This is a genomic window from Halovenus rubra, from assembly GCF_026586665.1.
Lineage (GTDB): Archaea > Halobacteriota > Halobacteria > Halobacteriales > Haloarculaceae > Halovenus > Halovenus rubra.
Map to the genome: position 1 here is coordinate 1 of NZ_JAODIY010000005.1, position 53902 is coordinate 53902.

Consider the following 53902-nt stretch of genomic DNA (forward strand, 5'->3'; position numbering starts at 1 on the left):
GTATCGAGAATTCCGTGAACTTGCGCTGATGTGTGCAGTATACAACATCAGGAAGGCCGCAGAACAGGAGATTCCACTCCCTTCAGGTGATTAAACACGGCCCTTGACCCCGGCGAATACGACCGCACTGCTGTCACAGTTCAGGATGAAAATGGGACACAACTGGGCACTGTTGAGGTCAGAGTTGCAGATACGTCTGCAAAGCGACGAATCGGGCTGAGCAGGACAGCGTCTCTTGACACAAACAACGGAATGCTGTTTGTTCATCCAGAAAGCGACAGCCATCGATACAATATGGACGATATGTCGTTCCCACTGGATATCATCTTCGTTGCCAAGGATGGCACAATTACGAGGATTCATCACGCTCCGGTCAGCGGTGGATTTCTGGGAGAGACGTACACCGGCAACGGGAAGTACGTCCTTGAACTCAAACGCGGCTGGACAGCCGAACGTGGCGTCGGCCCCGGTGACGTGGTTCAGGTGCCAGAGAACCTGAGCGCCAGCGATTCGTGGCTGTGGTTCACTTCGTCCTCAGAGCGACTGTATGTAAACGATTATTACTGGCGAGTGGATAGACGGTGGCAAGAATGAACGCTCAGAACAGCCGGGTACTGGTGCCCGGGTTCGCTCTTGTTGCAGTCGTACTGACCACACTTGTCGTCATGGTCGCGGGCGGTGGCATGATGGAGATTGCATACGCACTCGGGGCCGGGGCCGGAGTCGGCGTCGTCGTTGTTGGTTCGTATACCATTAGTAGCAAGAAGGGACTACCAAACTCCCACAGTGTCGCGATTGCGGGTATCGCGCTTGGTGTGCTTGTGATAATTGCAATATCAGCTCGCCTGTTGACTAAGTTTGGCGCGTAGATGTCGACCACACCGCTGACAGGACTATTCCGACGGCGTGATCTATATTTCCTAATCGTCGCTGTATGGATCGAGTTGTTCTTGCTTGTGGGGTATTTCATGGTTCGTCCAGAGCGACCGACTCTGCTCCGGTACACGCTGTACCCGTTCGTCTGGATTAATGTTGCAGTCCTCGCAGCGTTTCGCGTTGATGTTCCCGATGTGCCGCGTCGTCACTCACTGCTTGCGGCCACGGTCGCAAGCGTCTATTTTCTGGTGTTGCTGTATCTCACGGGTCTTATCGGCATTCCAAGCGACGACCTGCTCCAATTCTCTGGAACAGTCGATATCCAAGCTGGCTCTCCCGGCACGGAGCGACTCCGTGTTATCACCGACGTGTTTCATATCTCAGTTATTCCGTACCGGACCGTCGGCTTTCTGGTCCTTGCGTATCTAGTCTACGTGACCTTGCTCGATTTCTCCGGCAGTCTCGCAGCGGGCGCACTTGGGCTGTTCAGCTGTGTCGGCTGTGCGTTCCCGATTCTTGTCTCGCTGTCGACCGGCCTATTTGGAAGCTCTGCTGTCGCAACTGCTGTCTATAGCGCACAGTTCGATATCTCGACAGCCGTGTTTGTCCTCGCTATTGTCATTCTCTACTGGCAGCCCGGAACAGAAGGCACACTTGGCAGCGTCGGCTCTCAGGGCACCGACTGACCGTAGTGTGTGTCAGACGCCGCTTCGTCGGCTACTTTCACTTTCACTCTGCCCGTGGCTCGCCTTCATATACAGAGGCCTCGTCTATATCGGTATGCTCAATCAACTGTCGGCCACCTGCGAAAACAAGAACTGCAACCGGGACCTCTGTGAACAGGACTGTATGCTCGTCTATCAGACTGAAGCTGGTGAACGTCGTGCGTATGAGTGTCGCTGTGGCACCGTCACAGTCACTGTTCACCGGCAAAAATAAACTGTGGCGTCGACCGGCCCGATTCCAACCGTTAGCCGTTTACTTCGTCGCTGAGAATAGCTGCTATGACCGGAGCGTGGGTCAGCCTGTTTTCGGGGGGCAAAGACTCCTCATGGGCACTCTATCAGGCACTCGAACAAGACCTTCCCGTTGAGCGACTGGTGACTGTCCACCCACCCGACGATTCGTACATGTATCATGTCCCGGCGACCGAACTGGCGTCGTTGGCTGCCGAGAGTATTGGTATTCCGCTCGTTGACGTCCACCCTTCGTCGTTCGGTGCCGACGATGTTACCGACGCGGGTGCACAAGGTGACAGAGAAATCGAGCCGCTTGAAACTGCACTTACTGAGCTTGATGAGAGTCTCGAGAGTGGTATTGCTGGGCTCACTGTTGGCGCTGTCGAGAGCGACTTCCAGAACTCCCGTGTTGGGGCGATGGCTGACCGGCTTGGTGCCGACGTGTTTGCGCCACTCTGGCAACGAGACCCCTGTGAACTCGGCGAAGCGATGCTCGATGCTGGATTCGAGATTACCATTATTCGCGTTGCCGCTGGCGGGCTTGACGAGTCTTGGCTTGGACGGTCGCTTGATGTTGAGGCTCTCAATGCGCTTGCTGATCTCAACGAGCGGTACGGGGTACACCTGCTCGGAGAGGGCGGTGAGTTCGAGACGCTGGTGACTGATGGACCACACATGGAACGACCGCTCCGCCTAGAGTACGAATCTGAGTGGGACGGGACGCGTGGCAAGCTCCGGATTGAGGACGCTTGGCTCGGCTAAGAGGTTACACAATCGAATCAATTCGGTCCACAGGCATCACCGAGTAATCAATCGATAGTGTATCCTGTGTCGCCCGAATCTTTCCGACGAACGTGGAGATCTCGTCAAGGTCACCTTCGAGAATAAACAGCTCCATACAGTAATGATTCCCGACATGGTTGTGGACATGTGACGTGACAATCGACTCGTAGTCGTGCCGAAGTGTCATCATCTTGTGTTCGACATCAGTCGATTCGTAGTCGAACAGCACTGTTATCACGCCCATCAGCTCGCGGTCTTCGAGTTGCTTATCATTGAACTCGCTGAGTAGGTTTCGGGACGCTTCCCGGACAACCTCGCTGCGCCCTGTGTAGCCGTGTTCATCCGCAAACCCATCGAGTCGCTCCAGTAGTTCGTCGGGCATCGAAACGCTGACGACTGTCATATGTTAAGATACCGTGGTTGTGTTAATGAATCTTTATTATTTTGTAGTTACCCCGAAAGCAGGGGCTGTGGTTGCGGACAGATACCAGTGCGGTACGGTCCTGCCCTTGAGACGACTAGGAGAGATATATTCTCCTACCAATAGAACTATATGGTGGTGTGGTAAATCATACCATGTATGGCGTCTGCACCGGTCGATGACGACATGTTCGACGAGTTTCTCAACCAGCGCGGTCACGATACGGAAACTGTCGGATGGGAAGAAAGCTATAACAAAAAGCAATGCCCAGATTGCGGTGGGCTCCACGATTCGGGTGCCACAGAGTGTTCAGTCTGTGGTTGGTCGCCAGTATAACAGAACAACTCGTCTTTCAGTAATTAATCGGCTGTTGGCTGTCTTGATTTGACGGAGTGACAACGCCGACTGCGTCAGTTACTTGCTCAGCGATGTCCAGAATATCGTCAGGACAGTGCGAACTCGTCAGTGACTCCCCTTCGAGGAGCACCTCACAGCAGGTATCGTCATCCGGTATCTGCTCGTCGGCACCGTACTTATGTGAGGCACGCATAATAAAATGCGATTCTTGGCCACGGCCGACGAACACCCACATCCTGAAATCGAGTGGTGAGGGGTTGCGGGCAACGATGTATGTATCATTGACGTTGTCGGAATGGTCAGCGTTGAACTGCCAGATGTTGTACTTTCCGTGGACTTCCGAGGGCTGACCACGTGGCTCCCGCGGTGCTGGCTCGTCTGGTGGGAGGTCATGTTCGCGGCCGTAGCTGGTCATATTGATATCAGTCATTGCCTGATACGTTGCTTCTGGTCGCGAATATAGTTTGTGACCGCCGAGTGATGTAGCGCTCGGACCGTTTATCTGTACAGTCAGTATTGACTGTCCCGGTGGGTTTTTATTGAGGTGATTAGAATATCCAGGCATCACCGACCGTTACCGAATCGAGGAGAATGTGTGTATGACGACGCTGCATCTAACGGAGAGAACGTATGCGTGAGCGATTTGTAGAGTGGCGGCCACGAATTGACGAGGCAATCGAAGAGTTGGTACCACGAGTCATCGACGAGACTTATCTCGGTGACTTTTTTGGCGAAGCAACCTATCAGTACCAGTCTGAGGCAATCCAAGCTGCGCTGGCGGACCCGCTCTGGAATTTGCTTGACCGCGGTGGCAAACGCTGGCGTTCGGTTCTGTTTCTCGTCATGATTGAAGCTGTCGGCGAAGACCCCGCTGAATATCTTCCTTTTGCTTGCATTCCGGAAATTCTACACAACGGGACAATTATTGTCGACGACGTGGAAGATGGCGCACAGAAGCGTCGTGGGACGACGGCACTACATCATGTTTTCGGGACGGATATCGCACTCAACGCGGGTAACGCGATGTATTTCATCCCGCTGAAAGTTATCGACCAGAATGACGATATTCTCGACGACGGACAACGCCTCCAGACCTACGAGATGTTGACACATGAACTCAACCGGACGCATCTCGGGCAAGGAATGGATATCTACTGGCACAATCAGGAGGCTGTTTCCGTTGACGAGCAGCGCTACTATGAGATGTGTGCCTGTAAGACCGGCTGTCTGGCGCGAATTGTCTCCCGGCTCGCAGCTATTGTCACCGACAAGCCCGACCGCGTTGAATACCGGCTTGCGCGCTATGCTGAGGAAATGTCTATTGCGTTCCAGATTGGCGACGATATCCTCGATATTGAACACACTCTCGACAAGGCTGGCGAGTTCGGCAAGGAGTTCGGAAACGATATTCGTGAGGGTAAAAAGACGCTGATGGTCATTTACACCGTTGAACACGCATCTACAGAGCAGGCTGCCCGACTCGAAGAGATTCTTTGGGCTGACGATAACACGGATGAAGAGATTTTAGAAGCTATCGACATTATGCAATCTGTTGACGCCTTGGCATATGCTCGTGAGCGGGCACAAGACCTTGCTGCTAGTGCACGAGGCCATCTTGACGAACTTGATCTTGAATCCGAGGCCGAAACTGACCTCCAAGAGTTCACGCGGTTTGTCATCGAGCGCGAGGCGTGAGCGAGCTGTGACAGTTATCCTTTTAATCCACTCCCAGTGAGTGGCACGACAACGTCTTCGTCCGGTCCAATTGCGCCGCGCTCACGGAGTACGTCGAGTCCGGCGGGTGCGACTGCACACGTTGGCTCGGTATAAAACCCGTTCCGGTGTAGCTTATCAAGCGTCGCAGTCGTCTGGTCGGCACTGACAGCGATTGCAGTTCCGCCGGTCGAATCGAGTGCGTCGAGAATTTGGCCTTTTCGTGGTGGTTCACTTATCTGGATGCCATCGGCTGCGGTGTTGACGCTCTCACTTTCGCGGTTGTTCTGTTCAGCAGCAATGGGTGCAATACCTGCTGCCTGTACGCCATAGAGCCGTGGCATCTCGTCTATCCACTCGGCTGCTTTTAGCGCCCGGAAGCCGCGGTACGCCCCAACGAAGAGCGTGCCGTGTCCTAGCGGTATCACCACCGCATCAGGTGCAGACCAGGACCCACTTTTTGGGTCACGGCTACGCTGTGCACACAACTCGAAAGCAAACGTTGCTGTGCCAGCGAAGAAAGCGGGCTGATATGCGTGGCTTGCATACCAGCTATCTCCAGCTTCGACGGCTGTGATACAGGCCTCGGTGACTGCTTGCCTGTCGCCCGGGACGCGCTGGACTGTTGCCCCTGCCCGTTCTATCGGGCCAATCTTCCCGGGTTTGGCGTCGGCCGGAACATAAATATCAGCGTCGAGCCCGGCACGGGCGGCGTAGGTTGCGATGGCTGCCCCAGCGTTGCCGGAGGAATCTTCGACGATATGGTCGACGCCTAAACCAACGGCATGGGAGAGCGTTGTCGCTGCTCCACGGTCCTTAAAGCTGCCTGTCGGAAAGCAAGACTCCAATTTGAACGTGGCGTTCCAGTTTTGGGCGTCGACCAGTGGGGTCCACCCTTCACCCAACGTGACTCGCTGTGTAACTGGTAAGAACGCGTCGAACGCCCAGAGGCCACGGTCACGGTCGACGGTCGCTGGCGGACCGTTTTCGGGCAGCGGCGTCCGGTCGAAATCAAGCGGGTGACCACATGAACAGCGCCATGGCGCTGTCGCGCGCTCTTCGTAGCTCCGGTCGCAGGCTTGACAGCGGTACATAGCTGTGCTCTGGGGTGGCCGCTTTCTGTACCTGTCGACCTGCTCTGTCAGCTTATCACATACCCTGGCAACTGTTTTTATATCAGGATACGTTGAGAGGAGTATGTCGTTATTCCCCACTGAGATGGAAAGCAAGCGGCTCAGGTACGAACGCCTCCATCCGAAAGACGTTGACCCATTTGAGTTGTATCGGTATGTCAGACGCGGTGCTCCCCATATCGACGAAATAACTCGATATGTGACGTGGGACCCGTACGACCACCCCAAGGAGGCCGTTGACTGGGTTGAACAGTCCGGGACAGCCTTCGAAGAAGGAGACAACGCCACGTACGTTATCCGTCCAAAGGAGGGTGAGCACGCAGGCGAGTTTGCCGGACTCGCTGGCCTCGGCCCGGACTGGGACCGCCGAAGTGCCGGACTCGGGACGTGGCTTCGAAAGCCGTTTTGGGGGCAGGGATACTCCGGCGAGCGCGCCGCTAGGCTGCTTGAAATGGCATTTGATAGACTTGACCTCGACCTAGTCAGGGTGAGCCACGCCCCTGACAACGACCAGTCCCAGCGCGCTATCGAGAAGTACGTCGACCGCTTTGGTGGCCGAAAACTGGGCCGTGTCAGGAATCACATTGTTATCGACGGTGAACCACGCGATTCAATCCGATACAGTATTTCTCACGAAGAATGGGAACGGAACCGTATGGAGAACTAATCGGCGCTGGTGGGTCGCTTTCGGTGTTCGGTGTTCGTTACTGGCCGAGTATTGCAGGGAGATCATTAACCGAGTCGACAACTGCTGCTGTGCCAACCCGCTCAAACTTTTTCCGACCGTGTTCACCGGTTAACCCGCCGGTTAGGACGCCTACACCTCGATAGGTCCGACTGTCGGCTGACGCCGCATTAACTGCTGTTTTGACGTCGTCGAGCGTGTCGCCCGCGAACGCGATGCTGTCTGCCGAGAACTGTTCTGCCAGCCTGATGAGCGCATCAGGGTCGGGTTTGCCGCTATCCCAGTCGTCCATGGTGTACCGATGGGCGTCGGGAACGTCGAGACCAACCCGTTCTAGGGCGATATCGGCTTCTGCCGCTGGGCGCCCGGTGAGAACGCCGACTGCATACTCCGACTGAAGTTGCTGGAGCGTCGCTTCCGTAGCCAGAACCGGCTCATCGTGAATAAACCCTTCTGTCTCCAGCGAGGGTTCTTTGTCTTCGAGGTCGCGGTAAAGCGAACTTCCAAGGTAGAGTTGTTGGAACGTGTCGCGGAGATGGTCGTGGTCCCAGGTGGCGAACACACGCTCGCGGTTGGCTAGCGTGAGTTCCTCGGAAGTGACTGTACGGGCCGCTTCAAGGCCGCCACCCATCGCGGCGATGTCGGTCGTAAACTGATCGAGCGAGAGGTCACAGCCTTCCCGGCAAGCAAGCAGGTACAACGCTGCCGCGTCGGTCAGTTCCCAATCGTTGTTGAATCCCCCTGCGTCCTTGAACTGCTGGACATCAGAACGAGCGATGGTTTCGTCGTAGACGTGGTCGAGCGACTCCACAATTGCACGACGGTAAGAGTCTGCTACGTCTACAAGGACGCCGTCGATATCGAGCACAACTGCGTCGACGTTCATTACTGCATGATGATGTGCTCCGGGTTCATGCACGTTGCGGATACCACCAGTATTGGTTGCTGGTTTGACCCGTGTGTCGGAGCTCCGTGGGTCTCACCGGAGCAAACGGCGGATAGTTGTCTGTCTCCAAGTGGTCTTGTCCCTGACAAAGCCTATGTACCAACAGCACTCAGTATCCGTATGCGCGAAGCCAGTCGGACAACACGGGAGCGGATAACTGACCGCTTGCGCGAGGAACCGCTGACCGTGAGCGGACTTGCCCGTGAATTTGAACTCAACGCAGCGACGACACTCACACACGTTGAGCATATCGCCAAGACGCTCGACCAGACCGACCAAGAACTGCTCGTTGCCCCGCCGGAGTGCCGTGATTGCGGGTTCGACCGCTTTGACGACCTCATCAACCGACCGAGTCGGTGTCCCGACTGCAAAAGTGAGGCTATCGAAGAGCCTGCATTTCGGGTGAGATAGGCGGACGCCATCCGCTACAGGTAATTTCTCTACTTAGACTCAACGATCATAGCAGTACAAAACTATAAGCCTCTGTCTCGACTGAACCGATATCCGACTGCTCAGTGGATAGTGTCGCGCCGACCCGGTACACCCCAGCGACAGCGACACTGACTTTCTCTTTGGCTCACGATGAGTGCCAACTCTTCACGTGGGAAAGGAGCCGCCACTACTAAATGCTAGGTAAACCGGTGCCGTCTAGCACGTTTCTGGCGCAGTTATAATAAATGCTCGTGGCGTCGCTCAGCGTAGACTCCGACAGACTCGTTTTGCGACGCTTGACAGGGCTTGTTGCCTCTCAGTGAAATCCGCGTCTAGTCATCAAACCTCTTGGGAACGCGGAATCGAAGGGCTTAATCATGGGACCCTCATCTGAGCAAAGTGCGGGACCGTGGGGTAGCGGTATCCTCGGCGCATGGGGTGCGTCGGACCTGAGTTCGAATCTCGGCGGTCCCATAAAAAATTTTACAAGACGCCCACACCCGGAGCCTTGGGTGTGCGAGCGTCCAAATTCCTGACCGCTTCGAGACGGAAATAAGTCGGTCTTTAAATACCGATGACCCGGTTCTCGCGTTCAAGTAGCTTCGACTTCTCACAGAGCTGTGTCGACGTGACCGCTGGCCGTTCTCACCGACTACGTTCGTCTGGGAACATCATCCTACAGCTCTTCTTTGCCGTCATCTTCGGCCAGCGGAAGTCGGACTTTCACTCGTGTGCCGCCCAGTTCAGTGTCGTGGGAGAACAGTAGTGTTCCACCAGATTTGTCCACCAGCATTCTGACCATCCAAAGTCCAATGCCGGACACATGCTGTAATGCGGTTTCCTCACCGGCTTCGAGCGTTGCAACTTCCGTATCGTTGATACCTGGCCCATTATCTTCGATTGTGAGGACCCCCTGCTTTGCTGTCGTCGAGACGCGGACGCGGAGCCGTATCTCATCAAGGGCTCGTTCATTATGAACCACAGCGTTGTCAAGCAACTCCCGAATCGCACGATGAATATCGATGTGTGCACGGACAGATACATCGTCTTCGAACGCAGCGTCCACGTCGACTGCCGGATACTCGCGGGTGAGAGACTTAATTTCACCCTTGACGACGCTTGTCAGACTTCCGGGAGCAGGCTGGGTATCTGAATCGATAATATCTCGCAGATCAGTCGCCTTTTCGCTGTGTTCAAGGAGTGTGTCTGCTGTTTTGTTAATTTCACTCGTGTGTTCAGCAACCGAACTGTTGTTTTCTTGTCTCTCGATTTCCACGATGTGGCCTTTCAGAATCGTCAACTGGTTTCTGATATTGTGACGGAGCACGCGTGAGTGAATCTGCTTGAGCAGTTCGAGTTCACGTTCGCGTTCGCGAAGCTCGGTTACTTCCCGGAACACGAACACTGACCCAGAAGTTGTTTGCCCCCGGCTGATTGGACGGACATTGAGTGAGAAATGCCGAGGTCCTGTCTCGGTATCCAGTGTCACTTCCTCGCTGCACCGTTCACCCGGTTCAACAGCAGTGAGCAGTGAGGGAAAGTCACGACAGAACGATTCAAGCGAGATTCCTGCGACGTCGGTCCCCTCAGTCCGAAAAAGGCGTCGTGCAGCCGGATTCACATCAACCACTGTCCGGTTTCCGTCGACCGCGATGACGGGATCTGCCATCGTCTCGACTGTTGTGTGGCGACTCACCGGAACCAGCCCTAGCAGATGGTAGCGAAACAGGGCAACGCCCCACAGGACGGCACTCACCGAGAACGCCAGCGGCGTGAGGTCGACGTACATCGGAACTGCGTCGATATTTCTGAAGATGTAGGTCTGGAGCGTTCCCGGGAACCCGATTACCCACCCCCCAAGCAACAAGGTGAGTTGGTTGCGGTGTGCGCCGTCTGCTGAGAGCATGTCGTTTGCCAGTATGACGGCTGGCGGGATGACAAGCGAGACGGTAAACAGGATAAACAAGAGATACCACGGACCAAGTTCGAATGCCCCAATTCCAGCAGGGTTTGTCGGCGTCCCCGTGGCCAGCACTAAATGATGGTCTGGGTTTGTGACGGCTAACCCGAGCGTAACAACAGGAAACACGAGCAGCAGAGCTACGACTGACTTCCGGGGCTGGACACGCCGACTCCTCGTGTATTCCCAAACGAGTAGCGGCCAACCAAATACGACGAGAAACTGGAACAGCATCCGACCCGCCGTATTCAGGTGAACAGGCATCAGTCGTGTCGGCCACGTGAGTGCTGCAAGCTGAATCGCCCAGCCAAGCGCCCCAATCTGGCAGAGCAAAAACCCTCGTGCACCCGGCTTTTCCAGGTTTAGGCTAGCGTAGGCTGCAAGCCCAACGAGCGGTGCGGCACTGACAAGCATCAACATCGACATTGACTGTGCCGCAGTACTCATTACATTGTTATTTGTTAACGATTAATTAAATCTATCTGTCGGGCAATAACGTGCACACTGGGAACCCACCCTCCTGTCGAATAGGACCGGACGTTCTGATTTAGGCGATAGCAGGGGCGACACTCCCTTCCTCAAGGCGTCGTTCGGTACTCAGATAGTTTCCTAATGGTTGCCATTCCCGATTTCTGGACGACACTGCAGTCCACGAAAGCGGACAAGAAGCGCAGTAGGGCGGCTACAGTGCCGTCATTGTGTTACATACATTGTTCCGTTACAGACCCACAGACCAACGTAGTTGTACCTTCTATTTACTCACTCCACTACCGACTAATACTCTCCACTACGTCTCGGCGTGGGGTACTCACTGAGGAACTGACCCAGCTCAACAACGGTGTCGTCTGCCGGCGTCTACTACATGTCGCCTTCGAGAACGGCATCGATGACCTTCGATTCCGCTTTCTGCAGGTGTTCACTCGCAGTCACCGGAGCACAGTCCAGTTGCGTAGCCACGTCCTCGTGGGTCCCACCCCGTGGCTGGTCGTAGTAGCCCAATTCGTGGGCGACTTTCAGAGCCTCCCGCTGTCGGTCGCTCAGGCGCGCAAGCGGCTCGTCACTGTGACCGCGAAACCGTCCGACAGATTCAATATGAATGGGGAAATCTTCCTGTGCACCGTCGTGGGTCTGCTGAAGGGCTTTGGCGGTTCCAACTGCTGTCGTGTGCATCTTCCCATTGCGGTAGATGATTGGCATTCTGAGTACGATACCTGAGGACCCGATGCTGTGAAGCATCTCCGAGAGCTGTGTTTTCTCAGGGTTGGTGGTCAGCAACGCGAGGGTCCGGCCAGCGTCGCCATCCGCCGAGAAAATTGATTCCACTTCTGCTGTCTCTCCTACCGCCGCGACGAACCGCTCAGAGTCTCCCTCAAAGGCTATCAGCACCGTCTCACCGTCCGAATGCGCGCTGTTTACTGCAAGGACACGTACCGGCCCGACACCGTCGGTGTGGGCGAGCAGTTCGTACAGCTTTGGTGCCGACCCGGGATCGATGTCGACAGTCGCTTGAACTCGTTGCATTCTCTCGAAATATACAGATTGTCATAATAAACCCTGCTTCTATACCTCACAAAATACAGAGGATGATGGGCGCGGTAGGCTGTGGTACCATCCGATGTCAGACGACTCACTCCACAACACCGAGCACGAACGGACAACAACTGAGACCGACAAGGAGGACAGCTCCCGTGCAGTCGCAGTCAAAGACCTATGGCTGACGTACGCCGATGGGACCGAGGCCGTCCAGGGACTTTCCTTAGCTATCGAGCGCGGCGAGTTTTTCGGGTTCCTCGGCCCGAACGGGGCGGGCAAGACGACGACGATCAAGATTCTGGCCACGTTGCTTGAACCAACGAGAGGTTCCGTGACCGTCAACGGTTTCGACGTGGCCAAAGAGCGGACCGCCGTTCGCGGGAGCATCGGCTACATGCCACAGGAAACCAGCGTCGACGAGGAACTTACCGCCCGCGAGAACCTTCGTTTTGCCTGTGGAGCCTATGGCGTCCCCCGTGGGGACCGGGACGACCGCATCGCAGAACTGCTCGAACTGATTGATTTGGCCGATGTGGCGGACACGCCGGCCGCGCAGTTCTCCGGTGGGATGAAAAAGCGACTCGATGCAGCCACCGCGCTCGTTCACGACCCACAGTTAGTGTTTCTCGACGAACCGACGACGGGGCTAGACCCGAAGGCACGGAACCGACTCTGGGACTACTTCCAACGTATCAACGATGCGGGAACAACGATTTTCCTCACGACCCAGTATCTGGAGGAGGCTGACGCGCTCTGTGACCGACTGTCTGTCATACGTGATGGGTCCATTGTCGCCGACGGTTCGCCCAAAGAACTGAAACGCCGGGTTGGCGGCGAAACCCTGAAACTGGAAATCGAGAGCGGGTCAGATGTGGTCGACCGCGCTTGCAAAATCAGCCGCCAGAGCGACCTGTTCGAAGCGGACGCGACGGTTGAGACTACCGGCGAGACGGTCAGAATCACGACCCGCCGGGCAAGAGAACAGGGTTCGAAACTACTGGTCAAGTTACAGGAATCCGATATCACCGTCACTGGCTTCGATATCGAGGAGACCACATTAGACGACGTGTTCCTCGCTATCGCAGACGAGTCGGTTGCGGAGCTAGAAGGGGGGCACGCGTGAGCACGCCCGAAGCCGGTACCCGGTCGGGCAACTCGTTGGTGAGTGACACCCTCGTCAACTTCACCCGGTGGAACCGAAAGTTACTCCGGAACCCGACTTCGTTCTTGCTGGAGATTGTCGTCGCCGTCTTCTCACTGTTGTTGTTCTCGGCGGTGTTCGGTGAAGTCGGGGCGTTCGCGCTCCAGCAGGCCGGATACGTCGGTATTGACTACATCACCTTCCTGTTGCCAGCGGTCCTCATGCAGGCGACAATGGGGTCATCGTTCAACTCAGGTATCGGTCTCGTCAAGGACCTCGACAGCGGGATGTTCGAGAAAACGGTCGTTACGCCTATGAGTGCAACGGCGGTATTCAGCGGCAAGGCCGTCTCGGAACTGCTCCGTATCGTGGTTCAACTTGTCATCATCCTCGGCCTCGCAACGGTGCTTGGGGCCTCAATCGATCTGGGCATCAGTGGTGCCCTTGGTATCATCGCTGTCTGTCTGTTGGTTGGCCTGTTGTTCATGTCTATCGCCAACATCGTTGGTCTACTGGCCCGTGACGAGGAGGCGCTGAACGCCGCCTCGATGTTGTTTATGTTCCCGTTACTGTTCCTCTCACCGGCGTTTATACCGCTGTCTTCGGACATTGAACTGCTAGCGACTTTCAACCCGGTCACCTATGGCGTCGACGCCATCCGTGCCCTAATTGTGGGCGAAGATGTAATGACCGTCCTAACGGTGACGCGGTTTGGCGGGCTGTTGAACACACTCGTCCCGGCCGTCGGCATCCTCTTGGCGATGAACTTTGTTTTCGGGAGTCTCGCCGTCTGGCTTCTGGGCCGGGCATCCAGTACCGAGGGCCAGTAGACCGACAGTCCGCCGTTTCGGTAGTTCACAACTGACTGCCAGCGCTGTATGTGGTTCAACAAAGAGAGTAAATAGAGGGGGTTGAACGCGTGTGGGCAGCGTTAGCTGTGGATACCCATCGCCTCAATTTGCTCTTGATAGCGGTTCCGAATCGTTACTTCGGTAACCTGAGCGACATCGGCGACTTCGCGCTGTGTTTTCTTTTCATTACACAGTAGCGAGGCAGCATAGATAGCGGCAGCAGCGTATCCGGTGGGTGATTTTCCGGAAAGAAGCCCTTTTTCGGCGGTTGTTTCGATGATTTCGTTCGCCTTAGACTGTACCTCTTCGGACAGATTTAGTTCGGAACAGAAGCGTGGAACGTACTTTTTTGGGTCGACTGGCTCCATCTCCAGGCCCAGTTCCTGTGAGATATACCGGTAGGTTCGGCCAATCTCTTTTCGCTCGACGCGTGAGACGTCGGAGATTTCTTCGAGGCTTCGAGGAATGCCTTCTTTCCGGCAGGCGGCATACAGCGCACTTGTAGCCACGCCCTCGATAGAGCGGCCACGGATGAGGTCATCTTTCAACGCACGTCGATAGATGACTGAGGCAACCTCTCGCACTGACCGGGGAACACCGAGGGCAGAGGCCATCCGGTCAATTTCGGAGAGTGCAAACTGGAGGTTTCGCTCCCCTGCATCTTTCGTCCGGATGCGTTCTTGCCACTTGCGCAGTCGATGCATCTGGCTTCGCTTTTTCGAGGAGATAGAACGACCGTAGGCGTCCTTGTCTTTCCAATCGATAGTCGTGGTCAACCCCTTATCATGCATCGTCTGGGTCGTCGGTGCGCCGACTCGCGACTTTTCTTGTCGCTCTTGATGATTGAAGGCTCGCCACTCTGGGCCTGGGTCAATACTGCCTTCCTCCACGACGAGGCCACAGTCATCACAGATGAGTTCCCCACGGTCAGAACTCTTGACTAGGCTCTCCGAGCCACACTCCGGACAGTCCTGTACATCTTCGGACTCGTCCTGTTCAGTCGTAGATTCACGCTCGCGCTCCCGCTGGCGGCTGGACCGTGTCATCGCATTTTTATAGTAGTATCATAAGCATACTTAACGCTTGTGCCGGTATCTGTTGTTTCACATAAAACATGATATATAGATATACTGTGTGTGGTGCCTATTTCGCTTCTTTGAGCGTCTGTGCCAACACAGAACCGAAACGTATACAATCAGTTCGATGCTGAGGCAAGTGTCAATGGCCGTCATCGAGTGTGACCCAGATAAAGCGCGCCAGCGGCTAGAATCAGCAGGTGTTGAGACAGAACCCGGTAACACCGAACACGAGCGCTGGCGTGCAGATGTGGACGGGGCGACAGCTGTCGCGTACGACGGTAAAGTTGTTATCCAAGGGGGTGACAGCGCTCGGCTGGAAGGCTTGCTTCGGGAAGATAGTGGCCGTGTGCATGTCTATTTCGACGGCGCCTCACGGGGGAATCCGGGGCCTGCATCTATTGGTTGGGTTCTCATCACAGGAGATGGAATCGCCACAGAAGGTAGCAAACGCATCTCCGACACGACAAACAACCAGGCTGAGTACGCTGGGCTCGTTCATTCCCTTGAGGTAGCCGATGCCTACGGATTTGAGGAGGTCGAAATCCGCAGCGACTCTGAACTCGTTGTCAAGCAAATTCACGGCGAGTACAACGTCAACAGTCCCGACCTCCGAAAGCTACGGGTCCGTGCGATAGAACTACTCGACGGTTTCGACTCGTGGTCGCTCACACACGTTCCGCGCGAACTAAACGAACGCGCCGACAAACTCGCAAATGAGGCGTTCGAAGATGGGTAATGACCACGACGATGCCGGCACGCGGGACGAACAGCCACTCCCCGAGGATGTCGTCGACCAAGCAGAACAGCTCACACGCTGGGCGCGTGAGGCTGTCGACGATAAAGAAATTGCTGCCTATCGTGAGGAGCGCGAGAAATTACTCGCCGAACACGAGTACCGAGCGCGAATCCGGGAGGAAGAAAACGACGTGCTCGTACTGTACCCCGACGAATGGCTCGAAGATGGTGTCGTTCAACTTTCTGTCGTTGAGAACCTCGACCGAGGTATTGAGCGCCCACTCGAAGGCCCCGGCGACGGTGACCAGTGGGACACAATCGAGAACCATAACCGTGAGATTGCCGAGCGCGTCAAGGCTGAACACGGCGAGGTCCATGGAGCCAATGCTCACGCACTCGCTGATTTCGCGAGCAACCACTACGCGAAACGTATCGAGCAGGTGACGGGCAACGAGTTACAGGAGTTTGCCAAAGAGTACTTCCCACGCAATGCATGGCCGAGTGATGACCAGCAGGCTGTTCTCGATGCCTCTCTCGAATATGTCTTCGAGTGTGTGAATACGGAACCGCCAACGTGGCGGTCAGAATCAGCCTAGTTCGACTGCTGGACAATCTCTTCGATATCGCCTGCACGCTCCTCGTCAGTGACAAGGCGTTCGAACGACCATTCGAGCTGGTCGAGAAGTGTCTCGTATCCTTCGTCAGTCAACGCATACTGGTTCGTCCGCTTGTCGAGCTCGCTCTTTTCGACAAGACCGAGTTCGACGAGGTCGTCGAGGTTTGGGTATAGGCGACCGTGGTTTACTTCAGAGTCGTAGTACGATTCGAGTTCACGCTTGATAGCCAGTCCGTATCGGGGCTCCTCGGCTAGAATTGTCAAGATATTCTGCTGGAACGCAGTCAATTCACTTGCGATACCCGGCGTGTCAGCAACTGCTTGTGCCTCTGACATACCTGTCCGAAAGGAATGTCTATATTTAACTGTTGGTAAACTACGTTTACGTTGTCAGAAGTTAATCGCAACACAGTAGCACAATAGTGATGCATCTGTTTCGGTGATTACCTGTTCATCACCGAACCGGCTGCGAACCCGGACCGTGTGCCTACGCATCGTAACAACTCATACCGAAAGTAGTTTTTGACCGAGGTGCGCACCGACAGGTGATGGTGAACCTCTGGGAAGACCTCGAAACGGGACCGAACCCACCTGAGGAGATATACGCAGTGGTTGAGTGCTTGAAAGGCGAGCGGAACAAATACGAATACGACAAGGACATCCCCGGTGTGATGCTGGACCGGGTCCTTCACAGTAACGTCCACTACCCATCGGACTACGGGTTTATCCCGCAGTCATACTACGACGACGAGGACCCCTTCGACGTACTCGTTCTCGTTGAAGACCAGACGTTCCCGGGCTGTGTTATCGAAGCTCGTCCGGTCGCGTTGATGAAGATGGACGACGACGGCGAGCAAGATGACAAAGTTATCGCCGTCCCGAGCGAGGACCCCCGGTACGACCATATTGAGGACCTCGAAGACATCCCACAACAGACGCTGGACGAGATTGACGAGTTCTTCGCGACATACAAGAACCTCGAAGAAGGCAAAGAGGTTGAAACATTGGGCTGGGAGGACCGTCAGGCTGCTTTCGACGCAATCGAACATGCCCAAGACCTCTACGAAGAACACTTCGAGTAAATTGAGTACAGGTCGGCTGTCTATGGGCGGGTACCCGACGCCACCGGCAGCGACCAAATAAGCCAATCGTTTTTTTAGAGGTCAGAAGACGCTCCCGAGAGCCTACAGTTCGCCTTTCGTACTCGGGGCGTCGCTTCGACGCTGGTCGATTCGCGTCGCGTCGTCGAGTGTCCGTGCCAGTGCTTTGAATAGCGCTTCTATTTCGTGGTGTGCGTTCTCCCCGTCAACGCTTGCATGGAGTGTCAGGCCCGCATTCATCGCCAGCGACCGACAGAAGTGATGAGCCATGTGACTGGTCATCCCGCCGACGGAATCGTGTGAGAACGCTCCCTCGAACTCGAAGTGAGGGCGCCCGCTCACGTCGACAACAACAGCCGCCAGCGATTCGTCCATTGGAACCCGGCGGTCGGCGAACCGAGAGATGCCGCGTTTATCGCCAAGCGCTTCATCGAAGGCTTGTCCGAGCGTGATTGCAACATCTTCGACGGTGTGGTGGTCGTCGATGTTTAGGTCGCCATCACAACTGACCGTAAGGTCGAACAGGCCGTGTGTTGTAAACGATTCGAGCATGTGATCGAAAAAGCCGATGCCGGTATCGACAGTTGCATCTCCGTCGCCATCAAGCGCCAGCACAACCTCGATATCTGTCTCTGCTGTCTCTCGGGTGACTGCTGCGCTTCGGTCTGTCATACCTTCTCCGATGGTGGCCGGACACTTGGCGGTTATGTCACTCGATGGTCGTCACAAGCTCGTTCATGCGGCCGCCTTCGTACTCAACCGCTTCGATGCGTTTCTCAACGTCGTCACCGTCGATGCCCGCAACGTTTTGCATTGGGACAACCTGCTTTCGGTCGCTGTCTGTGGCTTCCGCGAGGAGTACGTCACCGACGAGCTTTGCCGTCTCACATTCGAGTGTCTGTGTGCCGTCCATCGGGGTGTCGAGGAACACGGTTGCTGTCATTGCGTTACTATATTCTACGGGCGAACGCATAAATGTAGAGCCGGCTGCTTGGTAGCTGTGAGCTCACTCTTTTGTCTGCTTGTCGATGACTGCCGGCTTTATTATGCTGTTGTCCGTTCGTTCGTGTATGTGTGGCCGATATAGCCTGTTTACGCCGGCAGAGAAACTCGCCGAGCGGTTCGATGTCGACGTGTCAGCGTACAAGCCACGGTACAACGCTGCCCCCAGCCAATCGCTCCCAGTCATCACCGACACCGAGCGTAACACGCTCAAAACAGTCGAGTGGGGACTCGTCCCGCAGTGGGCAGACTCTCGGGATGATGGAGGGCACATCAACGCACGTGGCGAATCTCTGACAACCACAGCAAGTTTCCGAGATGCATTCGAACAGCAGTCTGAGGGCGAACTCACGGCCGGGCGCTGTCTCGTCCCTGCGGATGGGTTCTATGAGTGGGTCGAGACCGATGGGGGCAAACAACCCTACCGCGTCGCACGAGCGGATGAACGACCATTTGCTATGGCTGGTCTCTGGACACAGTGGCACCCACCCACCACACAGACCGGCCTCGGCTCGTTCGCCGACGGGTCAGCCAACGTGGAGACTGATATCGTTGAAACGTTTACAATCGTTACAACAGAGCCAAACGACCTCGTCGAGGATTTACACCACCGAATGGCTGTTATCCTTGAGAAAGAAGACGAACAGCAGTGGCTCAATGGCTCTGTATCTGTGGCAGAATCACTTCTTGAACCATACCCCCCAGACAGCATGCAGTCCTATCCGGTCTCCAAGGCCGTCAACAACCCAAGTAATGATTCACCAGCACTCGTCGAGCCAGTCGATGTCGACAGTGGCAGCTAACTGAGCCGACACTGAACCACCGGCACTCGTCCTATGTTTCTTCGTCTTTCAGTTCTTCGAGCTCCGATTCGACTTCCGACTCGTTGACGTTCTCTTCGATATCGTCGAGATTGACATCCTCCGTAGCCGGCTCGGCTGTCTCCTCGGAGACGTCGGGCTCCGCTTCGACGGACTCGTCTTTGCCCATCTCGGATTTGATGGTATCAAGCTCACTATCAACAGCGCTTTCGGTCGATAAGTCCTCAAGCTCTCGGTCAAGGTCGCTCCTGTCCGAAACGGCATTATCGAGTGCGCCACTCTCGCGGAGTTCGTCGAGTGCTGAGGCGCGTGCCTCCATCTCTTCGGTCTGTTCCTCGGCGCGTTCGATTGTCCGGCTGATATCCTCCATTTCCTCGCCGGCTCCGGTCATCGCCTCGTTAACGCGGGTGCTGGCCTCGGCCGCCTGGTAGCGGGCTTTCATCGTTTCCTTGCGGGTACGGAACTCTTCGATTTGCTGTTGAAGCTGGTTTTTCTGCTTGATGAGACCGTCCTGTTTCTTTTCGAGGTCAGATATCTGGCGTTCTAGGCCCTCTATCTGGTTCATTTTTTGCTTTTTCTTTTCGAGCGCCCGTTTGGCGAGGTCATCTCGGTCCTGTTCGACGGCCTGTCTGGCCTGCTCGTTGTGCTTTTCGACGTTCTCTTCGAGCCGACGTTTCTGAATCTCCAGTCGCTTTTTCTGTGTGGTCAGGTCGGCGATACCCTGTTTGACGTTTTGCAACTCATCACGGAGCTGTTCGTAGGAGTAATCCAGCGTCTCTCCCGGGTCTTCTGCCCTGTTAAGCAGGGAGTTGACTTTCGACCGGATGACGTACGACGTGCGCGATAAGATTCCCATGCCAAAGAACAAGAACCGACGAAACTTAAAATTCTTACTTCTGTTTATTAGCTATGAACAAACGACTCTCGATTCCAGGCACCCGGTCGCTCGATGCTTCGCTTGATACAACTGACAGCGAGATGGCCATTGTCGCCTGTCCGCCCCACCCTCAGTTTGACGGTGACAGACACGACAGCCGGCTTGAAGCCGTCAGTGACAGTCTGCTTGGGGCTGGTGTCGACTGTCTCCGGTTTGACTACGGTCCGTGGGATGAGGGCAACGCCGAGCAGACAGATGTTCACCGGGCGGTTGCGTGGGCACGTGACCGCTATGACCGCGTTGGGCTGTTTGGCTTCAGTTTCGGCGCGTCGATGGCGATTCTTGCTGCCTCGTCAGCGGCCGAGGGCTCAACGCCTGACGTACTCTCGGCTCTCGCCCCTGCCGCGCAAGTAACTAACGAAAAAGACGTATGTACTAGTCTCGACACGCTTGCAGTTCCGACACAGGTCGTCTACGGCGAGCGCGACGATACGGCGACATGGAAACCGGTTGTCGACAGAGCACGAGACAACGGTGTTGCAGTTCGGTCGTTCCCGGCCGACCACTTCTTTGTCGGACAACAGGCGAAGGTCGCAGGCGTCGTGAGCGAGTTTCTTGTCAACCATCTCAGAGCGGAGAGTCCCTAACCGAAATCACGTGACAGATACCCTCTCAAAGCAACTGGTAGCCCATACTTGAACTAGCAACCAGTCAGACGGTGTTGGCGTACCCCGCCTCCCGAAATGGTGGTTCGAAACGGTTTTGCCTGTTGCCAGCGGACCGTCGATATGCCGACTGAATCCGATACAGGCTACGATCCAAGCCTGGGGCGGAAGTTCATTTTCGTCACTGGTGGTGTAATGTCCGGTCTCGGCAAAGGAATTACTGCCGCGAGCACTGGGCGGCTGCTGGCAAACGCTGGCTTCGATGTCACCGCTGTGAAGATTGACCCGTATCTCAACGTCGATGCGGGGACGATGAACCCGTTCCAGCACGGAGAGGTGTACGTGCTCAAAGACGGTGGTGAGGTCGACCTCGACTTGGGGAACTACGAACGGTTCCTCGATATCGACATGACTTCGGACCACAACATCACCACCGGCAAGGTGTACCGAAACGTCATCGAAAAAGAACGAGCTGGCGATTATCTTGGGAAGACGGTCCAGATTATTCCACATATCACTGACGACATCAAGCGCCGTGTCCGCGAGGCTGCGGCAGGTAGTGATGTCTGCATTGTTGAGGTTGGGGGCACCGTCGGCGATATTGAAGGGATGCCGTATCTGGAGGCACTCCGGCAGTTTGCCCACGAGGAAGACGACGACGATCTTCTGTTCACCCACGTTACCCTCGTTCCGTACTCGAAAAACGGCGAACAGAAGACAAAACCGACACAACACAGCGTCAAGGAACTCCGGAGTATCGGTCTCCAGCCCGATGTTTTGGTTGGACGCGCCACCGAGCCACTCGATGCGCATACCCGCGAGAAGATTGCGCTGTTCTGTGATGTACCACAAGATGCAGTGTTCTCTAATCCCGATGTCGACGATATCTATCACGTCCCGCTGATGGTCGAGGATGAAGGACTCGACGACTACGTAATGGAATATTTGGGGCTTGCTGACGAAGCACTCCCGCAGAAAGAACGCAACACCGAGTGGCGTGACCGCGTCACCCAAGAGACAACAGAGACAGTTACCGTTGGACTCGTCGGGAAATACGGCCTCGAAGACGCCTATATCTCTATCCACGAAGCGCTGAAACACGCTGGACTAGAGTGTAACATCGAAGTCGAACGCAAGTGGATCCATTCAGAGAGCCTCGCCGACGGGCATGCGGATGAACTCACTGACCTCGACGGTATTGTTGTTCCCGGTGGCTTTGGGTCTCGTGGGACTGAGGGAAAAATCGAAGCAATCCGATATGCCCGCGAAAACAATGTTCCGTTCCTCGGTCTCTGTCTTGGCTTCCAGATGGCTGTTGTTGAGTTCGCTCGGAACGTGCTCGGACTCGAAGACGCACACTCGGCAGAACTCGAAGAAGAGACCCCAAACCCGGTTATCGACCTGTTGCCCGAACAGGAAGGCCTTGAGGATATGGGCGGCACAATGCGTCTTGGCAAGCATGTCACGGAACTCAACGAGGGGACGATTGCGGCCGATATCTACGGAGGAACGACGTGTACAGAGCGCCACCGCCACCGCTACGAAGTAAACCCCGAGTACATTGATGAGCTTGAAGACAACGGCCTTGTTTTCTCGGGAGCATCCGGGCGGCGGATGGAAGTACTTGAAATACCCGACCATCCGTACTTCCTTGGGACCCAATTCCATCCGGAGTTCCGCTCTCGGCCGACTCGCGCGAGTCCGCCCTTTGTCGGGTTCGTCGACACAGTAAGCGGAGCCAACGGAGGTGACCGCTGATGGTCGATGTCGACCCGTTCATTGACGAGAAAATCGAGGAAATTAGCGAGTCCGTTGGTGATGCAAACGCTGTCATCGGCCTTTCTGGTGGGGTGGACTCGTCGACGGCGGCCGCGCTGGCTTACGAGGCAATTGGCGACCAACTCACCGCTGTCTACGTCGACACCGGTCTCATGCGGAAAGGCGAGACCGACCAGATACGCGAAACGTTCGACTATATGGATAGTCTCCGTATCATCGACGCGAAAGACCGATTCCTCGACGCGCTCGAAGGTGAGACCGACCCCGAAGAGAAACGACATATCATCGGCGAGCAGTTCATCCGAGAGTTCGAGGAGGTTGCCCGCGACGTTGACGCCGACTACCTCGTTCAGGGGACTATCTATCCCGACCGCATCGAAAGTGAAGGGACAATCAAATCTCATCACAACGTCGGTGGGCTACCCGAGCGCATCGACTTTGCTGGCATCGTTGAGCCGATGCGGGACCTCTACAAGGACGAAGTCCGTGAGGTCGCCCGCAAACTCGACTTGGAGTCGATTATTGCTGAGCGGATGCCGTTCCCCGGACCGGGGCTTGCCGTCCGGATTCTGGGTGAAGTAACCGAAGAGAAACTGGATGTCGCTCGTGAAGCCAATCACGTCGTCGAAGAAGAACTAACGGAGTACGAGCCATGGCAGGCGCTCGCGGCGGTCATCGGTAAGGCGACCGGCGTCAAAGGAGATAACCGTGTTCACGGTTGGGTTGTCGCTGTCCGCTCGGTCGAATCACGTGATGGGATGACTGCACGGGCACAGGAAATCGACTGGGAGACGCTCCAGCGAATCCAGTCGCGTATTACCGGTGAAAACGAGACCGTCTCACGTGTGGTCTATGACGTAACCCACAAACCGCCCGCAACCATCGAGTACGAGTAAGATGAGTGAACTACACGTGGTCGTCAGCGGAACCGATGCGTACGATATCGGAGACGCCATCAGTGACGCAGGCCACAAGGTGACGACTGTCGACATCGGTAACCGCCCGTCGCTCGAAGAAGGGGGAATTGTCGAGTCTGATGTCTACGTTCTCACGGACGTTTCACAGGCAACCTCTATCCCAGTCGCCAAAGACCTCAACCCAGAACTGAAAGTTGTCGTCTACGCTGACGGCTCACTTGCCGATTTCGCGCGTGGACAGGCCGACCTCGCTCTCGACCCAGATCTGTTCGACCCCGCAGATGTTGCGGCGGAACTCGACGCGTAGTGACGCGCCCTGAGTGAACACACCGTTGCATATTTATCATACTGAATATGTGTATATAAACATATGCGAAGACGTCGCTTCCTCGGAACAGTCAGTGGAATTTCTGTTACTGGTGTTGCCGGTTGTCTTGGCCAAAGTGACGACGGAGACAGCTCCGGCGGTCCCGCGACGCAGGCCACTAACAACCAGAAAAGTACCAACCAGCAGACAACACAGGACGACAACCAGACTGAAGACGGGCTTGGACCAGCCGAGACCGTTGTCGAGTATAGTCGGACTCGTGCTGAACTGCTGTCGACTGAAGAACAGTTCTACCATAGCCTGTCAATGCGCGAACCAGTTGAAGTCCGTTCGGTCGAGGGCGAGGTCATCGAACGAGATATTGACACCGCGACTATCGTAGAACGAACATCGCTCGAGGAGAGCACTCTTAGTCCCGAACTCAGCGCTGCTGAGACTGCACTGGTTGAAATAAATATAGATGTAGTAAGGGGCAGTGAACAGGAACAGACCACTACTGAGTGGTTTCTCGCCACTGAGGACGGCGAGTGGCGTATCCTTGAACAGGCCAACCAATTCGAAACCGACACCGGAAGCGAGGGCACGGAACAGGTTGCAGGCAACATAAAACCCACCAGTCAGGTCGGTACTATTGGTGTCAACGGTGCGGACAGCAACCAAATCGGTGAAATCCGTCTCGTCGTCCAGCCTGATGCCGGAAGCGCTGATATTAATCTTGCTGACCTCACCCTGCAGTACGTTTCTGACAAAGATTTTGCTAATATCGTCGTTGGTGCAGTCGACGGGGAGACTGCAACGGTGGATGCCACACCCAGCGCTATCGAAATTGACGATACCGACAAACAGCAGTATAACGTCGATGTTGTCACTGCCGAGAGCGAGGACAACCTCCTGATGACCGACAGCGCCGACCGGTACGAACTCGTTATTCCACTGAGCGACGAACAGGACAGTCTCCCGCCGCTCAACGAAGGGGCGACAGTAGAAATAACCATCACGACGGCGGGCGGCGCGCAGACGGTCGTCTTCCTGGAGGTTCCCGACACGCTGAGCGAGGAGGCGGGGACGAACGTGACGCTCTGAGCGAGAGAAGCGAACGTTTTCCGTCCAGTTTAGCGTCGAGACCCAATAGCCTCGGCGACAGTCGCGTACTCTGGGTCGACAATTTCGTCGACGACGACCGACGATGATTCGGTGACGCCAATCAACGACGTCCCATCAATCGAAGACAGGTCGAGACATGCCAGGACGGCACTGTTTAGATCAGCTGATGGCGGATGAAGAGGACGGTTTAGAGCTTGTATCTGTTGAATCAGTTGAAAGTGATAAGAAAATCTGAGTTACTGAGTATTACCATATTTTAAACATAATACTGTATTTAACCATCACGTCAGAGTTATTTTTGATGTGTGACGCTGTCGTTTTCGAGTAAGTAGTGCTGGTACGCCGAGTCAGAGCTGAGATTCGATTGCGTCTGCGATATTCTTGAAGATCTCGTCGGGAGGCCCTTCTACAGGGACCGATTTGTCGGCGACGATGGGCGCTGGTGTTGCCCTGACACCCCAGTCTTCGCCCATGCTCCGGTCGCTCTCGACCTCGTCGCTGTAGCTCTCCTCCTGGGCGGCTTCGCGGGCGGCTGCACCGACGCCCCCGGCCTCGTCGGCGACCATCTCGATGACGTCGTAGGAGTACTGCCCTTGGCGGTCGAACATAGCAGTAAAAAACGACCAGAACGCGTCGTTTCCGGCCTCGTCGAAGACTGCCCGCGCCGCGCTGGCGACGGCGGGAGACCACGTCTCGTTGACTGGAATCGGGAAGTCCACGTGGAAGTATAGCACGTCACCCGGCACGACGTACTGCTCGAAAATCTGTGGTCTGACCTGTCGCTCGAACCGTGCGCAGTGGGGGCAAGAGAAGTCCGAGAAGACAGCCATCCTGACGGGAGCATCTTCATTGCCGCGGGCGGGTCGGTCGTCGGTTGACAGCGAACTGATGTCCGAGGAACCGCCGCCGATACAGCCCGCAAGCGCCGCTGCGAGTCCGCTGCCAGCGGCTGCAAGATACCGTCTACGACTCGTTGGTGTCATATCAAAAGCAAAGGACAGGATTCCTATGAATCCTCTGTTTGTGTCGAGATACGTACGTACTTTTGAGCGTTCGAAGACTGCCTTACAGGAGGTCTTCGACGTTCTCGACGACTTCCTCTGGCGTGTCGCCGACCGGGGCACCTGCGTCTTCGAGCGCAGAGATTTTGCTCTCTGCTGTGCCGGTCCCAGAGCCGGAAACGATTGCGCCTGCGTGACCCATGCGTTTACCCGGCGGCGCGGTGCGCCCGGCGATGAAGCCAGCGACAGGTGTGGTCATGTTCTCGTCGATGTAGGCAGCGGCTTCTTCCTCGTCCTCACCGCCAATCTCACCGCACATGACAACAGCGTCCGTGGCCGGATCCGCTTCAAACAGCTCAAGTGCTTGAATGAAGTCAGTCCCGATGATTGGGTCGCCGCCGATGCCGATGGCCGTCGACTGGCCGATACCGCGGCTGGTAAGACTATCGACAATCTGGTAGGTGAGTGTGCCAGAGCGGGAGATGAGGCCGACGTTACCGGAGCTAAAGATGTTACCCGGGAGAATGCCGAGCTTCGCCTCGCCGGGGGTGATGATGCCGGGACAGTTTGGGCCGATGAGATGGGTATCAGTATCCTGCAAGCGCCGGTAAACACGGCTCACGTCCTGTGTCGGAATGCCTTCGGTAATCGCGACAACGAGATCAAGCGGTGCGTCGAGCGCCTCGAACAGTGCATCACCGGCGAATGCAGGCGGGACGAAGACAACCGAAGCATCAGCGTCCTCTTCACGGGCTGCTTGCGTGACAGTGTCGTAGACGGGGACGCCTGCAACTTCCTGTCCGCCACGGCCGGGAACGGCACCTGCGACGACGTTCGTGCCGTATTCGAGCATTTGCTCGGTGTGGAATTTCCCTTCTCCGCCAGTGATACCTTGCACAATGACACGCGTGTCGTCATCAACAAGGACACTCATGCTTCCACCTCCTCAGCTGCGGCGACTGCAGCTTGGACGGCATCTTCGAGCGTCTTTTCGACCTGAACAAGTTCTTCGTTGAGTATCTCCATGCCTTCTTCGGCGTTCGTACCTGCAAGTCGGACGATGACCGGCTTTGGTATCTCGTCAAACTGATCAAGGGCGTCGTTGATACCGTTTGCCACCTCGTCACCGCGTGTGATGCCACCAAAGATGTTGAAAACGACGGCGTCGGCGTTCTCGTCGGAGAAGACGAGGTCAAGCGCGTTAGCGACCCGTTCGGCCTTGGCGCCGCCCCCGATATCGAGGAAGTTGGCGGGCGAGCCACCGTAGTAATCGACGAGGTCAAGCGTCGTCATCACGAGCCCGGCACCGTTACCAATGATACCTACGTCACCCGACAGACGGACGTAGTTCGACCCCTCGAAGCCATACTCTTGGGCTTTGGCTTCAAGATCGTCGTCGGCGGCTGTCTCTTCCATCTCTTCGAGGTCTGGGTGACGGAACAGCGCGTCACCGTCGACGTTGAAGACTGCGTCAGCCGCGATGATGTCGTCGTCAGCAGTGACCATCAGCGGGTTAATCTCCGCGTCAGAGGCGTCGCTGTCCTCCCAGAGATTGTATAGTGTCTTCAGAATCGAGGCAACGTCGCCTGCGAGGCCCGCGTCGATGCCAGCTTCATAGACGACTTTCCGTGCTTGGTAGTCGTGCATACCGAAGGCTGGGTCAATGTGTTCGCGGGCAATAGCGTCGGGGTCTTCCTCGGCAACCTCTTCGATGTTGACGCCGCCACGCGTCGAGACCATGGCAACTGGTTTCCCTTCGCCACGGTCCATTGTGACACCAATGTAGAGTTCGTTAGTAAAGTCGACGGCCTCTTCGACGAGGACTCTGTCGACATGGTAGCCCTTGAGGTCCATCCCGAGGATATCGTCAGCAGCCTCACGAGCCTCTTCAGTGTTCTCGACGAGTTTGATACCGCCGGCTTTGCCGCGGCCGCCGACGTGTACCTGTGCTTTGATAGCGACCGGGTAGCTGATGTCGTCGGCTACCTCGACCGCCTCGTCAACGGTGCGGGCCAACTCCGACTCCGGCGTCGGGATGCCAGCCTCCGCGAAAAGACCTTTTGCCTGATATTCGTGAATTCTCATGCTGAACTCAGCCCCTAATTCCAGCGTCCGACTGTTAGGAGTATCGAATCAAGTTTGAGAGTCACGGACATATCGACTCCGGTTCGGTACGTTTAAGCACTCGTCGCCACCCCATAGGGGTATGAACGAAACAGGGAACCGACCGCTAGACGTACTCGAGGCAGCCGTCGACGACAAAGTCACAGTCCAACTGAAGGATGGCGAGTCGTATACCGGCGTCCTCACGGGCTACGACCAGCACATGAATCTCGTGGTTGAGGCGGACGAAGACACAACGATTATACGCGGCGATAACGTCGTTTCGATACAACCATGACCAAAGGAACGACTGGGCAAGGTGTGAAAAACAAGAAGAGTCACGTTACGTGCCGCCGCTGCGGTGAAGCGTCCTATCACGTAAAGAAGAAAGTCTGTTCATCTTGTGGTTTCGGCAAGTCAAGCAAGCGCCGAGATTATGCCTGGCAAAGCAAAGCTGGCGAATAAGCCCCGAGAGAAGTGCGGAGTCGTCGGCATCTCGCTCGAAGACCGAGATGCTGCACGCTCGCTCTACTACTCGTTATATGCACTCCAGCATCGTGGGCAGGAGTCTGCGGGTATCGTCACACATGACGGGTTCCAACAACACGAACACGTCGAGATGGGACTTGTCGGCGATGCATTCGACGAGAGTGACATCGAACAGCTTCCCGGCACGCAAGGTATTGGTCACGTCAGGTATCCGACGGCCGGGGGTGTCAACGAGTGCTGTGCACAGCCGTTTTCGGTCTCGTTCAAGAGTGGCTCGCTTGGCCTCGCGCACAACGGCAACCTCGTCAACGACGGTGAGGTTCGAGACCAACTTGAAGCGAGAGGCCACGCGTTTACCTCTAACGGTGACACCGAAGTTATCGCACACGACTTGGCGCGAAACCTGCTAGACGAAGGACTCGTCAGCGCTGTCCGGGAAACCGTCCAGCGGATTCATGGGTCGTACTCACTGACGGTCATGCACGGTGAGAAAGTACTCGGTGTCAGAGACCCACAAGGCAACCGCCCGCTGGTTCTTGGCAAAGTCGATGACGGGTATGTTCTTGCTTCAGAATCGTCCGCTATCGACACGCTTGGTGGCGAACGTATCCGTGATGTCGAACCCGGCGAACTCGTCATCTTGGAACCAAACGGTGCGGGTTACGAGAGCTATCAAGTCGCCGATAAACCACAGACAGCACACTGCTTTTTCGAACACGTCTACTTTGCACGGCCGGACTCAGTTCTTGATGACCACCTCGTCTACGAGGTTCGTCGCGAACTGGGCCGCAAGCTCTGGGAAGAGTCCGGTATCGAAACAGATGTCGTCATGCCGGTCCCTGACTCCGGGCGAGCCTTTGCATCCGGGTATGCTGAGGCCGCAAACGATGTTGGCGCGAAAACTGAGTTCGCCGAAGGGCTGATGAAAAATCGCTATGTCGGCCGGACGTTTATCATGCCAACACAGGGCGAGCGCGAACAAGCTGTCCGACTGAAGCTCAACCCCATCAAGTCGACAATCGATGGGCGGACGGTGACGCTTATTGACGACTCAATTGTGCGTGGGACAACCTCCTCACAACTTATCGAACTGCTCTATGAAGCCGGTGCAGAGGAGGTCCATGTCCGCATCGGGTCCCCATCGATTATCGCGCCGTGTTACATGGGTATCGATATGAAGACCAGAGAAGAACTTATCGCCGCCAACCGGTCAGTTGAGGACGTGCGCGACGAAATCGGTGCTGACTCTCTGCAGTACATTTCTATCGACGCCATTACGAAGGCTCTCGATAGTTCGTCTGATGACCTTTGTCTTGGCTGTGTGACTGGCGAGTACCCCTACGATATCGAGGGCGAAGACCTAGACCGAGATATCTCTCGGCCAACCTTCGGTAGCGCTGATAACACAGCCGATTGACCGGTTGCTCTGTTTGCTTTCGTTGTATTCTCTCAGAACAGCAAAACAGTGCTCTATCTGTGTTTCCGAACCATCTGGACCGTTCGATAGGAGACAGCGTAGCTGACGATGGCAATTCCAAACGCGAGCAGGAGGTTCCCGAGAACGAGCCGAATAAGGACATCTCTCCCAGTATCTAGACTGAGTTCGAGCGTCGTCATTTCGGGTACCGGGCCGAGAAGTGTAACGCCAATAACGAAGCTCAGGCTATAGATACCTCCTTTTACTACTGGGTTCAGAATTGCTACTGCCGCAACGAACGCGAGGTTGCTTGTCCACGCGACTTTCTTTCCAATCCACATCAGGGCCAGCACCGCAGCCCCAAAGTTCGGAAGCGCAATAGCGAACATTCCGAACGCAAAACTTGATGCGACTGCATGTGGCGACCGGTCCTCTGAGAACGCCCCCCTGAGCGTTGTTTGGACACCCTCGACGTATCCAGTCACCCGACTGGCACTCATCACTCTCTGTTATACACTGCCAACATAAAATATCCCTGACCGGTGACTCCGGCTCTTTTTTTATTCATTTTCACGTATATGGTCGTGTGTCGGTACCGTTATTTTGACTGTCGTGCCGTCGTCGGCCTCAGTAATCTGGACATCGCCGTCGTATCTGCTGACGATGAGGTCGACGAGAAACAGACCAAGCCCTTCTCCGTCGCTGTCGGGACCGCGATTGCTTGCATCAAATGCCGCTTCTGGTGGTGAGGAAGCCAAACCGGGACCGGTATCAGACACCTCGATGACAACCTCTTGGCCGATGTCATTGGTTGTCACCGTCGCCGTTTCAGACCCGTGTTTGGCGACGTTGACGAAGAGTTCGGTGAGGGCATTCGAGAGTAGCTCATCGGCACGGACCGTTGTGTCCGTGCTTCCCTTCCACTGGATTGATAGGTTCGATGTACACTCCTGTGCGTCATTACGTGCCGTCTCAATTACGTCGGCGACCGGAATATCTGTCCGGGTCTGGACAGTCGTCAATACCTCCATTATCGGTTCGAACCGGTCAACTGTCGACTCCATCTCTCTTGCGTGTCTGGTTATTGACTCGGTCGCAGTTGCGGTCTCGACTTTGTCGGCAGCGAGCAGTTCCGACTGGCCACTAATAGCACTCAGGTCGTTCAGAAGCTGGTGGCGAAAAATCCGGTTGAGCGAGTAAAGGGCCTCCTGTTGCTCCTCGAGAAACGGCCGCTGGGTGGGTTTGTCACTGTGTTGCTTGACGACTGTGCGCGCTTGGACGCTGTAGTATCCGATAGTTGCACCGAACAATGCGCCGATTGTAAGTACGGAGAGGCCACCAACACCCGTTTGCAAGCCAATTTCGATGGCGTTCTCGCTACTAATCATCAGCCAGCCTCCAAATGCTACCGCAGTAATACTTCCGAGGCCTGTCCAGCCAAGAACACGGGCGAGCTCTGAACCATTGCGTACCGTTGTTGCGAGACGAGAGCCAAGCCCCAACAGAGCAACAGCGGGTACCCCTACTCCGATAAGTCGGACTCCTTCGACGGCCGTTAGCTGCCTGTCAATAAGTGTCAAGATGACACCGATGGTCAACAGCAACGCCCCGATGATACTCACGCTGTAATGCGACCAGTCACCGACTTGCACACCATCGAGTCTTGTCGCCATCGTGGTGCGCGTAACAGGGGTTTGGTGATAAGTGTGCTGGCAGCCTCCTTTTTATACAATCTACAAATCCGGACCTTTGAGTTACCCGGCCACAAACGGTACGACGATGACACTGGTTGCGTTTGACTTCGATGGCACGCTTTCGGATTCCGAGATGACGGTGCTCCTTGGCCAGCAGTGTGGGGTGGCTGATGAGATGGACCGCATCACGGAAGCAGCGATGAACGACGAAATAGCGTACGCCGAGAGCCTCCGCAAACGGTGTGCGCTCCTTGACGGGTTGGACAACGAGCAGGCCGAACAGGCGTTCAAACAGGTACAACTCAGGCCAGACACGGGAGACGTGCTCGGCTCACTCACTGCTGAGGGGGTTGATACTGCTATTCTCACCGGTGGGTTCGAGCGCGGCGTCAATGCAGCGCTTACAGAGGCAGACACGATGGTTGACACGGTCGTTGCAAACCGACTGCCTGTCGGAGACGGCGAACTGACTGGTGAGGTTGCAGGACCACTTATCGAGGGAACAAAAGATGACGCACTACATGTCCTCTGTGCAGCTATCGGTGTTGACCGCTCCGAGACTGTCGCGGTCGGCGACGGCGCGAATGACCTCCCGATGCTGGAGGCAGCTGGCTTGGCAGTTGGCTTCTCTCCAAAGCCCGCCGTCGAACCGGCGTGTGACGTAGTTGTCGAGTCGATGGACGAACTAGAGACATTCCTCACGTCTGAAGGGATTCTTTGAATAGGGGTGGCTCCCTCACTCCGATAGATGAGCGAACCGCCTACTGAAGATGAGCAGACCATTGACCGAAAAGACGACCATATCCGTATTGTCCAAGAAGAAAATGTCGAAACGGGTGGAAGTGGCTTCGGTGACATTCAACTCATTCACGAGGCACTTCCGGAGATAGACCGGGCAGAGATAGAAACAAGCGTCGAGTTTTTGGGACACGAACTTGCGGCCCCGTTTGTTATCGAGAGCATGACCGGAGGGCACCCAAATACGACAACGCTCAACCGGGCACTGGCAACGGCCGCCGAAGAGACCGGTATTGCGATGGGTGTCGGAAGTCAACGCGCGGGCCTCGAAGAGACTGACGAGGACCTGCTCGAATCCTACACCGTTGTTCGCGATGTCGCCCCGAACGCCTTTCTCTATGGAAACATTGGGGCGGCACAGCTCGGCGAGTACGGTGTCGAGGGTGCTGAGCGAGCGGTCGAGATGATTGACGCCGATGCGCTCGCAATCCACCTCAACTTCCTTCAGGAGGCCGCACAGCCTGAGGGAGATGTCGACGCACGCGGCTGCCTCGCGGCTATCGAAACCGTCGCAAGCGACCTCTCAGTTCCTGTTATCGTCAAGGAAACCGGAAACGGCCTCTCCAGAGAGACAGCAGCACGGCTCGCTGACGCCGGCGTTGCCTGTCTCGATGTAGCCGGAAAAGGCGGTACAACCTGGTCTGGCGTCGAGGCCTACAGAGCGGCGGCCGTCGGCGACCGTCGTCACGAACAGGTTGGCGAACTGTTCCGGACCTGGGGGATGCCAACTGCGGTCAGCACGGTCGAAGCGACCGAGCACCACGACTGTGTCGTCGCAAGCGGTGGTGTCCGCTCCGGGTTGGATGTTGCAAAGGCCATTGCACTCGGTGCACGTGCTGGAGGATTAGCGAAACCATTCCTCACGCCTGCTGGACAGGGTAGCGAGGCTGTCGTTGAGTTTATCGAAGACCTCACCGCCGAACTGAAGACAGCGATGTTTGTCACTGGCTCAGCATCTGTCGCCGAGCTACAGAAGACCGATGCCGTTGTGCTCGGTCGGACGCAGACATTTCTCGACCGATAAACGGCAGCCGGCGTAGACGGTTATCTCTCAAGAGTTACTCCGAGAAAAACAGTAGCAGTGGTCTAACAGAAGCCGCTGACCGCTTTACGCGTGTGCTTCGTCGGCGAACAGGTCGTCGTACTCGCCGTCGTCAATTTTCTGCTTGAACTCGCGGGGGTTTTCGCCATCGATAGTAACTCCCAGCGAGGTGCAGGTGCCGACGACTTCCTTAGCGGCGTTTTCCAAGTCGTACGAGAGCAGGTCCGGATGTTTCTGCTCGGCAATCTGCTGAATCTGGTCAACCGAGAGGTCGGCGACGAACTCGTCTGCGGGTTCGCCACTGCCCGTGTCGAAGCCTGCCTCGTCTTTGATGAGTTCGGCCGTCGGTGGGACACCAACTTCAATCTCGAAGGAGCCATCCTCCTCGTAACTTATCGTGACGGGGACTTCGGTTCCGTCGAACGCAGCGGTCTGGTCGTTAATTTCCTGGACGACAGCCTGCACGTCCACCGGTGTCGGGCCAAGCTCCGGTCCGAGGGGCGGGCCGGGCGTGGCCTCACCGCCGGGGACGAGTGCCTCGATAGTGTCAGCCATATCCGATACTCAGTCGGGACAGGTTTAAGAATTCCTTTTTGCCCGCGGAGTGAGAGGTCCTACCAGGCGATGACTTGACCCTGTTTAGGCGACAGTTATCCCGTTTCGAGTGAGAAAGTTGCTGACGCTCTTTATCTCGACCGGGCTTCCGATAATACGGACACTCCCGTCTTCGCTCCGAACAGTGACAGTAAACTCTTCTTCGATGTCAGCACTGAGGCCAGCAAGCGCGTCGCTTGGCAACAGAATTTGCGTGCTATCACGCAACCGGGCGACATCGCTCATTACTCGGTAATTCACCCGCTCATTGTATTAGTGTGTCGAAATAAATCCGTCACTGTTATCAATACTCATGGGTTTGTACCGACCGCTGACACCCGGACTGACAAGCAGTTAGGCAACCCCGACTAGCCTGAGGAACGCAAAGAGAATATCGCCATACGTGAACGCGAGCACCAACCCGAAAAACATTGGAACAATAAATGGAAGACCGGGCGATATCCAAACCTCGTCCTCGTCGGCGAGCATTTCCAACCCGTCACGAAGCATCTCGGGTGTTGTTCCGAAGGCGTTGCCGTCAATATCGTCGAGAAACGCCGCTGCGCCCCATGGGTCGTCTTCGGGCACGTCACCGACGTCGCCTCTCGTCTTCTTGGGAGAGTCGGTTGCTGTCACATCAGTATTTGCTATCGAGCCGTTTCCGGGTGGATTTGGTTCTGCGGGCAGCGATGCGGGGTCACAGTAACGTTCGGGGTTGTCGCGAAGTTCCGCAAGCGTGAGGTCTCGCCACTGAAGATACATCCGCAACGCGTCAAGGTCCAACCGTCGCCACGAAAACTGCGCTCGCAGGCCTGACAGTGAGCGAACATCCCTGAGTCGCCCCTCCACAAATTCGAGCAGGACGCCGTACTTCTGGGTAGCTTTGCCGGCCTGAATCGGTGTCGCAACGAACATTCCGGGGGAAATATACCCAGAGACACCGTTTTTTGCTGCCAACGCAACTGGGTAGAGTGCGCCGATAAGGACCGTATTCGCCAGCACGGTCAGAGAGAATACGCCAACCTCAGTATCTACCACTGGCAACGTCGAGAGTGTCCCTTGAATATCGAACACCCAGAGATTGAATTCGGGATAGGTCGGTAAGAGCAAGGCGATGGTCATAAACGCCTTTGTGTCGGCTCCCCCGAACCCACCGAGCAACCAGAACCCGTAGGCAAGCGGGATGAGAAAGAACACAGAAATCGCGGTCTGTATCACAAACAGCCGCTGGTCGTATGCTGTCGTATCGCCGGTAAACAACACGTACGTGTCCCAGACGAGTAACACGAGTGCGAGTGCGATAAGGGGATACCACGTCCGTCTGGGAACACGCCGGGTCTTGATGTCCCGCCATGCGAGATAGCCAAAGACCGGTAACACGACCAGACGGAGCATATCCGGAATAGTTGCGAAGTCAGGCACAGTAGCCGATGTGTCGCCTTCGTAATTAAGCGTTTGTACGTGTCTCGTTAGTCGGCCCTGACAATGGACACTGCTCTTGTATCCCGAGGGCATTTGTTCGACTGTGCCGACCGTTCGACTCACCTACGAAGAGGGAACAATACGAGTCGAGGGCGTCGAGACGGCAGGAGAGACACTCGCGTCGGTCGACGGTATCGAGTACGACTCACGAACCGAGTGCTATCGTGCCCCTGCGTTCCGCTACGTCGATATCCGTGAGATACTTGTGGGTGCTGAGGCCACTATCGTCGACGAAGGACTCGATGTATCAGCGCTGTCGCTTGAATCGAGTTATCGCCTCCGCGAGTATCAGCAAGATGCCCTTGAGGCATGGGAAGGGGCCAACTCGTGTGGCGTCCTCGAACTACCGACAGGCAGCGGTAAGACCGTTATCGGCCTTGGCGCAATCGAGGCCTGTGATACCCCGACGCTGGTAGTTGTGCCGACAATTGATTTACTGACTCAGTGGCAACACGAACTGGAGTCAGAGTTTGCGGTCCCTATTGGTCGGCTTGGGGGTGGTAAACAGCGAGTCGAAGACATCACCGTCGCTACCTACGACTCAGCGCATCTACGGGCGGATGAACTTGGTGACCGATTTGGGTTGGTCATCTTCGATGAGGTCCACCATCTTGGTGGCAAAAGCTACCGTGATATTGCCCGCTTGTTTGTCGCCCCCGCTCGTCTCGGGTTGACAGCGACGTTTGAGCGGCCTGACGGCGAACATACCATTATCGAGGAGGTGCTTGGCCCGCTCGTGTATCGGGCGACAGTCGACGAGCTATCTGGCGAGCATCTGGCTCCTTACGATATCAAACGTATCGAGGTCAGTTTGACGCCCGAGGAGCGGGACATGTACGAACGCCACCAGACGGTGTTCACTGAGTATCTCGCCAGCTCGAACATCACGCTCCGGAGCGGGAGCGACTATCAGGAACTCGTCAAGCGCTCGGGGACCGACCCGAGAGCGCGCGAGGCGCTTCTGGCGAAACAACAGGCCCGAGAGGTAATGATGAACGCCGAGCGGAAAGTCAAGCGCCTCGCCGATATCCTCGATCGACACACCGATGACCGTGTTATCATCTTCACCGCACATACGGACCTCGTCTATCAACTCTCCGAACGGTTCCTGATTCCGGCTATTACCCACGAAACCACAGCGGGTGAGCGCCGCGATATTTTGAAGCGGTTCCGCGAAGGTGAGTACACACGTGTTGTCACGGCGAACGTCCTGGATGAGGGTGTCGATGTGCCCGATGCAAACGTTGCAGTCGTTCTATCAGGGAGCGGGAGCGAACGGGAGTTTACACAACGCCTCGGTCGGATTCTCCGTCCGAATGCTGACGGAGAGCGTGCGCTGCTCTATGAACTCGTCACCGAAGAAACGGCAGAAGAGCAGGTCGCACGACGGCGGCGCTAGACTAACTCAGGCGTCGCCGTTTAGTTCAGTTTTCAACTGACCGAACTCGGCAACACGCTCAGCGTGAGCGTTGTGTTGGTGAATCGACTCGTCGTTCGACTGTTTCATCGTGACAACAGCATCCTCAGAGAGGTCTGGAAACTCTTTGACAACGCCTTTGGCCATCGAGCGAACGCAGTCCTCGACGAATTTGGCGTCGCTGTGGGCATCGTAGGTCATATGATCTTCGTCGGGTCGCTTGGCGAGGTTGTATATACGCGCGCTCATCGAATCCCGAGCCACCTCAATGAGGTCGCGCAGGTCAACTTCGGGCGCGCCCGAACTTTCAATCGTGACGGTGGCGTGACCGCGCTGGGAATGGCCCGGCTGTGGGACCTCGTCGAGGAACTCTTCGACAGTATCTTCCTCGACTCCGAGGTTGGCAAGCGTTTCGCGTGCACGGCTTGCTGACATCCCTTGTGAGCATGGACACACTGTCATACCGGTAACAGTAACACCGATTTTCTCGTTGGTTCCGTCTTCAGTCGCGGTTGCGGCTGCGATAATATCGGCAGAGAACTGTGTTTCTCGATCACTTGCCGGTGTTTTCTCACGGACAATATACTCGGCTTCCATCTGAACTTCTGCTTTCGTCGTATACTGGTGTTTTTCGAGAAGGCGCTCGGCAACATCACCACAGACATCTTCGGCGCGATAGGTCGGCTCACTGACTGCGTCTTCGAGTGTTTCGTCGACGACTTCCATATTCCGACTCATATCCGCCCCTTTCCGCCAGGACGGCAAGTCGACGTACACGTCGAACTCTGCCATCAGAATGATGGGGCGTTTCTCCGGCCGGGCAACCTTTACGAGTTTTTCGACACCCGTAACGCCGACCCGGTTCAGACCGACAGTTACATCTGGGCTGTCGGCTTGCACGTCTGGCAATTGCTGACTCATTGACCGCGCCTAGGGAAAACTGTGGGTTAGTGTTTTCGGTACCGGGGAAATAGGGCTAAAACAACTTATTCGTCCGCTGTGTCGAGAAGAGACTCGTCATCGAGGTCACGGAACGCCGCCTCGAAGTCGTCCTCATCGAACGATGAGATCGTCTCGTCGAGGTTGCCCTGAATCTCGTCCATTTGTTCTTCGAGTTCGTCAAAAGCATCACTCTCGGCCAGCTCGGACTCAGGTTTGTTGGCCACAAGTGTCGCGTGTTTGGCTGTCAGTGCGTAATACTGACGGAGACGACTCTCATACTCGGCGGTCGTGAGCAACCGTTCGATAGTATCGAAGAGGTCCTCACGTGAAACTGGCTTGATAACATAATCGTCAAAGGGCATCTCGATAATATCGAAATCAGGGTCGACAGCAGTTACCATTGCGACGCGGATTTGGAGATCACGCTCTCGTATCCTCTCGAGAACTTCGTCACCCGAGATTCCTGGCATCCGGCGGTCAAGCAGGACAATATCGACCACCTCGTCTAGCTTATCGAGCGCTTCCTGGCCACCGTAGGCGGTCGAGACGGTGAACTCGCCCTGAAGTTGTGCCGCGTACGCATCCGCCACGTCGGGCTCGTCGTCCACGACGAGCACTGTCGCAGGCTCGGAGCTACTCATTCGTTAACTCCTAAAGTCGACTGGATGCAAAAGGTTTCCGGGTGGTTGCTTGATACGTTTGTTATGCTGTCAGTTCTAGCCGGAAATGTTGGCGTTCTTTTGTATCTGGGCCACGAACACAGATAGAAAGGAACTGTGCCAATCAAGCAACAAGTAGTATGACAAATAACTCTTCACCTTCCAATAGAAATCGTCGCCAGCCCGCACCGGGTTCCACTGATGACCCCGCTGAGTGGCACCACGAGACAGCATATCTCAACAACATTGCTGTCCATTACGTTACAGTCACACCAAATCTGGACGCGGTCGACCACCCGACTGGGGCTGCGCCGCTGGTTGTGCTCTTACATGGGTTCCCCGAGCACTGGTATACGTGGCATCACCAACTGTCGAGCCTCGCTAACGCGGGGTACCGAGTCGTCGCGCCGGACCTGCGTGGGTACAACCGTTCGTCCGCCCCTGCTGGGGTCGAGAGCTATCGAACGGCCGAACTCGTCGCAGACGTCCGTGGACTCGTTCATCACCACGGTTCGTCACGGGCAACGCTGATTGGACACGATATCGGTGGACTCATCGCGTGGGAGACTGCCATCCGCGAACCAGAACTCGTCGACCAGCTCGCGATACTCAACGCACCGCACCCGGACCTGTACCGTCGCCATCTGGGCAGGTCACCGACACAGCTGTTCCGGTCGCTGTACGTTTTTGCCGCGCAACTGCCGTGGGTACCTGAACGCATCCTCGAAGCGGATGGATACCGGGTTGTCGCTGAGACACTGACTCATCTTCCCGGGACCGAGGCGTTCACCGAAACAGACATCCGGCGCTTTCGTGCAGCGATGGAACAGAGTGAATCACCTGCTGGTCCGCTGAACTACTACCGTGCAGTCGGGCGTGACACTGTCGAGACCGGCCTCCGGATGCTTTTGGGGCGCGAAGAACAGACCCAGCGTGCAGTCGACGTGCCGACACTCGTGTTCTGGGGAGAGCACGACCCGGCACTCGAGGTGACACTACTCGATGGATTACATCGGCTGGTCCCAGACCTACAGGTCAGCCGGCTCCCGGAGACCGGGCACTGGCCTCATATTGAGCATCCACAGCGGGTCACCGACGAGATACGGTCGTTTCTTGCTAACGCACAGACAGGCGGCTGAGACGCCTAAACTTCACACGAGGGTGAACCAGTCGGCGTACTCTTCGGGTTGAGAGTCGACAATCTCGAAGAAACGCGCCTGAATATCTTCTGTCACGGGGCCTCTGGTTCCCTCGCCGATAGTACGGTCATCAACCGTCCGAATCGGCGTCACTTCGGCAGCGGTACCGGTAAAGAATAGCTCATCGGCCGTATACAACTCTCCGCGGGAAATTGTCGCATCGTCGTGGACAGTGTATCCCTGATCGCGGGCAATCTCGATAACGGACCGGCGCGTGATGCCGTCAAGAACGCCCTCGGCAAGTCCCGGTGTGAGCACTTCACCGTCACGGACAACGAACAGATTTTCGCCGGGTCCTTCCGCAACGTTCCCCTCTTTGTTGAGGATAATCCCTTCGACGTAATCGTGGGATTTGGCCTCTAATGAAGCGAGGACACTGTTTGCGTACGGCCCGGTCATTTTCGCGTTCGTCGGAATCTGACTGGATGCATGCTTGCGCCACGACGAAATACCCACGTCAACTCCCTGTTCGAGCGCGTCCTCTCCAAGGTAGGTCCCCCACGGCCAGACTGCGATTGCTGTCTCAACCGGACAGCCACTTGGGTTCAGACCGAGCATTTCGTATCCGTAGAATGCGACTGGCCGAATGTAACAGGAGGCCAACTCCTCGCGGCGAATAAGTTCAAGCGTCGCCTCGGTCAACTCGTCGGGTTCGAACGGAATCTCCATCTCGAATGGTTTGGCCGATTGATAGAACCGTTCGAGGTGTTCTTCCCAGCGGAACACTGCGGGGCCGTCGTCAGTCTCATAACAGCGAACCCCCTCAAAAATCCCAGTTCCGTAGTGAAGTCCGTGCGTCAGGACGTGCACCGTTGCGTCGTCCCAGTCGACAAACTCACCGTCCATCCAGATGGTTCCCACGTCCATCTCATCGAAGCTCATACTCACTCCATTTACCCCGATGGTTAAGAGTGTTTGCGCTCCGGCGACGTTCAGATAGGTGACTGTAACGAAATCAACCTCGCGGAGACCCCACAGTCGTGTATGCTGCCTGCTTTTCGGGCGTGAACTCGCTCTCTGTTCAGTGTGTCGCTGAACGTACCGTGAAACCAAACACCAGCCGTTCAGGCCGACGAACTGCAGTCTGTATTCACAGTGAAGACGGGGACTGGCGACGACCGAATAACGGCTTCGGTAACGCTCCCGACAATTTCACGCGCGTCCCCGGTTCGCCCGCTTGTCGCCATCACAACCACATCAATATCGTGCTGGTCGGTGTATTCGAGAATCGCTTCTGCGGGGATGCCGGTGATAACCGCTGTCTCGACGTTATCGACGCCGTTCGAACGCGCTTGCTCAGCAATTGTCTCGGCAGCCTCTTGACCGGCACGCTCGATCCGTTCAACTGCCGTCTCAAACTCTCCATCGTCAAGAGCGTCGGTAGCTCCCGTCTGTTGCACAACGTGGACCGCATGGAGGGTCGCATTATACTGCTGCACGAGGCTGGCTGCGTGTTCTAGAGCTTCGTGCATCCGCTCTGAACCATCCGTCGGAACCAGCACATGATCGTACATAGTTCACCATTCTATGGCAACCAGAAAAGAGTTGCTGTCAGTCAGACAAACCGTTCGACAAGTTGGGCACCTTCTATGAACGGGATACCCTGTGCTTCGGCGTAGGTCGCTGCATCCTCGGGAGCGACCGCCTTTCCTGTTTCGTCATCGAGCATCTCACAGACGACAACCGCGGGTGACTGGTCAGCCGCGTGTGCGAGCGTGAGGCCTAATTCAGTGTGACCCCGCCTGTCTGCGAGCAGGTTCGTCGCGCCTCGGAGGATGTGGACGTGGCCCGGCGTGCGAAACGACGAAGCGAACGCTGTCTCTTCTGGTGTGTCCGCCGCTGTGGCAAGTTCACGAATCGTTAGCGACCGGTCCTCGTCGGTGATGCCGGTGTCGGTTTTCCGGTGGTTCACCGGCAGCGAGAACGACGAGCGGTCGTCGTAGGTGAGATCGTGATCGCCGGCAGCCGGGTGGTCCAGCACATCTTGCAGGAATGGGAGTCCGAAGGCATCTGCGACCTCGCCATCGACAGCGACACAGATAAGACCGCCAGCGTCGTTGCGAAGCCGTGAAACTGCGTTCGGTGTCACTGCTGTGGCAGGGTAGATAATATCTGTTTCGCCCTCACGGTCGTCAGCATCGTGAATACAGACCGGATCACCACGACGGAACGTATCGATGGCACGGTCAACAGCTGTTGGTTCACCAGATGACCTACTACTGCGTGACATGAATCGCCACCTCCGTTCCATCTTCGAGTGCAAGTGTATCACGCAGTCGTTCGGGCGCGATGAGTTCGAGGTGGTCATCCCCATGGTGTGTCCGTTCGGGCGTGATTACGTGTGCTTTCTCGTAATGTTCCTCTTCGAGTGTCACAGCTGCCGGATAGCAGTAAGCGGGGCCATAGGTTCGGTCGTCGCTCTCCCAGCCTTCGATGACAACGGGTTCAACGGCATCTAGCCGAGTGCGGGCTCGGATACTCTCATCGGTGAGATCGACATTTAGCGTCCCCGGAAACGGCTCGTAGCCGAGCTTATTCTGGAACTGGCGCATATATCCTGGAAGCGTGATGTAATGGCGTCCTTCACCCATTCCGCTTGTTACCTCGCCCGCAAGGACAAGCTCATCATCGTACTCGAAGATACGCCGGTAGCTTTCGTACTCACATCGGAGTCGCCGTGCCCCGTCGTCAGTAATCGTTATCCATTGGCCGTCACTGACGACCTCTCTGGTAATGAATCCACCCTCCTCCAGTTGCTGGAGCCGGCGTGATGCTGTCTGTGTTGAGGCGTCCAGCCGGTCTGCGAGCGCGGCACACGAGAGTTTCTGCTCGCCGTCGATTGCTCCGACCAGTGCCAGATGTTTTAGCGTCAACACCTCTGCACTGTCGAGTACTCGCCGTGTCTCTGCCATGGCTAGAACTGATGGTCTGTGCCGTATAAGTATAACGGAGTCGTTACCCATCTCAAAATTGTTATGGGCCGAGTACTTATCTGAGTCGAATAGTTTGTATGGAAGTTGTATAACTGCGTCGCTTCCGAGAAAGTTGGGCATAACACGACCACAGGCTCTTCTTTCAGCTGGTGACGATTCCAGCGGTAGTGACCATTTCAGTCCTGTCTGTCAGAGGACGAACCACCGTCTGACTCGACCTATGTGTCGTTTGACACCGAACCCTCGTCAGATACCGCATCCGAGGACCTAGTAGAGTCACTGAGCGAGTCCATACTGACCTGCGCCGGTTCCCCCTGCTCACTGTTGCCGACGTATTCGGCGACGTTTTGTTCCGTTGCATCACCGAATCCTGCGCTCAACATCCGCGTCAGCGCGTCCTCAACGCTATCGTCGATTTCGTAATACCGGTCTGGCTCTACCTCAACGACGAAGCCGGTCGTAATGTTCGGTGCGGTTGGTAAGAAGAGAATCTCACGCCCGTCGGCCGTCCGGTTACCCGTCTTAAACGCTGTCATCCGCAACCCGTCCCAGACCTCTAGACGGACGGGAGCCTGAAGCCCACTTGTCCCACCGACGGCAGTCTCGACTGCCATTTTCGATGCGTTGTAGACCACTCGCAAGCCAGGCAGAGAGTTCATCAGGTCGTCAAGGGCGCTTTCGGCAACAGCACCGACTGCTGTTCGCATTAGGTATCCAATCGAAAACACGACGAGGATAAATATGATGATGGTGAGTGTGACCTGAAGGGGCTCTTCCGGGAGATTATATGCATCAGCCAACTTCTCGACAGGTATTGGGACCCGCGTGAGATAGCCATACAGCCAAGCGAGCACGATTACCGTCACGAGGATAGGGATGAGAATGATGAGCCCACTCGCAAAGTCACGTTTCCATGACGCCATTGATTGAAGTACGTGACGGCCAACTAATGAGTCCTTTTGTTTCTTTTCGATAGCTTGTTTATCAGTTCCTCTTTGCAGTTTGCGAGCTATCCTGTCTTCTTTTTTGAGCCCTTCTTGTTGCCGCTGATACTGGTCTGACCGACGAAAACGAGAGAAGCGGGCTTGATTATAAAAAGGATTAGGCCGTATCCAGATGTGATGGCAGAGTCGCAGTTTGCGATTCAGGTTCGCCCCACACGACGCTACCCCCACAGCGGCGGCGTCGAATACGAGGGAAAAATGCTGTTCAGACTGGTTCCGGCGACAGAGCGGCCGACCGAGACACTGGAAGCCACACTTGCATCTGTTCTCGATACTGGGCCGTACCGGTATGGCGACTTTTTCTCGCTCCCGATGCCACTATATCTCGTCCGCGACGAGGATACTTGTGACGTGTTTCGTGTCTCCATCCGAGACGGCGTTATCCGGCTCCATGTGCTACCCGAGACCGAATCCGCTGGGCTCCGAGCGATGTATGAGCGACTCACAGAGCGAACAGATACTAACTGGCACATCGAACGAGAGATGGACCGCTCAGACCACAGTCACGCTTAATCCTCGGCGCACGCTCCCTGCCTACCCGATGAAGACATCGTTGTCGGCGTAAGCGGTGTCGTTATCGCAAACAGAATACCAGCGCCCACAACGAACAGCACGCCGAGCACGGCCACGGCAGTAACCGGTGTCGAAACGTCGGCAACAAGTCCCGCAAGCGGCTTCAGTGGTGCGCGAACGACGGCGTAGCTCATTGATGCTGCACTCAGTACGGTTGCCCGCTCGGTCTCAGCAGTTCTATCATTAAGATACTGGCCGACAAGCGGTTTCGAGAGCGCTTCACCCCCTTTCATAACGAAAAATACCGGGATAGCGACCACCGGTAACAGAACTGGAAGCACGAACACGGTTGCGACACCGACGGGGACCGCTATCAGTGCAGTTCGAAGGCCAACCCAATCACGGACCGCCTCAGCGTGATAACTCGCCACCGCAGCAACGATTGCGAACCCAGCATAGACGAACCCGAGGGTCGCCTCTTCAGGGACTGCCAGTGGTGAGAGGTTGGCCGGCAGTATCGCACCCTCTCCGAGTGCTGCCCCCGATAGAATATCGATGATAATTGGCTGGATATAGGTATCTGCTCCGGCGACGATACCGAAAAACAGCGCAACGAATGCGACGAAAGCGCGAAGCGGCGGTCGGAGGAATTGTGTTTGGAGCACGCGCAGTGACCGTCTGGGATGTGTCGTCGATTCGACAGCAGACTCGAACTGTGTGTTCTGTGGCATCGACAACACGACAGCGACTCCCCCAAAGTTGAGCAGCGCCGATGCAATAAACGGGTAGGTGGGGTGTACAACGTAGAGGAAGCCCCCAGCAATCATCGTCCCCGCCGAACCAAGCTGATACACTGCGCCGCCACGGCCTTTAATGCGCGTAAATGTCGTCTCGTCTGCAGTCGCTTGTAACGTCGCGTACAGCCATGCATCGTCAGTTCCGTGGTGTAACGCCAACGACACTGACCAGATACTGTACAACACTACAAACGCCAAGAACGTGTCCGCGATAGCGAACCCTGCAAGCGAGAGACTCATTGCTGCCATCCCGGCAGCAAGTGTATTTCGTCGACCGAGACGGTCGGCGACGTAGCCTGTCGGCAACTCAAACACGACCACAAGCACCGCTGAGATGGCGCTTAGGGTTCCAATCTGTGTGTATGTGAGGTCATTCCAGAGCAAGAAGAGTGTAAAAACCGGCCAGATAAAGCCGACTGAGTCGCTAAGCTTGTACAGATAGTATTTAAGAACAGCTGAACTGTGATACCACTCCGATAGCATGTGTGATACAACAGATAACAGCACTGCCGGGAGCAAATATGCTTGCTAATGCGCGTTTTAGCAACAAATATGATATGACAGGTAACGTCCACGGGAAGACACAACAGTAATCAGAGAGCCACCCTAGCCAGAGCTATGGACAGCGGGGATTCCACGGGAGTCTCTCCTGCAACTGCGTTTGCGTTGCTCGGGCATGAGCATCGTGTCGACATTCTTCATGCGCTGCTGGACGCGAACCAGCACTCCGTGGAGACACCGATTCCCTTTTCAAAACTGTTTGCTCGGACTGAGATAGCGGTCAGCTCACAGTTCAGCTACCATCTCGAAGAACTGACCGGCCAGTTCATCAGAGATACTGGGGACGGCTATGAACTCCGCTATGCTGGATGGAAAGTGGCGACGGCGATTCTTGCAGGAACGTACAACGAACACGCTTCGTTTGGCCCCACATCTGTTACAGGAACCTGTCCCAACTGTGGGATGGAGATGCTTGTGGCAGTCTATGAGTCGGAATGGCTTGCTATTTCTTGTCGAGACTGTGACACCAGACACATTAGATACCCGATTCCGCCGGGAGCCGTGCAGTCCCGGTCAGTCCCTGCGCTGTTGGAGGCGTTTGACCGGTATGTCAGGTCACACATGGCCCGCGCGAGAGACGGCGTCTGTCCCGCATGTCTGGGCGTCATGGAAATCAAAACAGACCCGGACGATAACGACACCCTCGCAACTGGTGTCTGTCAGCGCTGTGGGAACCGGCTGTATCCGCCAGTCGGGCTATTCTTCCGCGACCACGAACGAGTAACCTGGTTCCGTCACGAATACGAGACCGACCGGTTGACAGTGCCGTTCTGGGAACTTAACTGGTGTGTGACTGACGACGCCGTTGAGGTGACCGGCACCGACCCTTGGCAGTGCCGACTGGAGATTGCGGCGGAGGAGGCCTCGCTTGTACTGTTGCTTGGTGACGGACTGGCTGTTCACTCGACAACCATTGAAAACGCATAGACCGATGGGACGGGAATTAAGTTTGTCTCGCTCCGACAGTCGTATATGAAGATTTACACCGGGCGTGGCGACGAGGGACAGACTGACCTTCGAACAATGGACCGGGTCTCGAAAGCCAGCGAACGCATCGAGGCCTACGGCAGCGCCGACGAGGTCAACTCACTTGTTGGACTCACCCGACCGACCGGATACGACGACCTTGATGATGACCTCGCGATGGTCCAGAACCACCTCCATATCGTGCAAGCAGATTTTGCCAACCCTGAGCCCGACGAAGACGACCCTGTTGTTCGTGAGGAACACGTCGCGGAACTCGAAGCAACGATTGACCGCTACGACGAGGAACTCGACCCCCTAGAGAGTTTCATTCTCCCGGGCGGGTCAGACAGCGGTGCCCACCTCCACCATGCCCGTTCTGTCTGCCGTCGCGCCGAGCGCCGCGCGGTTGCGCTCGTCGCTGCCGAAGACGAAGTCAACGAGACGGCGGTTGTCTATCTTAACCGTCTCTCTGATGCGTTGTTTACACTCGCACGCTTGCTCAACCAGCGCGATGGCGTGCCCGAGGAGAGCCCAACGTACTGACCTCTGCTTTAGTGTCGGTTTATGAGCGGTTTCACAGCGGCAACAGCGCGGAAGCCCACGCTTTAGCCGTGGGAGGAAGCGCGTAAACTCTCTGACCCAACCACTAGCTATGGCAAGCCTGACTCCCCCAACGCTGGCACAGAATATATAAAAAAAGTGGTTCGTATGTGAATTTGAGATGGAGGTCACACGCACCGTCCCGGTCAAACTCGACGTACCCGGCGAGCGGCGCGACGACCTCCATCAGACCATCGAACAGTTCAACACCGCCGCCAACTACACTATCGACCACGGCAGCGACGACAACGGCGACCTGATTCTCAACAAGTCCACCATCCACGACGAAGTGTACCACGACCTCCGGGACGAAACCGACCTCCCCGCCAACCTCGTGGTGCGGGCCTACTCGAAAGCCGTCGAAGCGATGAAAAGTACCGTCGCGGAGTGGGAGAAGGGTAACAACCGCCCACTCCCGTCATTCGATGAACCCTCTGCCGTCTACGACAAGCGCACGCTGACCATCAACGACGAGTACGCCACGCTCTCTACCGTCAACGGGCGCGTCAAAGCCGACTTCGTACTCGGAGAGTACCAGCGGTCGTACCTCAACGATGACGACTACGAGAAACGGATGGGAACGCTCCACTACCGTCCCGACGAGGATGCGTTCTACCTCCACATCGTCATCCAGAAAGAGGTTGACCAGCGTGACGGCGACCGGGTGCTTGGCGTGGACTTGAACCTGAAGAACGTCGCCGTGACCAGCACGGGACGGTTTTTCGACGGTGGCGAACTGCTGTGGGGGCAGAACCACTACTTCCGCGTCAGATGGAGCCTTCAGGACAAAGGCACCCGTTCCGCTCGGCAGGCGTTACGGCGACTGTCGGGACGGGAAAACCGCTTCGTCCTGAACCGCCTGCACACCATCTCGCGTGGAATCGTGGAGGAAGCCCTACAACACGATTGTTCGTATATCGCCGTCGAGAATTTGACCCACATCCGCGACCGAATGGACGCCCACGACGACCAGTTGAAACGACAGATGCACAACTGGGCGTTCCGCGAACTCCAAGAGCAAATCGCGTACAAGGCCGCCGAGTACGGCATCCAAGTTGAGTCGGTCAACCCTGCCTTTTCTTCGCAGACCTGCTCGAAGTGCGGCCACCAGTCCAGCACAAACCGAGATTCGGATGGCTGGTTTGGTTGTAACGAGTGTGGGTACGAAGTTGACGGCGACTACAACGCGGCGAAGAACGTCGGACTGCGACTTTTAGCTTTACCAGAGGGCAAACGTCCCTCTGGGTTGGGCAACAGTCAGCTTGCCCTGAAGTCGGGGACATTGAACGTGAGCGACGTGTCCAACGTCCACTCCAGCATAGAGTTTGAACGGGAGTCCACCGACAAGCCCACCCCTTCAGGGGTGGGTAGCTGACTGGAGGTAAAGCATTACAGCTGCATCGACATCTGGAAGATAATTCTTAAGTCCGGTGGCATAGAAATTGGGTATACTGGGTTGGTGGTCTAGCCCGGTTATGACGGCTCCTTCACACGGAGCAGGCCGGCGGTTCGAATCCGCCCTAACCCATTTTTGCCACGAATACCCGATAAGTGATACATCGGTATTGGAGTCGAACCATACAAATCGTGCACAACAAAGTGAGCACGTCTGATTTCGGTGCACGTCCGTTCGACCCACTCGTTTTCTGGCATTCCTGCAGAAACTGGCGTAGGTCGGCATTCCCGCCGGACAAAGCAAGATGGGAACCAGCGGAGACTATAAAGAGTATGCCGGCGTTCAAATCTATTGTTCTCACTTTGTCGAGTGCTACCCAACTGACAGCAGAATATCTCATTCCGTTCTGACGGTGTAGTAAGCTATCACAAACCAACAACGAGACTCCAGTCACTCAGCTACAGTAAGGTACATTATTAATTTTAATCTTCTAATACACAAGGGATTTATTAGTCACTTTCTAAGCCGCCCGGCAATGGGTATGACACAGCGGGCGAGTTGGATACAGCGACGACTGCTTGAGTATCAACATATTCTGGTCTTTATCGCGCCAGCGGTCTTTGTGGCAGTGGTGTTAACCGGTGCACCATTACCAGCACAAGCCGGTGATGGATACTGGCTCGAATTCTGGTGGTTATTCCCGTTCTTTTTGCTTGGCGCAACAATCGTCAACACTGTTGGGATTAGCGGCTCAGCGCTGTTCGTTCCGTATCTCATCTTTATCTTTCCGGTGTTGATGCCAGTGCTCGCGCCGGATGCAATTATCTCGGCCAATCTGTCACCATCGACAATTGTCAAGATTGGACTAATTAGCGAGTCATTTGGCTTGTCCAGTTCGGCGTTTGCGTTCATCAGGTATGGACTGGTTGATCGACGGCTGGCAGTAGCTCTCGTCGGCGGATCGGTCCCGTTTGTTATCGGTGGGGCACTGCTTTCGTTTATTATTCCAGAACCGGTGTTCCATGCCTTGCTTGGTATCGCGTTGACTGCCGCGGCATATATGCTGTTCAAAGCTGACCTCAGCCACGAGGAACCAAGTACGGTTGGGAGTGAAGACACCCATCACGTCGAAGCTGATGGCGGACGTCCTCTCCCTGACGACCGCGGTAAGCCTGGCTCGGCAGGCGTCAGGACCGACGATGGAGAAGTAACTCGTGTTGACCGTCACGGTGACGACTACCGATATGAGCGAACGGGGTATCTAGAACGGTTTGCCAACTACAGTATCGGTGGCATCTTTCAAGGACTCGCCGGCTTTGGCATTGGCGAGTTAGGCATCATCTCGATGATTCGGACGAAAGTCCCAGTCAGAGTTGCAATTGGAACAAACCACATTGTGGTCGCAATGACTGCTGTGCTCGCGTCGCTCGTCCACGTTTTTGGTGGTGGACTCGTTCCCGGTGGCCACTCACTTGACCTCGCGACGACACCGTGGAATATTGTCGTCTGGACGGTCCCGGCAACGGTACTTGGCGGTCAGGTTGCACCTTACGTCTCCGATACGTTGGATACTGAAATCCTCAAACACGGTGTCGGTGTGCTGTTTACGATTATTGCGACCGCGCTGTTCATTATGGCAAGCAGCGGCTTCTTTTAAGACTGGCTGCTGTCATCGCCTTTGACAGCGCGTTGTCATCACTGCCAGTTCGGCGTTGTCTTGACAACCTGCGATTCTATTATTTGTGTCTCCTGATGGGGCCGTCCTGTTGGTAAGTCCTGTTTACCTCCGAACGGAAAATCCACGGTTGCTTATCCAACTTTTGTTGTGTCTGTGTGTGGTTTAGGGACGGTTCGAGGCGACCGGCTTGCTATTGACAGCGGAGTTGAAGCCGGCCACGGCGTATTGTTTTGCTCGCAACGTCGAAGTGACTACTCAAGTTTGCTTACACTCGGTACCGGGTACCGACGTAGCGAACACAAAACAAAGCTCGGATACGCCGTCCAGAACGTTTTAGTCTGCACCCCTATTGCAGTAATATATGGTATCCGACCCCCACAGCAGGTGTTTCGCACGCGAAGTAGCGATAACCCGAGGGTTCGGATTTTTTGTTTTCTGAGCCGTGGCGCGTGGAGCCGCTCATCAGGTGAGCCGGTGAAACCCGCCAGTTGGAACGGGAACCGTTAACTAACCGACCCCCGGTGTATCCACCAACAATCAATGCAACTGCCACCAACACAAGCCGCGGTCCTAAAAGCGGCGGACGCACAGACGAAACGAGACGTAACCGAGATTGCAGCTGAAACCGATGAGAAACCCGAATCGGTCACACGAGCCGCGTTTGAACTCGAAGACCGTGACCTCATTACAGTCAGCGAGCACGTTGAGGTGAGTGTCGAACTCACTGAGGAGGGCGAACGATACGCCACAGAGAGTCTGCCCGAAATTGCGCTCTATGAGGCCGCCGTTGACGCTGGCGCGGCCGACGACCCTGTCGCACTTGGTCGCCTCATCGGAGACGCAGGACTTGACGGCGATGCGGTCGATATCGCACTCGCAAACTTCGCGCGCAAGGGGTACGGTGAAGTCGACAGCGGTGAGGTGACTGTCAACCCCGCCGTCACATCCACAGAGGATGCCGAAATGGCAGCACTCGACACGCTCGTCGAGGGCGGAAGTATCGAAGACGAATCGATATTAGAAGAGATTGACCGCCGAGGTCTGGTCGAACGCTCCGAGCGGACGGTTCGTGCAGTCACCTTGACCGACGAGGGTATTACAACGCTGATGGAAGGCATCGAGACAACCGAGACAATCGACCGGCTCACGCCTGACCTGCTGACCAGCGGCGAGTGGGAAGATGTCGAGTTCACCGACTACAACGTCGAGGCAGAAGCCTCGGAAAAACAATCCGGTCGGAAACATCCCCTCCGGCAGACGGCTGACCGTGTAAAAGACGTGCTCGTCGGCATGGGTTTTCAGGAGATGCAGGGGCCAACTGTCGATGCGGATTTCTGGATTCACGATTGTCTGTTTATGCCCCAGGACCATCCTGCCCGCACGCACTGGGACCGGTTTTCCATTGAGAACCCTGGAAAAATAGACGATATCCCGTCGGACCTCGTCGAGCGCGTCGAAACCGCCCACCACGAGGGCGTTGGTCAAGACAGCGAGGGGTACCACTCGCCGTGGGACGAAGACTTTGCCCGACAACTTGCACTTCGTGGACACACGACATCACTGACCTCGCGGCATCTAGCTGGGGAATCACTTGGCGACCTTGAACCGCCACAGCGCTTTTTCAGCGTCGAGAAGGCCTATCGGAATGACGAACTTGATGAAACACATCTGCTTGAGTTCTACCAGATTGAGGGCTGGGTGATGGCAGAGGAACTGTCAGTCCGTGACCTCATGGGAACGTTCACCGAGTTCTACGAGCAGTTCGGTATCACCGACCTACGGTTCAAACCGACGTACAACCCCTATACAGAGCCGAGCTTCGAACTATTTGGCCGCCATCCCGAGACAGACGAACTCATCGAAATTGGCAACTCCGGACTCTTCCGACCAGAAATGCTCGAACCGCTTGAGGTCGACTGCGATGTGATGGCGTGGGGACTCGCACTCGAACGTTTGATGATGCTCGCGTCGGGCGCTGAGGATATCCGTGATGTTCATGGAACGCTTGTCGATCTTGAATTCTTGCGGACCGAGGAGGTGACATACTGATGCCAGTTATCAACGTCGACGCCGATGAACTCCGTCGGCTGACCGGTCAGGAGAACAAATCAGAAGAAGAACTGCTCGACGATGTTTTCGAGCTAGGTATCGAGTACGAGGGCGAAACAGAGGAAGGCGATCTTAAACTTGAGTTCGAACCTGACCGCCTCGACTGGCTCTCAGTCGAGGGAATGGCGCGTTCGCTCCGCTACCACTACGGCGAGGACCGCGGCCTCGATGTGCTCTCGATGAACGACCCCGAGTGGACGATCGAAGTCGATAACACACCGGAGGAACGCCCCTACGTCACAGGTGCAGTCGTCCGTGGTGTCGACCTCTCGGATGGTGTACTTGACTCGCTTATCCAGCTTCAGGAAAAACTCCACGCTACGATGGGACGTGGCCGTGCCAAGGGTGCAATCGGTGTCCACGACCTGACGATGCTCAAGGGCGCGCCACTCACCGACGGTGCCGAAAAGTCTATTCGCTACACGTCGATGAGTCCCGACGAACGGTTTGTCCCTCTAGAGAGCAACGAAGAGATGACTCCACAGACAGTCATCGAGGAACACCACATGGGTTCGGAGTACGCTGACCTCGTTTCTGGCATGGACCAGTATCCAGCCATTTACGACGACATCGGCTTGTTCTCGTTCCCGCCGGTTATCAACGGCCAACGAACCGAAGTCACCGCAGAGTCCCGGGACCTCTTTATCGAGATGACTGGCACCGACCAGTGGACTATCGACCGTATGCTCAACATCGTCTGCTATGCGCTTTCGGCCCGTGGTGGACATCTCGAAGGAGTTAGGGTTTCGTACTCGGACGATGCACCCGGCGAGTACGCCGGCGCACAGGTCGAACGGCCAGACTTTTCGACGAAAATAAAGACTGTCTCACACGACCGTATCGAGACGACACTTGGTGTCGGTCTCGACCGCGAGACAGTTGTCGACTGCCTCGAACGGACAGGGCTGGCCCAGACCGTCAAAGAGGACGACGAGACCGGCGCTGTCGAATACGAAGTCGAAGTCCCACCGTACCGTGTCGACGTGCTCCATCCGGTCGACATCATCGACGACATCGGGCGTGCGTACGGTTTCAACGAGTTGGAGCCACGCTATCCGGACGTCGCAACTGTCGGGAAGCGCCACGAACGCTCTCGGCTGGAAGATGCCGTGCGAGAGACACTTGTCGGCCTTGGCTTCGAGGACCTGTTGAACTTCTACATGACAAACGAAGCCGAAAACTACGAGCGGATGAACCTTACGGTGCCTTCGACTGACGACGCGAGCGCCGAGAGCAACGAGAATGCTGTCGTCGGCGACGACGAGCCCGTCACCATCTTGGAGACGTACAGCGAGGAGTACACCATCATGCGGACATGGGCGCTCCCGTCTATCATGCAGGTCTTGGAGAGTAACACGCACCGTGCGTATCCACAACACCTCGCTGAGGTTGGCCTCGCGATGACGGTCGACGAGAGCGAAAACACGAACGTTGCGGAATATCGCACGGTTGCGCTCGCAATGGCTGATACCGAGGTCTCTTATGAGGATATCCGCGGGCGGCTACAGGCACTGACCCGACAGTTCGACGCTACCCTCGAAACACCACCCACGGACCACCCTTCGTTCATCTCTGGACGGTGTGCCGAACTCGTCATCAACGGAACTGCTGTCGGCGTAGTGGGTGAAATTCACCCCGGAGTCATTGTTGACCACGACATCGAGGTCCCTATCGTAGCTGCAGAGTTTCGGCTCG

Annotated in this window: 61 protein-coding genes and 2 tRNA genes (1 of these 63 cut by a window edge); 36 read left to right on the plus strand and 27 right to left on the minus strand. The window is 55.9% G+C overall.

Annotation, left to right across the window (positions count from 1 at the left end; all coding sequences use genetic code 11):
• The first annotated feature begins 162 nt into the window (after positions 1 to 162).
• The 5 genes from N5098_RS04555 to N5098_RS04575 all read left to right on the plus strand — a co-directional run bounded on the left by N5098_RS04555 (position 163) and on the right by N5098_RS04575 (position 2597).
• Positions 163 to 594: a DUF192 domain-containing protein gene (locus N5098_RS04555; RefSeq protein ID WP_267636756.1), complete on the plus strand. Its 432-nt coding sequence runs from the start codon at positions 163 to 165 to the stop codon at positions 592 to 594.
• Positions 591 to 869 carry a hypothetical protein gene (locus tag N5098_RS04560; protein WP_267636525.1) on the plus strand — a complete coding sequence of 93 codons (279 nt, stop codon included), beginning with the start codon at positions 591 to 593 and terminating at the stop codon, positions 867 to 869. Before N5098_RS04555 ends, N5098_RS04560 begins: the two co-directional genes overlap by 4 nt.
• A complete protein-coding gene (locus N5098_RS04565; RefSeq protein WP_438267320.1) occupies positions 870 to 1562 on the plus strand; it encodes a DUF7546 family protein in 693 nt (230 codons plus the stop codon).
• A 94-nt stretch (positions 1563 to 1656) separates the two neighbouring features.
• The gene (locus N5098_RS04570; RefSeq protein ID WP_267636527.1) at positions 1657 to 1815 is read left to right on the plus strand and encodes a hypothetical protein; all 159 of its coding nucleotides are present in this window, start codon (positions 1657 to 1659) and stop codon (positions 1813 to 1815) included.
• A 65-nt stretch (positions 1816 to 1880) separates the two neighbouring features.
• Positions 1881 to 2597: a diphthine--ammonia ligase gene (locus tag N5098_RS04575; RefSeq protein ID WP_267636528.1), complete on the plus strand. Its 717-nt coding sequence runs from the start codon at positions 1881 to 1883 to the stop codon at positions 2595 to 2597.
• A gap of 4 nt (positions 2598 to 2601) precedes the next feature.
• Here N5098_RS04575 and N5098_RS04580 read toward each other — a convergent pair whose 3' ends face one another.
• Positions 2602 to 3021, minus strand: a complete 420-nt coding sequence (locus N5098_RS04580) for a CopG family ribbon-helix-helix protein (RefSeq protein WP_267636529.1) — start codon at positions 3019 to 3021, stop codon at positions 2602 to 2604.
• Positions 3022 to 3198: 177 nt separating this feature from the next.
• On the opposite strand from N5098_RS04580, the gene N5098_RS04585 reads away from it, so the two are divergent.
• Positions 3199 to 3375 (plus strand): HVO_0416 family zinc finger protein, encoded by a 177-nt coding sequence (locus N5098_RS04585; protein ID WP_267636530.1) that lies wholly within the window; start codon positions 3199 to 3201, stop codon positions 3373 to 3375.
• Between the two features lie 16 nt (positions 3376 to 3391).
• On the opposite strand, the gene N5098_RS04590 is transcribed toward N5098_RS04585, so the two are convergent.
• On the minus strand, positions 3392 to 3826 hold the full coding sequence (locus N5098_RS04590; RefSeq protein WP_267636531.1) for a hypothetical protein: 435 nt from the start codon (positions 3824 to 3826) through the stop codon (positions 3392 to 3394).
• A gap of 200 nt (positions 3827 to 4026) precedes the next feature.
• Between N5098_RS04590 and N5098_RS04595 the strand changes: the two genes are divergently transcribed.
• Complete coding sequence (locus tag N5098_RS04595; protein WP_267636532.1) at positions 4027 to 5091, plus strand: polyprenyl synthetase family protein; 1065 nt, start codon at positions 4027 to 4029, stop codon at positions 5089 to 5091.
• Positions 5092 to 5105: 14 nt separating this feature from the next.
• On the opposite strand, the gene N5098_RS04600 is transcribed toward N5098_RS04595, so the two are convergent.
• Entirely contained in the window at positions 5106 to 6203 is a 1098-nt protein-coding gene (locus N5098_RS04600; protein WP_267636534.1) for a pyridoxal-phosphate dependent enzyme, read from the minus strand.
• A 103-nt stretch (positions 6204 to 6306) separates the two neighbouring features.
• On the opposite strand from N5098_RS04600, the gene N5098_RS04605 reads away from it, so the two are divergent.
• Positions 6307 to 6909 carry a GNAT family N-acetyltransferase gene (locus N5098_RS04605; protein WP_267636535.1) on the plus strand — a complete coding sequence of 201 codons (603 nt, stop codon included), beginning with the start codon at positions 6307 to 6309 and terminating at the stop codon, positions 6907 to 6909.
• Positions 6910 to 6946: 37 nt separating this feature from the next.
• On the opposite strand, the gene N5098_RS04610 is transcribed toward N5098_RS04605, so the two are convergent.
• Positions 6947 to 7813 (minus strand): TIGR01548 family HAD-type hydrolase, encoded by an 867-nt coding sequence (locus tag N5098_RS04610; protein ID WP_267636537.1) that lies wholly within the window; start codon positions 7811 to 7813, stop codon positions 6947 to 6949.
• A 180-nt stretch (positions 7814 to 7993) separates the two neighbouring features.
• Between N5098_RS04610 and N5098_RS04615 the strand changes: the two genes are divergently transcribed.
• Together N5098_RS04615 and N5098_RS04620 are read left to right on the plus strand one after the other, a co-directional pair.
• Positions 7994 to 8284, plus strand: a complete 291-nt coding sequence (locus tag N5098_RS04615; protein ID WP_267636538.1) for a transcriptional regulator — start codon at positions 7994 to 7996, stop codon at positions 8282 to 8284.
• A 424-nt stretch (positions 8285 to 8708) separates the two neighbouring features.
• Positions 8709 to 8779 (plus strand) — tRNA-Pro (locus tag N5098_RS04620).
• Between the two features lie 202 nt (positions 8780 to 8981).
• Here N5098_RS04620 and N5098_RS04625 read toward each other — a convergent pair.
• Together N5098_RS04625 and N5098_RS04630 are read right to left on the minus strand one after the other, a co-directional pair.
• A complete protein-coding gene (locus tag N5098_RS04625) occupies positions 8982 to 10712 on the minus strand; it encodes a sensor histidine kinase (RefSeq protein ID WP_267636539.1) in 1731 nt (576 codons plus the stop codon).
• Positions 10713 to 11123: 411 nt separating this feature from the next.
• A complete protein-coding gene (locus tag N5098_RS04630; protein ID WP_267636540.1) occupies positions 11124 to 11786 on the minus strand; it encodes a helix-turn-helix domain-containing protein in 663 nt (220 codons plus the stop codon).
• 94 nt (positions 11787 to 11880) lie between these two features.
• Here N5098_RS04630 and N5098_RS04635 point away from each other — a divergent pair, with 94 nt between their 5' ends.
• Together N5098_RS04635 and N5098_RS04640 are read left to right on the plus strand one after the other, a co-directional pair.
• Positions 11881 to 12921: an ABC transporter ATP-binding protein gene (locus tag N5098_RS04635; protein ID WP_267636541.1), complete on the plus strand. Its 1041-nt coding sequence runs from the start codon at positions 11881 to 11883 to the stop codon at positions 12919 to 12921.
• On the plus strand, positions 12918 to 13769 hold the full coding sequence (locus N5098_RS04640) for an ABC transporter permease (protein WP_267636543.1): 852 nt from the start codon (positions 12918 to 12920) through the stop codon (positions 13767 to 13769). The genes N5098_RS04635 and N5098_RS04640 overlap by 4 nt, the downstream gene beginning before the upstream one ends.
• A gap of 101 nt (positions 13770 to 13870) precedes the next feature.
• Here the strand turns inward: N5098_RS04640 and N5098_RS04645 are convergent, their stop codons facing one another.
• Positions 13871 to 14836 (minus strand): transcription initiation factor IIB, encoded by a 966-nt coding sequence (locus N5098_RS04645; protein ID WP_267636544.1) that lies wholly within the window; start codon positions 14834 to 14836, stop codon positions 13871 to 13873.
• A gap of 175 nt (positions 14837 to 15011) precedes the next feature.
• Between N5098_RS04645 and rnhA the strand changes: the two genes are divergently transcribed.
• A complete protein-coding gene (gene rnhA, locus N5098_RS04650) occupies positions 15012 to 15605 on the plus strand; it encodes a ribonuclease HI (RefSeq protein ID WP_267636545.1) in 594 nt (197 codons plus the stop codon).
• A complete protein-coding gene (locus tag N5098_RS04655) occupies positions 15598 to 16200 on the plus strand; it encodes a DUF7108 family protein (RefSeq protein ID WP_267636546.1) in 603 nt (200 codons plus the stop codon). The genes rnhA and N5098_RS04655 overlap by 8 nt, the downstream gene beginning before the upstream one ends.
• On the opposite strand, the gene N5098_RS04660 is transcribed toward N5098_RS04655, so the two are convergent.
• Complete coding sequence (locus tag N5098_RS04660) at positions 16197 to 16556, minus strand: PadR family transcriptional regulator (RefSeq protein ID WP_267636547.1); 360 nt, start codon at positions 16554 to 16556, stop codon at positions 16197 to 16199. The genes N5098_RS04655 and N5098_RS04660 overlap by 4 nt on opposite strands.
• Before the next feature lie 212 nt (positions 16557 to 16768).
• Here N5098_RS04660 and N5098_RS04665 point away from each other — a divergent pair, with 212 nt between their 5' ends.
• Positions 16769 to 17302 carry an inorganic diphosphatase gene (locus tag N5098_RS04665; RefSeq protein WP_267636548.1) on the plus strand — a complete coding sequence of 178 codons (534 nt, stop codon included), beginning with the start codon at positions 16769 to 16771 and terminating at the stop codon, positions 17300 to 17302.
• Positions 17303 to 17404: 102 nt separating this feature from the next.
• Here N5098_RS04665 and hisB read toward each other — a convergent pair whose 3' ends face one another.
• On the minus strand, positions 17405 to 17992 hold the full coding sequence (hisB, locus tag N5098_RS04670) for an imidazoleglycerol-phosphate dehydratase HisB (RefSeq protein WP_267636549.1): 588 nt from the start codon (positions 17990 to 17992) through the stop codon (positions 17405 to 17407).
• A 37-nt stretch (positions 17993 to 18029) separates the two neighbouring features.
• Complete coding sequence (locus N5098_RS04675) at positions 18030 to 18263, minus strand: hypothetical protein (RefSeq protein WP_267636551.1); 234 nt, start codon at positions 18261 to 18263, stop codon at positions 18030 to 18032.
• Positions 18264 to 18390: 127 nt separating this feature from the next.
• Between N5098_RS04675 and N5098_RS04680 the strand changes: the two genes are divergently transcribed.
• Positions 18391 to 19125 (plus strand): SOS response-associated peptidase, encoded by a 735-nt coding sequence (locus tag N5098_RS04680; protein ID WP_267636552.1) that lies wholly within the window; start codon positions 18391 to 18393, stop codon positions 19123 to 19125.
• 31 nt (positions 19126 to 19156) lie between these two features.
• On the opposite strand, the gene N5098_RS04685 is transcribed toward N5098_RS04680, so the two are convergent.
• Complete coding sequence (locus N5098_RS04685) at positions 19157 to 19999, minus strand: PspA/IM30 family protein (RefSeq protein ID WP_267636553.1); 843 nt, start codon at positions 19997 to 19999, stop codon at positions 19157 to 19159.
• Positions 20000 to 20052: 53 nt separating this feature from the next.
• Between N5098_RS04685 and N5098_RS04690 the strand changes: the two genes are divergently transcribed.
• The 5 genes from N5098_RS04690 to N5098_RS04710 all read left to right on the plus strand — a co-directional run bounded on the left by N5098_RS04690 (position 20053) and on the right by N5098_RS04710 (position 24792).
• On the plus strand, positions 20053 to 20667 hold the full coding sequence (locus N5098_RS04690) for an alpha/beta hydrolase (protein WP_267636554.1): 615 nt from the start codon (positions 20053 to 20055) through the stop codon (positions 20665 to 20667).
• A 141-nt stretch (positions 20668 to 20808) separates the two neighbouring features.
• Complete coding sequence (gene pyrG / locus N5098_RS04695; RefSeq protein WP_267636556.1) at positions 20809 to 22443, plus strand: glutamine hydrolyzing CTP synthase; 1635 nt, start codon at positions 20809 to 20811, stop codon at positions 22441 to 22443.
• Positions 22443 to 23360: a glutamine-hydrolyzing GMP synthase gene (gene guaA, locus N5098_RS04700; RefSeq protein WP_267636558.1), complete on the plus strand. Its 918-nt coding sequence runs from the start codon at positions 22443 to 22445 to the stop codon at positions 23358 to 23360. Before pyrG ends, guaA begins: the two co-directional genes overlap by 1 nt.
• Position 23361: 1 nt before the next feature.
• A complete protein-coding gene (locus tag N5098_RS04705; RefSeq protein ID WP_267636559.1) occupies positions 23362 to 23688 on the plus strand; it encodes a DUF7126 family protein in 327 nt (108 codons plus the stop codon).
• A gap of 63 nt (positions 23689 to 23751) precedes the next feature.
• Positions 23752 to 24792: a hypothetical protein gene (locus N5098_RS04710; protein WP_267636560.1), complete on the plus strand. Its 1041-nt coding sequence runs from the start codon at positions 23752 to 23754 to the stop codon at positions 24790 to 24792.
• Between the two features lie 368 nt (positions 24793 to 25160).
• Here N5098_RS04710 and N5098_RS04715 read toward each other — a convergent pair whose 3' ends face one another.
• The 3 genes from N5098_RS04715 to sucC form a co-directional block, all read right to left on the minus strand.
• Positions 25161 to 25796, minus strand: a complete 636-nt coding sequence (locus N5098_RS04715) for a DsbA family protein (RefSeq protein ID WP_267636562.1) — start codon at positions 25794 to 25796, stop codon at positions 25161 to 25163.
• A gap of 82 nt (positions 25797 to 25878) precedes the next feature.
• Positions 25879 to 26748 carry a succinate--CoA ligase subunit alpha gene (gene sucD, locus N5098_RS04720; protein WP_267636563.1) on the minus strand — a complete coding sequence of 290 codons (870 nt, stop codon included), beginning with the start codon at positions 26746 to 26748 and terminating at the stop codon, positions 25879 to 25881.
• Complete coding sequence (gene sucC / locus N5098_RS04725) at positions 26745 to 27899, minus strand: ADP-forming succinate--CoA ligase subunit beta (protein ID WP_267636565.1); 1155 nt, start codon at positions 27897 to 27899, stop codon at positions 26745 to 26747. The genes sucD and sucC overlap by 4 nt, the downstream gene beginning before the upstream one ends.
• A gap of 121 nt (positions 27900 to 28020) precedes the next feature.
• Here sucC and N5098_RS04730 point away from each other — a divergent pair, with 121 nt between their 5' ends.
• From N5098_RS04730 to purF, 3 genes are read left to right on the plus strand one after another with little or no spacing between them, the layout of a single operon-like run.
• Positions 28021 to 28215 carry an LSM domain-containing protein gene (locus N5098_RS04730; protein ID WP_267636566.1) on the plus strand — a complete coding sequence of 65 codons (195 nt, stop codon included), beginning with the start codon at positions 28021 to 28023 and terminating at the stop codon, positions 28213 to 28215.
• On the plus strand, positions 28212 to 28382 hold the full coding sequence (locus N5098_RS04735) for a 50S ribosomal protein L37e (RefSeq protein ID WP_267636567.1): 171 nt from the start codon (positions 28212 to 28214) through the stop codon (positions 28380 to 28382). The genes N5098_RS04730 and N5098_RS04735 overlap by 4 nt, the downstream gene beginning before the upstream one ends.
• Positions 28354 to 29823 carry an amidophosphoribosyltransferase gene (gene purF / locus N5098_RS04740; RefSeq protein WP_267636568.1) on the plus strand — a complete coding sequence of 490 codons (1470 nt, stop codon included), beginning with the start codon at positions 28354 to 28356 and terminating at the stop codon, positions 29821 to 29823. The genes N5098_RS04735 and purF overlap by 29 nt, the downstream gene beginning before the upstream one ends.
• A gap of 53 nt (positions 29824 to 29876) precedes the next feature.
• Here the strand turns inward: purF and N5098_RS04745 are convergent, their stop codons facing one another.
• Both N5098_RS04745 and N5098_RS04750 read right to left on the minus strand, forming a co-directional pair.
• Positions 29877 to 30323, minus strand: coding sequence for a DUF2062 domain-containing protein (locus N5098_RS04745; RefSeq protein WP_267636569.1), 447 nt, complete (start codon positions 30321 to 30323; stop codon positions 29877 to 29879).
• Positions 30324 to 30383: 60 nt separating this feature from the next.
• Positions 30384 to 31496, minus strand: a complete 1113-nt coding sequence (locus tag N5098_RS04750) for a sensor histidine kinase (protein WP_267636570.1) — start codon at positions 31494 to 31496, stop codon at positions 30384 to 30386.
• A 106-nt stretch (positions 31497 to 31602) separates the two neighbouring features.
• Between N5098_RS04750 and serB the strand changes: the two genes are divergently transcribed.
• Entirely contained in the window at positions 31603 to 32238 is a 636-nt protein-coding gene (gene serB / locus N5098_RS04755) for a phosphoserine phosphatase SerB (protein ID WP_267636571.1), read from the plus strand.
• Positions 32239 to 32265: 27 nt separating this feature from the next.
• A complete protein-coding gene (gene fni / locus N5098_RS04760) occupies positions 32266 to 33339 on the plus strand; it encodes a type 2 isopentenyl-diphosphate Delta-isomerase (RefSeq protein ID WP_267636572.1) in 1074 nt (357 codons plus the stop codon).
• Positions 33340 to 33423: 84 nt separating this feature from the next.
• Here the strand turns inward: fni and N5098_RS04765 are convergent, their stop codons facing one another.
• The 3 genes from N5098_RS04765 to N5098_RS04775 all read right to left on the minus strand — a co-directional run bounded on the left by N5098_RS04765 (position 33424) and on the right by N5098_RS04775 (position 35346).
• Positions 33424 to 33912 (minus strand): 50S ribosomal protein L11, encoded by a 489-nt coding sequence (locus N5098_RS04765; RefSeq protein WP_267636574.1) that lies wholly within the window; start codon positions 33910 to 33912, stop codon positions 33424 to 33426.
• 84 nt (positions 33913 to 33996) lie between these two features.
• Positions 33997 to 34197, minus strand: a complete 201-nt coding sequence (locus N5098_RS04770; protein ID WP_267636576.1) for a VNG_1110C family protein — start codon at positions 34195 to 34197, stop codon at positions 33997 to 33999.
• Between the two features lie 108 nt (positions 34198 to 34305).
• On the minus strand, positions 34306 to 35346 hold the full coding sequence (locus tag N5098_RS04775; protein ID WP_267636757.1) for an A24 family peptidase C-terminal domain-containing protein: 1041 nt from the start codon (positions 35344 to 35346) through the stop codon (positions 34306 to 34308).
• A 130-nt stretch (positions 35347 to 35476) separates the two neighbouring features.
• On the opposite strand from N5098_RS04775, the gene N5098_RS04780 reads away from it, so the two are divergent.
• Positions 35477 to 36832, plus strand: a complete 1356-nt coding sequence (locus N5098_RS04780) for a DEAD/DEAH box helicase (RefSeq protein WP_267636578.1) — start codon at positions 35477 to 35479, stop codon at positions 36830 to 36832.
• 6 nt (positions 36833 to 36838) lie between these two features.
• Here N5098_RS04780 and mptA read toward each other — a convergent pair whose 3' ends face one another.
• Complete coding sequence (gene mptA / locus N5098_RS04785; protein WP_267636580.1) at positions 36839 to 37771, minus strand: GTP cyclohydrolase MptA; 933 nt, start codon at positions 37769 to 37771, stop codon at positions 36839 to 36841.
• Positions 37772 to 37836: 65 nt separating this feature from the next.
• Positions 37837 to 38433 (minus strand): HalX domain-containing protein, encoded by a 597-nt coding sequence (locus N5098_RS04790; RefSeq protein WP_267636581.1) that lies wholly within the window; start codon positions 38431 to 38433, stop codon positions 37837 to 37839.
• Between the two features lie 158 nt (positions 38434 to 38591).
• On the opposite strand from N5098_RS04790, the gene N5098_RS04795 reads away from it, so the two are divergent.
• On the plus strand, positions 38592 to 39590 hold the full coding sequence (locus N5098_RS04795) for an alpha/beta fold hydrolase (RefSeq protein ID WP_267636583.1): 999 nt from the start codon (positions 38592 to 38594) through the stop codon (positions 39588 to 39590).
• A gap of 12 nt (positions 39591 to 39602) precedes the next feature.
• On the opposite strand, the gene N5098_RS04800 is transcribed toward N5098_RS04795, so the two are convergent.
• The 5 genes from N5098_RS04800 to N5098_RS04820 all read right to left on the minus strand — a co-directional run bounded on the left by N5098_RS04800 (position 39603) and on the right by N5098_RS04820 (position 43506).
• Positions 39603 to 40532: a branched-chain amino acid transaminase gene (locus N5098_RS04800; protein ID WP_267636585.1), complete on the minus strand. Its 930-nt coding sequence runs from the start codon at positions 40530 to 40532 to the stop codon at positions 39603 to 39605.
• Between the two features lie 182 nt (positions 40533 to 40714).
• Positions 40715 to 41164 carry a universal stress protein gene (locus N5098_RS04805; protein ID WP_267636586.1) on the minus strand — a complete coding sequence of 150 codons (450 nt, stop codon included), beginning with the start codon at positions 41162 to 41164 and terminating at the stop codon, positions 40715 to 40717.
• A 41-nt stretch (positions 41165 to 41205) separates the two neighbouring features.
• A complete protein-coding gene (gene ribB, locus N5098_RS04810) occupies positions 41206 to 41880 on the minus strand; it encodes a 3,4-dihydroxy-2-butanone-4-phosphate synthase (RefSeq protein WP_267636587.1) in 675 nt (224 codons plus the stop codon).
• Complete coding sequence (locus N5098_RS04815; RefSeq protein WP_267636588.1) at positions 41867 to 42562, minus strand: DUF120 domain-containing protein; 696 nt, start codon at positions 42560 to 42562, stop codon at positions 41867 to 41869. Before N5098_RS04815 ends, ribB begins: the two co-directional genes overlap by 14 nt.
• Positions 42563 to 42801: 239 nt before the next feature.
• Entirely contained in the window at positions 42802 to 43506 is a 705-nt protein-coding gene (locus N5098_RS04820; RefSeq protein ID WP_267636589.1) for a DUF502 domain-containing protein, read from the minus strand.
• Positions 43507 to 43704: 198 nt separating this feature from the next.
• On the opposite strand from N5098_RS04820, the gene N5098_RS04825 reads away from it, so the two are divergent.
• Positions 43705 to 44100 carry a hypothetical protein gene (locus tag N5098_RS04825; protein ID WP_267636590.1) on the plus strand — a complete coding sequence of 132 codons (396 nt, stop codon included), beginning with the start codon at positions 43705 to 43707 and terminating at the stop codon, positions 44098 to 44100.
• Here the strand turns inward: N5098_RS04825 and N5098_RS04830 are convergent.
• Positions 44097 to 45380 (minus strand): MFS transporter, encoded by a 1284-nt coding sequence (locus N5098_RS04830; RefSeq protein WP_267636591.1) that lies wholly within the window; start codon positions 45378 to 45380, stop codon positions 44097 to 44099. The two genes, N5098_RS04825 and N5098_RS04830, sit on opposite strands and share 4 nt — an antisense overlap.
• A gap of 135 nt (positions 45381 to 45515) precedes the next feature.
• Between N5098_RS04830 and N5098_RS04835 the strand changes: the two genes are divergently transcribed.
• The 7 genes from N5098_RS04835 to pheT all read left to right on the plus strand — a co-directional run.
• Positions 45516 to 46385, plus strand: coding sequence for a DUF7351 domain-containing protein (locus tag N5098_RS04835; protein ID WP_267636592.1), 870 nt, complete (start codon positions 45516 to 45518; stop codon positions 46383 to 46385).
• A gap of 45 nt (positions 46386 to 46430) precedes the next feature.
• Positions 46431 to 46967 (plus strand): cob(I)yrinic acid a,c-diamide adenosyltransferase, encoded by a 537-nt coding sequence (locus N5098_RS04840; protein ID WP_267636593.1) that lies wholly within the window; start codon positions 46431 to 46433, stop codon positions 46965 to 46967.
• 178 nt (positions 46968 to 47145) lie between these two features.
• On the plus strand, positions 47146 to 48399 hold the full coding sequence (locus N5098_RS04845) for an RNA-guided endonuclease InsQ/TnpB family protein (RefSeq protein ID WP_267636594.1): 1254 nt from the start codon (positions 47146 to 47148) through the stop codon (positions 48397 to 48399).
• A 78-nt stretch (positions 48400 to 48477) separates the two neighbouring features.
• Positions 48478 to 48552, plus strand: a tRNA-Val gene (locus tag N5098_RS04850).
• A 403-nt stretch (positions 48553 to 48955) separates the two neighbouring features.
• On the plus strand, positions 48956 to 50077 hold the full coding sequence (locus tag N5098_RS04855) for a sulfite exporter TauE/SafE family protein (protein WP_267636595.1): 1122 nt from the start codon (positions 48956 to 48958) through the stop codon (positions 50075 to 50077).
• 561 nt (positions 50078 to 50638) lie between these two features.
• Positions 50639 to 52147 carry a phenylalanine--tRNA ligase subunit alpha gene (pheS, locus tag N5098_RS04860; protein WP_267636596.1) on the plus strand — a complete coding sequence of 503 codons (1509 nt, stop codon included), beginning with the start codon at positions 50639 to 50641 and terminating at the stop codon, positions 52145 to 52147.
• Positions 52147 to 53902 carry the 5' portion of a phenylalanine--tRNA ligase subunit beta gene (gene pheT / locus N5098_RS04865; RefSeq protein ID WP_267636597.1) on the plus strand. It continues 14 nt past the right edge of the window, so 1756 of the gene's 1770 nt are visible here — the first part of the coding sequence; it begins with the start codon at positions 52147 to 52149; its stop codon lies beyond the right edge, outside the window. Before pheS ends, pheT begins: the two co-directional genes overlap by 1 nt.

What these genes read in the sequence shown, in the direction of transcription:
- N5098_RS04560 (WP_267636525.1), top strand. Translation starts at nt 591, where the DNA reads ATGAACGCTCAGAACAGCCGGGTACTGGTGCCCGGGTTCGCTCTTGTT.
- N5098_RS04565 (WP_438267320.1), top strand. Translation starts at nt 870, where the DNA reads ATGTCGACCACACCGCTGACAGGACTATTCCGACGGCGTGATCTATAT.
- N5098_RS04570 (WP_267636527.1), top strand. Translation starts at nt 1,657, where the DNA reads ATGCTCAATCAACTGTCGGCCACCTGCGAAAACAAGAACTGCAACCGG.
- N5098_RS04575 (WP_267636528.1), top strand. Translation starts at nt 1,881, where the DNA reads ATGACCGGAGCGTGGGTCAGCCTGTTTTCGGGGGGCAAAGACTCCTCA.
- N5098_RS04580 (WP_267636529.1), bottom strand. Translation starts at nt 3,021, where the DNA reads ATGACAGTCGTCAGCGTTTCGATGCCCGACGAACTACTGGAGCGACTC.
- N5098_RS04585 (WP_267636530.1), top strand. Translation starts at nt 3,199, where the DNA reads ATGGCGTCTGCACCGGTCGATGACGACATGTTCGACGAGTTTCTCAAC.
- N5098_RS04590 (WP_267636531.1), bottom strand. Translation starts at nt 3,826, where the DNA reads ATGACTGATATCAATATGACCAGCTACGGCCGCGAACATGACCTCCCA.
- N5098_RS04595 (WP_267636532.1), top strand. Translation starts at nt 4,027, where the DNA reads ATGCGTGAGCGATTTGTAGAGTGGCGGCCACGAATTGACGAGGCAATC.
- N5098_RS04600 (WP_267636534.1), bottom strand. Translation starts at nt 6,203, where the DNA reads ATGTACCGCTGTCAAGCCTGCGACCGGAGCTACGAAGAGCGCGCGACA.
- N5098_RS04605 (WP_267636535.1), top strand. Translation starts at nt 6,307, where the DNA reads ATGTCGTTATTCCCCACTGAGATGGAAAGCAAGCGGCTCAGGTACGAA.
- N5098_RS04610 (WP_267636537.1), bottom strand. Translation starts at nt 7,813, where the DNA reads ATGAACGTCGACGCAGTTGTGCTCGATATCGACGGCGTCCTTGTAGAC.
- N5098_RS04615 (WP_267636538.1), top strand. Translation starts at nt 7,994, where the DNA reads ATGCGCGAAGCCAGTCGGACAACACGGGAGCGGATAACTGACCGCTTG.
- N5098_RS04625 (WP_267636539.1), bottom strand. Translation starts at nt 10,712, where the DNA reads ATGAGTACTGCGGCACAGTCAATGTCGATGTTGATGCTTGTCAGTGCC.
- N5098_RS04630 (WP_267636540.1), bottom strand. Translation starts at nt 11,786, where the DNA reads ATGCAACGAGTTCAAGCGACTGTCGACATCGATCCCGGGTCGGCACCA.
- N5098_RS04635 (WP_267636541.1), top strand. Translation starts at nt 11,881, where the DNA reads ATGTCAGACGACTCACTCCACAACACCGAGCACGAACGGACAACAACT.
- N5098_RS04645 (WP_267636544.1), bottom strand. Translation starts at nt 14,836, where the DNA reads ATGACACGGTCCAGCCGCCAGCGGGAGCGCGAGCGTGAATCTACGACT.
- rnhA (WP_267636545.1), top strand. Translation starts at nt 15,012, where the DNA reads ATGGCCGTCATCGAGTGTGACCCAGATAAAGCGCGCCAGCGGCTAGAA.
- N5098_RS04655 (WP_267636546.1), top strand. Translation starts at nt 15,598, where the DNA reads ATGGGTAATGACCACGACGATGCCGGCACGCGGGACGAACAGCCACTC.
- N5098_RS04660 (WP_267636547.1), bottom strand. Translation starts at nt 16,556, where the DNA reads ATGTCAGAGGCACAAGCAGTTGCTGACACGCCGGGTATCGCAAGTGAA.
- N5098_RS04665 (WP_267636548.1), top strand. Translation starts at nt 16,769, where the DNA reads ATGGTGAACCTCTGGGAAGACCTCGAAACGGGACCGAACCCACCTGAG.
- hisB (WP_267636549.1), bottom strand. Translation starts at nt 17,992, where the DNA reads ATGACAGACCGAAGCGCAGCAGTCACCCGAGAGACAGCAGAGACAGAT.
- N5098_RS04675 (WP_267636551.1), bottom strand. Translation starts at nt 18,263, where the DNA reads ATGACAGCAACCGTGTTCCTCGACACCCCGATGGACGGCACACAGACA.
- N5098_RS04680 (WP_267636552.1), top strand. Translation starts at nt 18,391, where the DNA reads ATGTGTGGCCGATATAGCCTGTTTACGCCGGCAGAGAAACTCGCCGAG.
- N5098_RS04685 (WP_267636553.1), bottom strand. Translation starts at nt 19,999, where the DNA reads ATGGGAATCTTATCGCGCACGTCGTACGTCATCCGGTCGAAAGTCAAC.
- N5098_RS04690 (WP_267636554.1), top strand. Translation starts at nt 20,053, where the DNA reads ATGAACAAACGACTCTCGATTCCAGGCACCCGGTCGCTCGATGCTTCG.
- pyrG (WP_267636556.1), top strand. Translation starts at nt 20,809, where the DNA reads ATGCCGACTGAATCCGATACAGGCTACGATCCAAGCCTGGGGCGGAAG.
- guaA (WP_267636558.1), top strand. Translation starts at nt 22,443, where the DNA reads ATGGTCGATGTCGACCCGTTCATTGACGAGAAAATCGAGGAAATTAGC.
- N5098_RS04705 (WP_267636559.1), top strand. Translation starts at nt 23,362, where the DNA reads ATGAGTGAACTACACGTGGTCGTCAGCGGAACCGATGCGTACGATATC.
- N5098_RS04710 (WP_267636560.1), top strand. Translation starts at nt 23,752, where the DNA reads ATGCGAAGACGTCGCTTCCTCGGAACAGTCAGTGGAATTTCTGTTACT.
- N5098_RS04715 (WP_267636562.1), bottom strand. Translation starts at nt 25,796, where the DNA reads ATGACACCAACGAGTCGTAGACGGTATCTTGCAGCCGCTGGCAGCGGA.
- sucD (WP_267636563.1), bottom strand. Translation starts at nt 26,748, where the DNA reads ATGAGTGTCCTTGTTGATGACGACACGCGTGTCATTGTGCAAGGTATC.
- sucC (WP_267636565.1), bottom strand. Translation starts at nt 27,899, where the DNA reads ATGAGAATTCACGAATATCAGGCAAAAGGTCTTTTCGCGGAGGCTGGC.
- N5098_RS04730 (WP_267636566.1), top strand. Translation starts at nt 28,021, where the DNA reads ATGAACGAAACAGGGAACCGACCGCTAGACGTACTCGAGGCAGCCGTC.
- N5098_RS04735 (WP_267636567.1), top strand. Translation starts at nt 28,212, where the DNA reads ATGACCAAAGGAACGACTGGGCAAGGTGTGAAAAACAAGAAGAGTCAC.
- purF (WP_267636568.1), top strand. Translation starts at nt 28,354, where the DNA reads ATGCCTGGCAAAGCAAAGCTGGCGAATAAGCCCCGAGAGAAGTGCGGA.
- N5098_RS04745 (WP_267636569.1), bottom strand. Translation starts at nt 30,323, where the DNA reads ATGAGTGCCAGTCGGGTGACTGGATACGTCGAGGGTGTCCAAACAACG.
- N5098_RS04750 (WP_267636570.1), bottom strand. Translation starts at nt 31,496, where the DNA reads ATGGCGACAAGACTCGATGGTGTGCAAGTCGGTGACTGGTCGCATTAC.
- serB (WP_267636571.1), top strand. Translation starts at nt 31,603, where the DNA reads ATGACACTGGTTGCGTTTGACTTCGATGGCACGCTTTCGGATTCCGAG.
- fni (WP_267636572.1), top strand. Translation starts at nt 32,266, where the DNA reads ATGAGCGAACCGCCTACTGAAGATGAGCAGACCATTGACCGAAAAGAC.
- N5098_RS04765 (WP_267636574.1), bottom strand. Translation starts at nt 33,912, where the DNA reads ATGGCTGACACTATCGAGGCACTCGTCCCCGGCGGTGAGGCCACGCCC.
- N5098_RS04770 (WP_267636576.1), bottom strand. Translation starts at nt 34,197, where the DNA reads ATGAGCGATGTCGCCCGGTTGCGTGATAGCACGCAAATTCTGTTGCCA.
- N5098_RS04775 (WP_267636757.1), bottom strand. Translation starts at nt 35,346, where the DNA reads ATGCTCCGTCTGGTCGTGTTACCGGTCTTTGGCTATCTCGCATGGCGG.
- mptA (WP_267636580.1), bottom strand. Translation starts at nt 37,771, where the DNA reads ATGAGTCAGCAATTGCCAGACGTGCAAGCCGACAGCCCAGATGTAACT.
- N5098_RS04790 (WP_267636581.1), bottom strand. Translation starts at nt 38,433, where the DNA reads ATGAGTAGCTCCGAGCCTGCGACAGTGCTCGTCGTGGACGACGAGCCC.
- N5098_RS04795 (WP_267636583.1), top strand. Translation starts at nt 38,592, where the DNA reads ATGACAAATAACTCTTCACCTTCCAATAGAAATCGTCGCCAGCCCGCA.
- N5098_RS04800 (WP_267636585.1), bottom strand. Translation starts at nt 40,532, where the DNA reads ATGAGCTTCGATGAGATGGACGTGGGAACCATCTGGATGGACGGTGAG.
- N5098_RS04805 (WP_267636586.1), bottom strand. Translation starts at nt 41,164, where the DNA reads ATGTACGATCATGTGCTGGTTCCGACGGATGGTTCAGAGCGGATGCAC.
- ribB (WP_267636587.1), bottom strand. Translation starts at nt 41,880, where the DNA reads ATGTCACGCAGTAGTAGGTCATCTGGTGAACCAACAGCTGTTGACCGT.
- N5098_RS04815 (WP_267636588.1), bottom strand. Translation starts at nt 42,562, where the DNA reads ATGGCAGAGACACGGCGAGTACTCGACAGTGCAGAGGTGTTGACGCTA.
- N5098_RS04820 (WP_267636589.1), bottom strand. Translation starts at nt 43,506, where the DNA reads ATGGCGTCATGGAAACGTGACTTTGCGAGTGGGCTCATCATTCTCATC.
- N5098_RS04825 (WP_267636590.1), top strand. Translation starts at nt 43,705, where the DNA reads ATGGCAGAGTCGCAGTTTGCGATTCAGGTTCGCCCCACACGACGCTAC.
- N5098_RS04830 (WP_267636591.1), bottom strand. Translation starts at nt 45,380, where the DNA reads ATGCTATCGGAGTGGTATCACAGTTCAGCTGTTCTTAAATACTATCTG.
- N5098_RS04835 (WP_267636592.1), top strand. Translation starts at nt 45,516, where the DNA reads ATGGACAGCGGGGATTCCACGGGAGTCTCTCCTGCAACTGCGTTTGCG.
- N5098_RS04840 (WP_267636593.1), top strand. Translation starts at nt 46,431, where the DNA reads ATGAAGATTTACACCGGGCGTGGCGACGAGGGACAGACTGACCTTCGA.
- N5098_RS04845 (WP_267636594.1), top strand. Translation starts at nt 47,146, where the DNA reads ATGGAGGTCACACGCACCGTCCCGGTCAAACTCGACGTACCCGGCGAG.
- N5098_RS04855 (WP_267636595.1), top strand. Translation starts at nt 48,956, where the DNA reads ATGGGTATGACACAGCGGGCGAGTTGGATACAGCGACGACTGCTTGAG.
- pheS (WP_267636596.1), top strand. Translation starts at nt 50,639, where the DNA reads ATGCAACTGCCACCAACACAAGCCGCGGTCCTAAAAGCGGCGGACGCA.